The sequence below is a fragment of the Amycolatopsis sp. NPDC005003 genome (genome assembly GCF_053600695.1).
In genome coordinates this window covers 1-56033 of sequence record NZ_JBSGAI010000020.1, presented here as the reverse complement: position 1 = coordinate 56033, position 56033 = coordinate 1, and the positions used below count along the sequence as shown (strand labels likewise).

The following is a 56033-nucleotide window of genomic DNA, read 5'->3' as shown; positions in this document are numbered from 1 at the left end:
CCTGGAGCGGTTCGTCGACGACCTCGTCGCGGTCCTCGACGCGTGCGACGTCACCCGGCCGGTGCACGTCGTCGGCAACTCCTTCGGCGCGTCGGTGGCGTTCGGGCTGGCGGCCGCGCGGCCGGACCGGGTGGCGAGTGTCGTGGTGATCGAAGGCGAACCGCCGACCGAGGAGTGGACCCGGCACATGGCCGACGGCCTCGCCGACGCCAAGACCCGGCTGGCGATCGACGAGGTGATCGGCTGGATCGCCGAGAACCACGGCGCGCACACCGCACGGCTGTCGAAGGCCGCGAACAAGATCCTGCAGACCACCACGATCGCCGAGGACATCCCGCGCAGCGCGACGATCGCGGCGGACCTCTCGGCGGTGCGCTGCCCGGTGTTCGCGATCTTCGGCGGCGACTCGGGGCTGGCGGCGCAGGTCCCGCACTTCGAGTCGCACCTGGTGGGTGGGTGCCGCACCGTCGTGCTGCCCGACCAGGGCCATTCGGTGCTGGTCGAGCGGACCGCGGAGGTCATCGAGCTGGTCTCCGGGTGGGTCCGCGACACCGCGCGCACGCAGGCGCGGGTGCGGTAGTGGCCCGGTTCCTCTTCGTCGTCCCGCCCCTGGTCGGGCACGTCAACCCGGCCGTCGGCGTGGCGGCCGAGCTCACCGCGCGCGGCCACGAAGTCGCCTGGGCGGGCCACGACGAACTGCTGTGGCAGCTGGCCGGCCCGGACGCGCTGGTGTTCGCGTGCGCCGTGCCGCGAGACCAGCCCGAGCGCCCGGCCGAGCTGAAAGGGCCGGCGGCGCTGCGCTTCCTGTGGCAGGACTTCCTCGTCCCGCTGGCCGACGCGATGGCCCCCGGCGTGGCCGCGGCGATCGACGCCTTCGAGCCGCACGTCGTGGTGGCCGACCAGCAGGCGCTGGCCGGCGGCCTGCTCGCCGACGCCCGCGGCCTGCCGTGGGTCACGTCGGCGACGACGTCGGCCGAGCTCGTCGACCCCCTCGCCGGGATGCTGAAGGTCGGGGAGTGGGTCGCCGCGCTGCTCGACGGGCTGCGCACGCGGATCGCCGGCGGCCGGGGCGTGGCCGATCCGCGGTTCTCGCCCCACGGCGTCCTCGCCTTCACCACCCGCGAACTGCTCGGCGCGGCCGCGCTGCCGCCGTCGGTCCGGCTGGTCGGGCCCGCCATCGGCGCGCGGCCGTCCACATCGGACTTCCCGTGGGAGTGGCTCGACCCGCTGCGGCCGACGGTGCTGGTCTCCCTCGGCACGGCGAACACGACCGCGGGTGCCGGCTTCCTGACGGCGACGGCGGAGGCGTTCGCCGGGCTGCCCGCGCGCGCGGTGATCGCCGACCCGGGCAGCGTGCTCGGCGAGGTCCCCCCGAACGTCCTGGTGCGGCCGCGGGTCCCGCAGCTGCCACTGCTGTCGCGGGTCGACGCGGTGCTCTGCCACGCCGGCCACAACACCGTCTGCGAAACGCTGTGGCACGGCCTGCCGCTGGTGGTCGCCCCGATCCGCGACGACCAGCCCATCGTGGCCGCCCAGGTGGTCGCGGCGGGCGCGGGGATCCGCCTGCGGTTCGGTCGCGCGGACGCGCCCCGCATCGCGGCGGCGGTCGAGGAAGCACTGACGGAACCGTCGTACCGCCGCGCGGCCGAAGCCGTGGCGGCGTCGTTCCGCGCGGCGGGCGGAAGCGCCGCGGCGGCCGGGCACCTGGAACAGCTGGCGTTGGAAAGCCTGGCGCACCTTTCGCTCTGAAGTCTTTGTTTACAGGGAAAAACGAAGTCGTTAGCGTCGCCGGGATGACTGTTTCCGAATGTCGTGCCGAGGACGTTCCCGTGCTGCTCGCGTCGGCCGCGGCCTTGTTCGCCGAGGACGGCGGGCGCCACGACCCGTTCATGGACACCGGCTGGCCCGCCCGTGAAGGCGAGGCCTATTACGCCGGGCTCGTCGACGATCCGCAGTGCCTGTGCCTGCTGGCCGACGGCGGCGCGGGCCACCTGATCGGGCGGCTGCGCCGGCCGGACCCGCTGCGGCCCGACGCCGTGACCGCCGTGCTCGAGAGCATGCGCGTCGCTCCGGAGCGCCGTCGGGAGGGCGTGGGCGGGGCGCTCGTGGACCGGTTTCTCACCTGGGCCCGCGAGCGCGGCGCGAACGAAATGACTGTGCAGGCGTACGCGCAGAACACCGGTGCACTCGATTTCTACCGTGCGCACGGGTTCCGCCCGTTTCTGGTGGCGTTGACGCGCAGCTGAGCCGGTCCGGCGTCACACTGGGAGGCATGGGCTTCCTGGACGGGCGGGCCGTCGTGATCACCGGTGCCGGACGTGGGCTGGGGCGGGCTTTCGCGCGGCACGCCGCCGGGACCGGGGCCGCGGTCGTCGTCAACGACGTCGACGCGGAACCGGCCCGCGAGACGGTGGCCGCGATCGTCGCGGACGGCGGGACCGCGGTGCCGAGCGTCGGCTCGGTGGCCGACGCGGACTACGCCCGGTCGCTGATTTCCCTCTGCCGCAGCCGGTTCGGGTCCCTGGACGGGCTGGTCAACAACGCCGCCGTCGGCTACCACGCGGCGCCGTGGGAAGACGACGATCCCGAGCGGACCCGGGCGCTGGTCGAGACCAACGTCCTGGGGCCGCTCCACTGTGGCACCGCGGCCGCGAAGGTCATGTGCGCGCAGGGCCGCGGCGTCATCGTGAACGTGACGTCGGGGTCCATGATCGGCCAGGCCCGTGCCGCCGCGTACTCGGCGTCGAAGGGCGCGGTGGCCTCGATGACCTACTCCTGGGCCACCGACCTGGCGGAACACGGGGTGCGCGTCAACGCCGTCAGCCCGATCGCCTGGACCCGGCTGATGGCGGCCGACCCGAAGGGGAACCCCGACGCGCCACCACCGGAACGGGTGGCGCCGCTGGTGACCTACCTGCTCAGCGACCTCTCCGCCGGCGTCACCGGGCAGGTGCTGCGGCTCGCCGACGGGCACCTGCACGCCGTCCGCCAGCCCGCGATCATCCGGCCCGTGCTGCACCGGGAGAGCTGGACGGTCGCGGAGATCGCCGCGGCCGTCGGCGGCGAGCTCGTGCTCGAGTCACCGCCGCGGGAACGCTGGACCCTTTGAGCGGCCCGGACCACCGGAACGGGTGGCTATCCACAGTGGACGCCGGCACTAGCTTGGAGAGATGACGGCCACCGCGGAGGTCACCCCCGGCGCCGTGGCGCCGCCCGCACTGAGCCGCGGCCGGGTCAACGCCGTGTTCGGCGCCGTGCTGCTCGGCATGCTCCTGGCGGCGCTGGACCAGACCATCGTCGGAACGGCGCTGCCCACCATCGTCGGCGACCTCGGCGGCGCCGGGCACCTGTCCTGGGTGGTGACGTCGTACCTGCTGGCCGAGACCATCATGACGGTGGTCGTCGGCAAACTGGGCGACCTGTTCGGCCGCAAGCTGATGTTCCAGCTGTCGGTGATCGTGTTCGGCGTCGGCTCGTTCTGCGCCGGGTTCGCCGACAGCATGGTCTGGCTGATCGTCTGGCGCGCGGTGCAGGGCCTGGGTGGCGGCGGGCTGATGGTGACCTCGACCGCGCTCATCGCCGACGTCGTCCCGCTGCGCGAGCGCGGCAAGTACCAGGGCGTGCTCGGCTCGGTGTTCGGCGTGGTGACGGTGGCGGGCCCGATGCTCGGCGGCTTCTTCGTCGACCACCTGTCGTGGCGGTGGGCGTTCTACGTCAACATCCCGCTGGTCGTCGTGGTGCTGGTGGTCGCGTCCTCGGCGATGCCGAACGCCCGCGCGGCGATCAAGCCGGTGATCGACTACCTCGGCATCCTGCTCATCGGCCTCGCCGCGACCGGCCTGACCCTGGTCACCAGCTGGGGCGGCACGCAGTACGCGTGGGGATCGCCGGTGATCATCGGGATGGCGATCGGCTCGGTGGTGCTGCTGGCCGCGTTCGTCTTCGTGGAACTGCGGGCGAAGGAACCGATGCTGCCGATGCGGCTGTTCCGCAACCCGGTGTTCACCGTCGGCGGGATCATGAGTTTCGTCGTCGGCTTCGCGATGCTCGGCGCGCTGTCGTACCTGCCGACGTACATGCAGTACGTCCAGGGCACGTCCGCGACGACGTCCGGCGTCCGGCTGCTGCCGATGGTGCTGGCGTTGCTCGTCGCGTCGATCGCGGCGGGCAACGCGGTGAGCCGCACCGGGCGGTACAAGGTCTTCCCGCTGGCCGGGGCGGCGGGCATGACGCTCGGGCTGTACCTGCTTTCCCGGCTGGACACCGACACGGGGTTCTGGGAGGCGTCGGCGTACATGGCCGTGCTGGGGCTCGGCATCGGCCTCGGGATGCAGGTGCTGACCATCGCGGTGCAGAACACCGTGGACTACGCGGACCTCGGCGTGGCGACCTCGGGCGTGACGTTCCTGCGTTCGATCGGCAGCTCGTTCGGCGCGGCGATCTTCGGCACGGTGTACGCGAACCAGCTGACGCCCAAGCTGGCCGCCCTTCCGGTGCCGCCGGGAGCCGACCCGCGGGCGCTGCAGGTGCCGACGGCGTTGCACGCCCTGCCGGAGTCGGTGTCGGCCCCGGTGATCCGCGCGTACAGCGACTCCCTGCACGTCGTGTTCCTGGCGGCGGCCCCGGTCGGCCTGGTGGCCCTCGTGCTGGCGTTCTTCCTGAAGGAGGTCCCGCTGCGCGACACGGCCCGCGCGGCGGCGCCGGACCTGGGCGACGGCTTCGCGATGCCGGAGGCCCGCACCGACGACCGCGAGCTCGAACGCGCGGTCGCGACGCTGTTCTTCCGCGAACGCCGGAAGGTGGCCCCGGCGATCATCGAGCGCGCCGGGGAGACCTCGACGAAGGCGGGATCTGGTGCCTGCTGCAGGTCCACCTGCGGGAACGCCGCGGTGCGCCGGCCACGCTGCGGGCGATCGGGGAGCACTTCGGCGTGCCGGCGCAGGTGCTGGAGCCGGCGTTCAACCGCCTGGAGCTGACGGGCCACCTGCGCTACACCCGCGACGGCTGGGAGCTGACGCCCTCGGGCCGGCAGGAGTTCGGGAAGGTGGTCCAGGCCTGGCACGACTGGCTCGCCGAACGCCTCGGCGACTGGGGTCCCGGTAGCCGGGCGGAGCTGGACGCGGCGATCGGGCGGGTCGCGGCCCGGCTGATGGACCAGAGCGCGGAGTCCCGCACCTACGGCCGCCACGCCCTCGCCTGACTGGCTGATGCGGCCGGCCGGCGACGCTTGCGAGCCCGGCTCATAGGGCGAGTCGCGTGGGTCAGCGGCGCCAGAAGTCGTGCGGGGTGCGGCCCGGCCGGAAGCCGCACGACTCCACCAGGGCCGCCGCCTGCTTGAAACCGTGGCCGACCAGGCCCGGCTCGTGGGCGTCGCTGCCGAACGCCACCGCCTCGCCGCCCACCTCGAACCACCAGCGCACCACCTCGCCCGGCAGCGGCACCTTCGTGTTCACCTCCAGTGCGCGGCCGCTCGCCCGCAACGCCCGCAGCACCGTCCGGAACTCCTCCTCGAAGTCCGCCGCCACGAACGGGGGGCCTTCGCCCGGCCACGAGCGCAGCGCGTAGTCGATGTGGGCCAGCACCGCGAAGCCCGCCGTCGACTCGACCAGGCCCAGCACCTCGCCGAGGTAGGCGCGCAGCAACTCGCCCGGCGGCCGGCCCGAAACCACCGTCAGCTCGTGGTGGTGCTCGCCGTCCGGGAGGGAGTGCACCGAGCCGAGCACGCGGTCGAAGTCGTGGGCCGCCAGCAGGGCGTCGGCGCGGGGGCGGTGCCAGTGCGGCTCGCTGAGCTCCACGCCCGACAGGATCCGCAGCCGGGGGAACCGCGCGCGGCACTCCTCGACGCACGCCAGGTACCCCGCGACGTCCAGCTCCGGCGGCTCCAGGACGCCGTCCGGGCGCAGCCGCACCCGGAAGTGGTCCGGCAGCAGCGGCCGGACCGGCTCCGGCATCAGCCACGGCGTCAGGTCGGCGTGCTCGGTGAACGCCACCGACGGCAGGCCCAGCTCGACGGCCCGCGCGCACGAGCCGGCCATCGAGCCGGTGACCGTGTCCCAGGACCATTCGGTGTGGACGTGACCGTCCGTCGGAAGGCTCACCAGCCCGATTGTGCACTAGCGTCTCCACTATGGCGCAGAAGTCGGCGGCAGTGGAGCTCGAAGTCGGCCCGCACACCGTGCGGATCTCCAACCCGGACCGGGTCTACTTCCCGGCCCGCGGCGAGACCAAGCTCGACCTGGTCAACTACTACCTCTCGGTCGGCGACGGCATCGTCAACGCCCTGCGGGAACGCCCGTGCATGCTGCACCGTTTCCCGTCCGGCGTGGCGGGGGAGAAGGTGCACCAGAAGCGCGTGCCGAACGGGGCGCCGCCGTGGCTGGAGACCGTCCGGGTCACCTTCCCGCGCTACAACCGGCACGCCGACGAACTGTGTGTCACCGAGCTCGCGCACGTGGCGTGGGCGGTGCAGATGTCCACTGTGGAGTTCCATCCGTGGAACTCGCGGCGGGCCGACACCGAGAAGCCCGACGAATGGCGGATCGATCTCGACCCGATGCCCGATTGTGGTTACGACCGCGTGCGCCGGGTCGCGCATGTCGCCCACGAGATCCTCGACGAGCTCGGTGCGGTCGGGTGGCCGAAGACGTCCGGTGGTCGTGGCCTGCACATCTACGTCCGGATCGAACCCCGGTGGGGCTTCCAGGAGGTCCGTCGGGCGGCGCTCGCCTTCGCGCACGAGGTCGAACGGCGGGCTCCCGACGACGTCACGACCACTTGGTGGCGCAAGGACCGCGACCCGCGGCTGCTCTTCGTCGACTACAACCAGAACGCCCGCGACCACACCATCGCGAGCGCCTACTCGGTACGCGGTAATCCTGAAGGCACGGTTTCGACGCCGATCCGCTGGGAAGAAATCGATGCGGCCGAGCCGGGGGACTTCACGATCGCCACGGTCCCGGCGCGGTTCGCCGAGCTGGGCGATCTGCACGCCGGTATCGACAAGGCCGTGTTCTCGCTTGAGCCGTTGCTCGAGTGGGCTGATCGGGATGGTCTCGAGGAGCCACCTGAGCCCGGATGATCTTCGCAACCCCGAAGCCGGTGGGTCGTGCGGTCAGTCCAGGCGCTCGATGATCGTTGCGTTCGCCAGCCCGCCTGCCTCGCACATCGTCTGCAGGCCGTAGCGGCCGCCCGTCTGCTCCAGGACCGACAGGAGCGTCGTCGCCAGGCGGGCTCCGCTGCCTCCGAGGGGGTGGCCGAGGGCTATCGCGCCGCCGTTGATGTTGACCTTCGCCAGGTCCGCGCCGGTTTCTTGCTGCCACGCCAGTACCACGCTGGCGAATGCCTCGTTGACCTCGAACGCGTCGATGTCCGCCACCTCGAGGCCCGCTCGTGCCAGGACCTTGCGGGTGGCCGGGATGATGCCGGTCAGCATCAGCAGCGGGTCGTCGCCCGCCACGGCGAAACTGTGGATGCGGGCTCGCGGCCTCAAGCCCAGGGCGGCCGCCGTCTCGCTGCTGGTGATCAGCAGTGCTGCCGCGCCGTCGTTGATCGGGGATGAGTTGCCCGCGGTGATGTGCCAGCCCAGGTATGGGAAGCGCTGCTCCCAGATGTCCGCGCGGAACGCCGGCTTCAGGCCGGCGAGGATCTCCGGTGTGGTGCCGGGGCGGACCGTCTCGTCGGTCGTCACCTCGCGCAGCGTTCCGTCCGGTCCGGGGGCCTTCAGCGGTGCCACTTCGGCCGCGAACCTGCCGTCCGCCCAGGCCTTGGCCGCGCGCTGGTGGCTTTGCGCGGAGAACTCGTCCAGCTGCTCCCGGGTGAAACCCCACTTCGCCGCGATGAGCTCCGCGCTGATGCCCTGCGGCACCAGGCCGTCCGGGTAACGGGCGGCGACCTGCGGGCCGAACGGGTCGCGCCCGGCCACCTGGCTGCCCATCGGGACCCGGCTCATCGACTCCACGCCGGAGGCGATCACGACGTCGTACGCACCCGCGATCACGCCCTGCGCGGCGAAGTGGATCGCCTGCTGGCTGCTGCCGCACTGGCGGTCGACGGTCACCGCCGGCACCGATTCCGGCAGCCCGGCGGCGAGCGCCGCCCAGCGGGCCGTGTTCATGCTCTGCTCGCCGATCTGGCCGACCGCGCCGCTGATCACGTCGTCGATCCGGGCCGGGTCGAGACCGGTGCGCTCGACCAGCGCACGCAGGGCGTGGGCGTGCAGGTCCACCGGGTGCACCCCGGCGAGCGTTCCGTTCGGCTTGCCCTTGCCGATCGGGGTCCGTACCGCGTCGACGATCACCGCGTCCGTCATGGCGTCTGCCTCCTCGCAGATCGGGATGCCTTCGGTATACGCCGGGTCAGTTGGAATCCACAACTCTGCTGTTCGGCACGTCACAGGTGGTTGACGTGCTAGGTTGGATTTTCAATCTCGTGGAGGTGGCATGGTCCGGCGTGGTCGCGAGTGTTCCGTCGCCGAGGCGCTCGAGGTCGTCGGCGAGCGGTGGAGCCTCCTCGCGCTGCGCGAGATCATGCTGGGGGAGCGGCGGTTCAACCAGATCGCCGAGAACACCGGCGCCAGCCGGGACATCCTGGCCGCCCGGCTGCGGAAGCTCGTCGACGCCGGCGTGCTGGAGAAGGTGCAGTACGAAGCCCACCCGCCGCGCCACGAGTACCACCCGACCGAAGCCGGCCGGGCGCTGCAGCCGATCCTGCTCGGCCTGATGGCCTGGGGCGACAAGTACGTCCACCAGGGCGAACCGCCGACCCTCTGGCGCCACGCCTGCGGCGAGGACCTCGAGCCGGCCACGGTCTGCGCGCACTGCGGCGGCCCGGTGAACGCCCCGGGCACCCGCGCGATCCGGCTCGGCGCCGTGCACTGACTCCTCTCTCGAAAAGGCCTCCTCGCATCCCCTGCGAGGAGGCCTTTTCCGCGTCCGGCCGTTGACTTGTGGCCGCCGTCACTGTAACTCTTGAACGAATCAATGCAAGAACCTGACAGTTGACCGGCAGATCGCGTCAGCCGTCGGGAAGATTCCGGTTTCGCTCCGAGTCGTCTCCCTCCTCCCCGGATCAGAGGAACCGCATGAGAACGAAGCGAGTGTTGTCACCCGCGGCTGCCTTCGCCGCCCTGTCCCTGCTCCTGACCGCGCCCGCGGCGCCGGCAGCCCCGGCCGCCGCGCCCGGCGTCCAGCCCGCGGTGCAAGCCGCCGCCGCGACCTACACCGCCAGCAGCCAGCTCGCCGGCTATCCCGTGTCGAACGTCGGCGACGGCAACCAGGACACCTACTGGGAAAGCACGAACAACCAGTTCCCCCAGTGGGTCCAGGCGGATCTCGGCACGCCGACGGACGTCGCGCAGCTCGTGCTCAAGCTGCCGGCCGCGAACTGGAGCGCCCGGACCGAGACCTTCAGCGTCCAGGGCAGCACCGACGGGACCACCTTCACCGACCTGAAGCCCTCGGCCGGGTACGTGTTCGACCCGGCCAAGGCCAACACGGTCGCCGTGGACGTCACCGGCAAGCCCCGGTACGTCCGGTTGAACATCACCGCGAACACCGGCTGGCCCGCCGCCCAGCTGTCGGAGTTCGAGGTGCACGGCCCCGCCGGCGGCGACACCCAGCCGCCGTCCGCGCCCGGCAACCTCGCCTACACCCAGCCCGCGAGTGGCCAGATCCGGCTGACCTGGTCGGCGTCGACGGACAACACGGGTGTCGCCGGCTACGACGTCTACGCGAACGGCCAGCTCCGCGGCAGCGTCGCCGGGAACGTCCTGACCTACACCGACACCCAGCCCGACAGCGCCACCGTCTCGTACTTCGTCCGCGCGAAGGACGCCGCGGGCAACCAGTCGGCCACCAGCGACACGGTGACGCGCAACGGCACCCAGGCCGGGACGAACCTCGCGCCGGGCAAGCCGATCACGGCGTCCTCGGAGTGGACGTACGTGGCGGCCAACGCCAACGACGACTCCGTGGCCACCTACTGGGAGGGCGGCGGCGGGACCTACCCGAACCTGCTCACCGTCGCGCTCGGGGCGAACGCCGACCTGAACCAGGTCGTGGTCAAGCTCAACCCCGATCCGGCGTGGGGCCCGCGGACCCAGACGATCGCCGTCGAAGGCCGTGAGCAGAGTGCGTCCGCCTTCACCACGCTGGCCGCCGCGCAGACCTACAGCTTCAGCCCGGCGACCGGCAACACGGTGACGATCCCGCTCGGCGGCCGGGCCGCCGACGTCCGCCTGCGCGTCACCGCCAACTCGGGCGCCGGCGGCGGGCAGGCCGCGGAGTTCCAGGTCTTCGGCGTCCCCGCACCCAACCCGGACCTGACCATCTCGGGCGTGTCGTGGTCGCCGCAGAACCCGGTGGAGACGGACGCGATCACCGTTTCGGCGACCGTCCGCAACGCCGGGACGGTGGCCTCCGGCGCGACGAACGTCAACCTCTACCTGGGAACCACCAAGGTCGGCACGGCGAACGTCGGCGCGCTCGCGGCCGGCGCGTCGGCGACGGTGTCGGCGAACATCGGCACCCGGGACGCGGGCAGCTACCAGCTGACCGCCAAGGTCGACGAAGCGAACGCCGTCATCGAGCAGAACGAGGCCAACAACTCCTACACGAGCTCGGCGGCGCTGGTCGTCAGCCCGGTGCAGAGCTCCGACCTGGTCGCGGCCACGGCGTGGTCGCCGGGCAACCCGTCCGCGGGCAACACGGTCACCTTCACCACGACCCTGCGCAACCAGGGAACCGTGGCCAGTGCGGGCGGCGCCCACGGCGTCACGGTGACGATCGCCGACCAGAACGGCACCGTCGTGAAGACACTGACCGGCAGCTACACCGGAGCCATCGCCGCCGGCGCGACCGCCGCGCCGGTGACCGTCGGCACCTGGACCGCGGCCAACGGCCGCTACACCGTCAAGACGGTCGTCGCGAACGACGCCAACGAACTGCCCGTCAAGCAGGGCAACAACACCAGCACGCAGGCGCTCTTCGTCGGCCGCGGCGCGAACATGCCCTACGACATGGACGAGGCCGAGGACGGCGTGCTCGCCGGCGGCGCGGCCGTGGTCGGCCCGAACCGCACGATCGGCGACCTCGCGGGTGAAGCCTCGGGCCGCAAGGCCGTGACGCTGAACTCGACCGGCTCCTCGGTGGAGTTCACCACCCGCGCGGCGACCAACACCCTGGTCACCCGGTTCTCCATCCCGGACTCCGCGGGCGGTGGCGGCATCGATGCGACGTTGAACGTCTACGTCGACGGCACCTTCCTCAAGGCGATCGACCTGACCTCGCACTACGCGTGGCTCTACGGCGCCGAAACGGGCCCGGGCAACTCGCCGGGCGCCGGGCCGCGGCACATCTACGACGAGGCGAGCACCCTGCTCGGCACCACCGTGCCCGCCGGCCACAAGATCAAGCTGCAGAAGGACGCGGCCAACAGCACGAACTACGCGATCGACTTCGTCAGCTTCGAGCAGGCCACCGCGGCCGCCAACCCGGACCCGGCGCACTTCGCGACGCCGGCCGGGTTCACCCAGCAGGACGTGCAGGCCGCCCTCGACAAGGCCCGGCAGGACACCACCCTCACCGGGGTCTACCTCCCGGCCGGGAACTACGCGCTGTCGGGCAAGCTGAACGTCTACGGCAAGGCTGTCACGGTCATCGGCGCCGGGCCGTGGTTCACGAAGTTCTCCGCGCCTTCGGGCCAGGAGAACACCGACATCGGCATCGACGTCCAGTCGAGTGCCAACGGCTCGACGTTCAGCGGGTTCGCGGTGTTCGGGAACTACACCTCCCGCATCGACGGCCCCGGCAAGGTGTTCAACCTGACCAACGTGGCCAACCTGACGATCGACAACATCTGGGTCGAACACCAGGTGGTCATGGTCTGGGGCACCAACGTGGACAACACCACGATCAAGAACTCCCGGATCCGCGACACCTTCGCCGACGGCGTCAACCTGACGAACGGGAGCACCGGCAACCACGTCACGAACATCGAGGCCCGGTCCACCGGTGACGACAGCTTCGCGCTGTTCGCCGCCACGGACCTCAACCCGGGCAACCAGTACGACAACGTGTTCGAGAACCTCACCGCGCTCACCCCGTGGCGCGCGGCCGGGCTGGCGGTCTACGGCGGGTACAACAACACCTTCCGCAACCTCTACATCGCGGACACGCTGACGTACTCGGCGATCACGATCAGCTCGCTCGACTTCGGCTACCCGTTCCTCGGGTTCGGGCCGCAGCCGACGACGGTCCAGAACGCCTCGCTCGTCCGGGACGGCGGCCACTTCTGGGGCCAGCAGACCTTCCCGGCGATCTGGCTGTTCTCCGCGTCCAAGGAGTTCCGCGGCATCCGGGTGTCCGATGTGGACATCCAGAGCCCGACCTACAGCGGCATCATGTTCCAGACCAAGTACAACGGCGGTCCGGAGCACCCGGTCGAGGACACCGTGCTGGCGAACGTGTCGATCACCGGCGCCCACCGGAGCGGGGACGCCTTCGACGCCAAGTCCGGGATCGGGATCTGGGCCAACGAGCTGCCGGAACCGGGCCAGGGCCCGGCCGTCGGCTCGGCGACCTTCACCGGGCTGACCCTGGCCGACAACGCCGAGGACATCCGCAACCGCACCACCACGTTCACCATCAACCGCAACTGAGTCCGCCCGGGTGCGCCCGCCGGGAAACCGTTTCCCGGCGGGCACAGCCGTGCCAGGATGGCGCCGGAGGTGGTCGACGTGCGGATCCTGGTCACCGGCGGCACCGGGCAGCTCGGCTCGGCGGTCGTGGCGCAGCTGCGCGCGGCGGGCGAGGAAGTCCGCGTGCTGAGCAGGCGGGCCGCCCCGGACGTCGTCCGCGGCGACCTGCGGACCGGGCGGGGCGTCGACACCGCCATCGCCGGGGCCGACGTGGTCGTCCACTGCGCCACCGACTACTTCGGCCGGGAGACCCAGCTCGCGCGGACGCTGATCGAGGCGGCGCGGTGGGCCGGCGGCCCGCACCTGGTGTACGTCTCGATCGTCGGCGTCGACCGGGTCCCGCTCGGCTACTACCGGGCCAAGCACGAGACCGAGGAGCTCTTCGCGACCTCGGGCCTGCCGTACACGATCCAGCGGGCCACCCAGTTCCACGGCCTGGTCCGCGCCCTCCTTTCCGGCGCCTCCCGGCTGCCGGTGGTGCCGGTGCCGCGGATCTCCTTCCAGCCCGTCGACGTCCGGGACGTCGCCCGCCGGCTCGCCGGGCACGCGCTGGGCGATCCGGTGGGCCGGGCGCCGGACTTCGGCGGCCCGGAGATCCTCGCCGCGGCCGAGCTGGCCCAGGCGGTCGGGGAGGCGACCGGGCGGCACCGGCGGATCGTGCCGCTGAAGGTGCCGGGGGAGACGTTCCGGGCGTACGCCGATGGCGGGCACCTGACCCCCGGCCACCGCGACGGCGACATCACCTTCCGCGATTACCTGGCCGAGCGAGCCGCTCACGGGTGACCCGGCCGGGCACGTGGTGGCACGCCCCGGCACCTCGATCACGGTCCGGCCAAGTTGAGGCGGTTCCTCCGGAAAAGGTGTAGTGTTCAACTACTTTCTATCGACCGGAGGTGACCGTGAACGTCGTCCTGTGGATCGCGGCGGGCCTGCTCGCTGCGCTGTACCTCGGCGCCGGGGGCATGAAGCTCGCCACTCCGCGCGAGAAGCTGCTGGAAAACCCCAACATGGGGTGGGCGGGCGACTTCTCCGAGGCTGCCGTGAAGGGCATCGGCGCGGTGGAGGTCCTGGGCGCGATCGGGCTGATCCTGCCGCAGGCGCTGGACATCGCCCCGGTGCTGACGCCGCTGGCCGCGACGGGGCTGGTCATTGTCCAGGCCGGGGCGATCGTCGTGCACGTGCGCCGCAAGGAGACCAAGGCGCTGCCGATGAACGTCGTGCTGCTCCTGCTGGCGGCGTTCGTCGCGGTGGGCCGCTTCGCGGGCTAACCTGCGCGGGACGATCGTCGCGCACCCGGGGAGGACCGCAGACGATGATCCGCTGGGCGACGTTCGACTGCTTCGGGACGCTGGTGGACTGGCGCCACGGCATCGCCACCGGGCTGGAGCTGCTGTTCCCCGGCCGCGGCGCGGAGCTGCTCGAGGTCTACCACCGGATCGAGCCGCAGGTGCAGGCCGCGGTGCCGGTGCGGCGCTACCGGGAGGTGCTCGCCGAGTCCGTGCGCCGGACCGCGGCCGAAGCCGGGCTGGAGCTGGTGGCCGACGACGCGTCGGTGCTCGGCACCGGGCTGCCGTACTGGCCGGTCTTCCCCGACACCCGGCCGGCGCTGGCCGCCCTGCGGGAAGCCGGCTGGCGGCTCGCGCTGCTGACCAACTGCGACCGCGACCTCATCGGCGAAACCCAGCGTCGGCTCGCGGTGCCGATCGACGCGATCGTGACCGCGGAGGACGTCGGCGAGTACAAGCCCGGGCACGGCCACTTCCGGCGGTTCGCCGCTTCCTTCGACGCCACCGCCGGGAACTGGGTGCACGTCGCGGAGAGCCACTTCCACGACATGGTGCCCGCCCAGGCGCTCGGCATCCCGCGCGTGTGGGTCAACCGGCACGCCGGCCCGCAGGACCCGGCGGTGGCGGACGCCGTCCTGTCCGGCCTCGACGGCCTGGCCGAGACGGTCGAGCGGGTGCACGCCGGAGCCCGCTGACCGCGGTCACGGGTGGCGCGCCTCGGCCCGGCGGTGCGGGAACAACCCGGCCCACAACGCCTTCCACGGGTGCGAAGCCGGCCGCTCGCGCACCGCCGGTGCCGGGGGCGGCCCGGCCCGGTACTCCATCTCCACCCGCACCCAGTCGTGGATCCAGTCGCCTCGCACAGCGGCTCCTTTCGTCGTGGAGCCCACGTTCGTCCTGAGGGGCCGGCGGCCGCATCGGGTGATCACGCAGTCCGGCGCCGTCGGATCCCTTACCCGCTATCGTGGCCGGGTGGCCGCGACGACGTTCCTGTTCGTGCCCGGCGATCGGCCCGACCGCTTCGGCAAGGCGGTCGCCGACGTCGTGATCCTCGACTTGGAGGACGCCGTCGCCCCGGCGGCCAAGGATTCGGCGCGCGCCGCGGTGGGCGAGTGGCTCGAAAGCCACCGGGCGATGGTCCGGATCAACGCGCCGGGCACCCCGTGGTTCGCCGCGGACGCCGGACTGGTGGCCGCGCGGGGCGTTCCCGTCATGGTGCCGAAGGCCGAGACGCCCGGTGTGCTCGCCGGGTTCCGGGACGTGGTCGCCCTCGTCGAGACCGCGCGTGGGGTGGAACGCGCCGGCGAGCTGGCCGCGGTGCCGTCGGTGACGCGGCTGGCGTTCGGCAGCGTGGACCTGGCGGCCGAGCTCGGGGTGGCACCGGAAGACCGGGAGCCGTTCGCCTACGCGCGTTCGCGGCTGGTGGTGGCCTCGGCGGCGGCCGGGCTCGCGCCGCCGGTGGACGGCGTCACCACGGACCTGCGCGACGCTTCGCAGCTGGAGGCCGACGTCCGGTACGCGCGCCGGATGGGCTTCGGCGGCAAGCTGTGCATCCACCCGCGGCAGGTGGCCGCGGTCCGCGACGGCTTCCGGCCGACGGAAGCCGAACGCGCCTGGGCCCGCCGGGTCGTGGCGGCGGGGGACTCGGTGTCCGTTGTGGACGGCCGGATGGTGGACAAGCCGGTGCTCGCCAGGGCCCGGCACATCCTGGGCGAGTGAGCCGGTCCGGCTTCCCGCCGCACGATCGTGCTCGGCCCAAGCCCTGCGTCGGCTACACGGCACCCTGACGGCGCAGCGCCTCCGCGTCGAAGCCGAATTCCGCCAGCACCGCGTCCGTGTGCTCGCCCAGTGCCGGCACCGGGTCCATCCTCGGCGCCCGGCCGGTCATCGTGATCGGGGGCAGCGTCGCCCGGATCGGCCCGGCGGGCGTCGCGACCTCCGCGAACCGGTCGCGGGCCGTGAGCTGCGGATGCGCCAGGACATCCGGAAGGTCGCGGCGGCGCGCGTGCGCGATGCGGCCCACCGTCAACCGGCCCTCCAGTTCGGTGCCGGTCAGCCCGGCGAAGATCGCGTCGATCCCGCCTTCCAGCGCGGCCCGGTTCGCGACCCGCGCGCTGCCCGTGGCGAACCGGGCGTCGGCGACCCACTCCGGGCGGGCGGCCACGTGCTCGCAGAACGCCGCCCACTCGCGGTCGTTCTGCACCGCCAGCACCACCTCGGTCCCGTCGCCCGCGGCGAAGGTGCCGTACGGTGCGATCGCGGCGTGGCTGGTGCCCGTCCGCGGTGGCGGCGTCCCGCCGTAGCCGGCGTAGTACAGCGGGAAGCCCATCCATTCGACCAGCGAGTCGAACAGGCTGACCTCGAGTTCGGTGCCCCGCCCCGTGCGCTCGCGCTCGTACAGCGCGGACAGGATGCCGGAGAAGGCGTACATCCCGGCGCCGATGTCCGCGGCCGGGATTCCGCTCTTGGCCGGCTCCGCCGCGGAGCCGGTGACCGACACCAGCCCGGCTTCGGACTGGATGAGCAGGTCGTACGCCTTCGCGTCGCGGTAGGGCCCGTCCGAACCGTAACCCGACACCGAGCACGTGATCAGCCGCGGCCGGGTGGCGCGCAGGGTGGCCGCGCCCAGGCCGAGCCGTTCGGCGGCGCCGGGCGCGAAATTCTGCACGAACACGTCGGCGCGGTCCAGCAGCGCGGCCAGCACGCCGGCCGCGGCGTCGCTCTTGAGGTCGAGCGTGACGCTCTCCTTCGACCGGTTCAGCCAGACGAAGTGGCTGGAAAGGCCGTGCACGGTTTCGTCGTAGGCGCGGGCGAAGTCGCCGGTGCCCGGCCGCTCGATCTTGAGCACCCGGGCGCCGAGGTCGGCCAGGTGCCGGGTGGCCAGCGGCGCGGCGACCGCCTGTTCGCACGACACGACGGTGACGCCGTCGAGGGGCAAGGGGCGCATGGCGGCATCCTGCCACCCGCCGCGGGCGTCGTTCAGGACGACCGGGCCGGATCCGCTGGAGTTTCGGGCAAAACCGTTGACGCGCCCCGAAGCGGGCTTGCAACCTGAATCGATCAGCTGACCCCGGCGACCGGCGAGCGAGGTGCCCGATGGGCAGGGTGCGGCAGGCCGACATCGCGCGCGTGGCGGGGGTTTCCCAGGCGACGGTGTCGGTGGTGCTGGGCGGCAACCGCACCGGGGTCCGGCTGGCGGAGTCGACGCGGCTGCGGGTGCTGGACGCCGCCCGGCGGCTCGGCTACCGCGATCCGCTGGCGAAGCGGCCGGCGAGCCACGACCTCTTCGGGATCTGCGCCGCCGCGCCGGCGTCCGAGGCGCACCAGGCGATCCTGGGCGGCATCGCGGCGGAGGCGGCCGCGCTCGGCACGGACCTCATCATGTTCGCCGCGTCCGGCCCCGCGCTCGTCAGCCGCACCCGGCTCGCCGACGGCTGCCTGTTCCTCGGCGGTCCCGTCCCGCCGGAGCTGCTCGCCGCCGGGTTCCCGATCGTCCACATCGGACGCTGCGCGGACCTCGGCGACCGGGTGCCGTGCGTCGACGCCGACTACGCGCCCGCCGCGGCCGAGGTGCGCGCCCGGCTGCGGCAGGCGGGGCACCGGCGGATCCGCTACCTGCGCGAGCCGGCGGACACCCCGGCCGCGGCGGAGCGCGAGCGCGGGTTCGGCGCCGAGCCCGGCTCGGTGGTCCGCACCGACGGCACCGGTCTCACGACGGCGATCCCCGGCTGGCTCGCCGAGGGCGTGACCGCGCTGGTCGTCGAGGAGGCGCTGCTCGCCCCGGCACGGCGTGCTCTGTGTGCGGCGGCCGTGCGGGTCCCCGGCGACCTCTCCCTGGCGGTCCTCGGCCGCCCGCCGTCGAGGACCGCGGACCCGGAGGTCAGCGGTTTCGAGGTACCGCGGCGCGCCCTCGGCCGCGAGGCGGTGCGGCTGCTGGCGTCCGTCGTCGACGCGCGGGCAGGAGAGCACCGGCTGCTCGCCTGCCCGCCGGTGGCCGGGGCGACGATCGCGCCGGCTCAGGACAGCGCGCCGTCGTAGTCGGGCAGCTTGAAGGTCCGCTCCGCGTGCCCGCCGTCGAGGTCGGTCAGGTTGTTGCCGATGTTCGCGACGATGGTGTAGCCATCCCGCTCGATGGCGGCCCGGGCCTTGGTCTTGTTGGCCTGCACGGGGTCGAAGTTGAAGAGGGGACGCAGGGAGAGTCCGTCGTTCGGGTACCCGACCGCCTTCAGGTTCCCTTCGGTCGGCCACCTGAGCAGCTCGGTGCGGTCGCTGACGAAGAAGACCGCGGCGCCCTTCGCCCGGGCGAGCTTGGCGAGCGCGAGGACCGGCTTGACGGCCGGCGTGGTGAACCCGCCGGAGTAGTAGGTCTCCAGGCTGGTGTTGTCGATGTCGAGCACGATCGCGTTCCGCCCACCGGGCGCGGCGAGCCGCTGCTCGAGGTAGGCGGCGGCGGGGGTGGTGACCGCGGTGACGTCGGCGATCCAGGTGGCGTAGGCCGGCGCGGCGGCGGCCACCGCGGCCGGCGTGGCGGCGGGCCGGGCATCCGCGGCGCCGGCGCTCCCGAGCAGCAGCAGGACGGCGGAGGCGGTGCCGGCCACGGCGAGGCGGGCTTTCGAAGGTGACATGGCTGAGAGTCCACCAGCGGGCGGCGGCGAAGGATACCGACGAGTAGCCGAATCTGTTTCATGTTCGCGACGGGTCGGGGAACCGGGGCGCGTCGAGGCTCCGGTTCGGGCAGGATTCACCCCGGGCCGGCCGGGGAGACCCCTGGATCGGTGGTTCCGCCCGGCCGAAGCGAAGGACGACGGGGAGCACAGCATGGCCACAGCCAGTGAGACCACCGCCAAGCTGGCGGTGCTCATCGACGCGGACAACGCCCGGCCGGGGATCACCGAGGCGCTGCTGGCCGAGGTCGCCAAGTACGGCACCGCGCACGTGAAGCGCGCATACGGCGACTGGACCGGGACGAGCCTGAAAGGCTGGAAAGATCAGCTGCTGGCCCAGTCGATCCAGCCGATCCAGCAGTTCGCGTACACCACCGGCAAGAACGCCACCGACGCGGCGATGGTCATCGACGCGATGGACCTGCTGTATTCCGACCGCTTCGACGGGTTCTGCATCGTCTCCAGCGATTCCGACTTCACCCGGCTGGCGGCGCGGCTGCGCGAATCGGGCCTGACCGTCTACGGCTTCGGCGAACGCAAGACGCCCAAGCCGTTCGTCGCCGCGTGCGACAAGTTCATCTACGTCGAGAACCTCGGCTACCCCGGCGGCGTGGCCGAGCCGGCCGACTCGGCACCCGCGGAGAGGCCGTCCGCTCGCGCCGCGCAACTCACGAGCGACATCGCGCTGATGGCTCTGCTGCGGAACGCCGTCGAAGCCGCTTCCGACGACGATGGCTGGGCGTCGCTGTCCGCCATCGGCAACATCGTCACGAAGCAACGTCCGGACTTCGACTCCCGCACCTACGGTTACGCCAAACTCAGCGACCTGATCGCCGCGACCGCGCTGTTCGAGATGAACCGCCGCAGCCCGGGTGAGAACAAGCCGCCGGTCATCTTCGTGCGCGACCGGCGGCGGCAGGCCGGACCCGGATGACGCCGATCCCATCCTGTTCCCACGGCCAGCGCGTCCGGAGGCGCCAATGATAGGAATGCCCGGTGACCGAACCGAACCTGATCGAAGCCGCCGCGGCCGAGGCCGTCACGCTGACCAGTGAGCTCATCCGCATCGACACGACCAACACCGGCGATCCCGACACGCTGGTCGGCGAGCGGGCGGCGGCGGAGTACGTGGCGGAGAAGCTGACCGACGCCGGCTACGAGATCACCTACGTCGAGTCGGGCGGGAAGGACCGGCACAACGTCATCGTGCGGCTCGCAGGCGCCGATCGCGAGCGGGGTGCCCTGCTCATCCACGGTCACCTCGACGCCGTGCCCGCCGACGCGTCCGAGTGGTCGGTGCACCCCTTCTCCGGGGCGATCCAGGACGACTACGTCTGGGGCCGGGGCGCGGTCGACATGAAGGACATGTGCGCGATGGCGCTCGCGCTGGCCCGGCACTACAAGATCAACAACGTCGTGCCGCCGCGTGACCTGGTCTTCGCCTTCCTGGCCGACGAAGAGGCCGGCGGCAAGTACGGCGCCCAGTGGCTGGTCGAGAACCGCCCGGAGCTGTTCGAGGGCGTCACCGAGGCGATCAGCGAGGTCGGGGGCTTCTCCATCACCCTCAAGGACGACGTCCGCGCCTACCTCATCGAGACGGCGGAAAAAGGCATCCGCTGGATGAAGCTGCGCGTGCGCGGCACCGCCGGCCACGGCTCGATGATCCACCGCGACAACGCGGTCACGAAGCTGGCCGAGGCCGTGGCGAAGCTCGGCAACCACCGGTTCCCGCTGGTGCTCACCGACTCGGTGAAGGAGTTCCTCGCCGGCGTCACCGAGCTCACCGGCTGGGACTTCCCGGAGGACGACCTGGAGGGCTCGGTCGCCAAGCTGGGCAACATCTCCCGGATGATCGGCGCGACCCTGCGCGACACGGCCAACCCGACCATGCTCACCGCCGGGTACAAGTCGAACGTCATCCCGTCGGTCGCCGAGGCCGCGGTGGACTGCCGGATCCTGCCGGGCCGCCTGGAGGCCTTCGACCGCGAGCTCGACGAGCTGCTCGGCCCGGACATCGAGAAGGAGTGGATGGAGCTCCCCCCGGTCGAGACCACCTTCGACGGCGCGCTCGTGGACGCCATGAGCGCCGCGGTCCTGGCCGAGGACCCGGGCGCGAAGACGCTGCCGTACATGCTGTCCGGCGGCACCGACGCCAAGTCGTTCCAGGAGCTGGGCATCCGCAACTTCGGCTTCGCGCCGCTCAAGCTGCCCGCGGACCTCGACTTCTCGGCGCTGTTCCACGGCGTCGACGAGCGGGTCCCGGTCGAGGCGCTGAAGTTCGGCACCCGCGTGCTGGACCGGTTCCTGCGCACCAGCTGATGACCGGGTTCGCGCTCGCCGACGGCACGCTCCTGCAGGTCATCCGCAGGGGCGACCCGGCCGCGCCGGTGACCGTGGTGTTCGTCCACGGCTACGCGCTCGACCAGCGCAGCTGGGGCCTCATCGCGCCGCTGGTGCCCGACGCCGCCGACGGGCCGGTGGCCGTGCTGACCTACGACCAGCGCGGCCACGGCGGCTCGGGCCGGGCGCGCCGCGGAACGGCGTCCATGGCCCAGCTCGGCGACGACCTCGCCGAGCTGCTGGCGCGCGAGGTGCCCGAGGGCCGGGTGGTGCTGGTGGGTCACGACATGGGCGGCCTGGCCGTCATGTCGCTGTCGCAACGGCATCCGGAGCTGTTCGCCGCCCGCGTTTCGGGCTTGGTGCTGCTGGCCACGTCCTCGGGCACCCTCGCCGCCGAGGTGTCCGCGACCTGGCCGAACGCGCTCGGGAAACTGGCCCGCGACCTCGAAGCGGTGCTCGGCTCGAAGCTCTTCGGCGTGGTGCGGGAGCACACCAGCCGGGCGGTCAGCGCGGGCCTGCGCTGGTGGCTGTTCGGCGACGACCCGGACCCGGAGCTGGTCGAACTGACCGTGAAGATGGTCCGCGGCAACTGGCCCCACACCGTGTCCCTGTTCCGCCCGGCCATGGACGCCTACGCGCGTGAAGCGGCGTTGGCCCAGGTGGCGGACCTGCCGGTGACGGCGATCGTGGGGGAGCGGGACCGGATCGTCCGGGCGTCCGATGTGGAGCAGTGGGTGCGCGGCCTCGGCGACGGCACCGCCGTGGTGCTGCCGGGGGTCGGGCACGTCGTGCCGCTGGAGGCCGCGGCCCAGGTGCTGCCGCGGGTGGTCGCCCTGGTCAACGCCAGTCTCCGCCGCTGAGCTCAGCGGGTTCCGGCGGCGAGGAACATCGGCACGGCGACGAACAGCCGGTCTTCGCGGGCGCGCGTGGCCTGCTCTTCGAGCCAGGCGCCGTCGCCGCCGAGGTTGGCCAGCACCGGCAAGGCCGCCGCGTCGGTCCAGACCACCGTGTGGACCTCGACCGTGACGTCGGTGAACCCGTTGTCCAGCAGGAGGTTGCGGTACCGCCGGGCGATCCGCGGGTGGGGCATCCCGTCCGCGCGCGTGTGGACGATCGACCGGGTGCGGGCGGGGTCGTCGGAGTCGATGACGATCGTGTCCCAGTCCTGGCCGGTGAGCACCGCGCGGCCGCCCGGGGCCAGGACGCGGCGAGCCTCGGCGACGGCGAGCGCGGGCTCGGGCAGGACGTGCAGCACCTTGTCGGCGCGGTAGCCGGTGACCGAGCCGTCGTCCAGGGCAGGGCGGTGGCGTCGGCGACGTGGAACTCGCCGTCGGGCCAGCGCTCGGCGGCGACCTCGACCATGGCGGGATCGGCGTCGACGCCGATGGCGCGCACCCCGCGCGCGGCCAGTTCGCCGACGGCCCGCCCGCTGCCGCAGCCGACGTCGACCACGGTGTCGCCGAGGGCCCGGTAGGTACGTTCCCGCAGTTCGACGGCTTGCGGACGGTCGTCGAGGGCGTCGAGGAGAGGAAGCAACGTGGACATGGCGCCCATCCTGCGACTTAATGCCGACATGAAGTCAATCGGCGAAGTGGCGGCCCGGTTCGGGTTGCCGGCCCACGTGCTGCGGTACTGGGAGGCGGAAGGGCTGCTGACGCCCGCTCGCGACGGTGCCCGGCGCCGCTACACCGACGACGACCTGCGCCGGGTGGCCGCGATCCTGGTCGCCAAAGAAGCCGGGTTCGAGCTCGCGGACATCCGGTCGATACTGGCCGGCCGGATGTCCGCGGCGGGCCGGGCGGCGATGGCGGCCCGGCAGCGGGACCGGCTGCGGGCCCGGATCGCCCGCGCGCAGGCCGCGCTGGAGCTCCTGGAGGGCGACTGCCCGCACGACGACCTCATGACGTGCCCGCACTTCCGGGGACTGCTGGACCGACAGCTCGAACGTTCTTGACAACTTCTCTGTTCGGCCACATGCTGGGCGCATGTTTCCCGTGGCGGTGATCGAAGACGCGGCGGCGGCCGAGGTGTCGCTGGACCCGGTCCGAGCCCGGCTGCTGGCCGAACTGGCCGAGCCGGCCTCGGCGACCATGCTCGCCGCGCGCGTCGGCCTGCCCCGCCAGAAGGTGAACTACCACCTGCGGGCACTGGAGAGCCACGGCCTGGTCGAGCTGGTCGAGGAACGCCGCAAGGGCAACGTCACCGAGCGGATGATGCGGGCGACGGCGGCGTCGTACGTCATCTCGCCGACGGCGCTGGCCGCGGTGCAGCCGGACCCGGCCCGCTCGCCGGACCGGCTCTCGGCGCGCTGGCTGCTCGCCGTGGCCGGACGGCTCGTCCGCGACGTCGGCCTGCTGATCACCGGCGCGGCCAAAGCCAAGCAGCGCCTGGCGACCTTCGCGCTCGACGGCGAGGTGCGGTTCGCCTCCGCCGCCGACCGGGCCGCGTTCGCCGAAGAGCTCACCGCCGCCGTCACCACGCTGGTGGGGAAGTACCACGACGAGACGGCCGAGAAGGGCCGTTCGTACCGGGTGGTCGTCGCCGTGCACCCGAGCGTCCCGGAGGAGTCCTGAAGTGGGGTACGAGTTCGAACTGACCGACGTCGCCGAGGTCGGGGCGACACCGGAGCAGGTGTGGGAGGCGATCGCGACCGGGCCGGGGATCGACTCGTGGTTCATGGGCCGCAACGAGGTCGAGGGCGGCACCGGCGGCACGATCCGCGGCGCCTTCGGCGGGTACCGGCCCGAATTCCGGATCCGCGAGTGGGACCCGGCGGAGAAGCTCGCCTACGGCAGCGGCACGGCACCGGACGGACGCCGGATCGCCTACGAGTTCCTCATCGAGGGCCGCGACGGCGGCAGCACGGTGATCCGGTGCGTCACCAGCGGTTTCCTCCCGGGCGACGACTGGGAGGACGAGTTCGAGGCGATGACCACGGGCGGCGAGCTGTTCTTCCGCACCCTGGTCGAGTACGTGACGCACTACCCGGGCCGGACCGCGACCCCGGTGACCGCCTTCGGCCCGCCGGTCGCGGACTGGGACGGAGCCTGGACGCGGCTGGGCGCCGAGCTGGGCCTGCCGGCGCGCCCGGCCGAAGGTGACCGCGTCCGGCTCGGCGGGGGAGGCGTGGTCTACGCCGTGAACGACCAGACGGTGGGCATCCGGACGCCGGAGGCGATGTTCCGGTTCGTGCGCGGCTTCCAGGGCGCGATGGTCGCCTGCCACCACCTGTTCACCCCGGGTGCCGACGCGGACGTCGAGGAAAAGACCTGGGGCGACTGGCTGAACCGCGTGCTCGGCTAGGTCGGCAGGGCGCCGGGAAGGCTCTGCGCCGTCTTCTTGCGGCGCAGCCACACCCGGCGCGTGCCGTCGGCGTAGAGCCGCACGGTGCGCAGTTCCCAGCCCGCGAACTCCGCGTGGATGGAGAGCTGGATCGCCGCCGCACGCCGGGACACGCCCGGGGGGAGGTGCAGGCGGCGATACTCCCAATCCCCTTCGACCACCGCCTCGCTGACCGCTGTCATGGCTGGATCACCTGGGTCCCTTCTCCGGCGGCCGAGCCGACGATCACCCGGCCGCTCTTCTCGTCCACCCCCACCGAATCCGGCTGGCGCACGGTGGGGAACCGGTACTTCTCGACAGGCTCGCCGCCGCGGACGTCGAACCCGACCACTTCGTTGCGCTCGGTGAGCGTCACCCACGCCAGGCTGCGCGTGGGGTCGTAGGCGATCCCGTACGCGCCGCCGGGCACCGGGTAGCGCTGGCGCAGGATCAGCGGGCCCGCGGAGAACGCCAGCAGCGCCCCCGCCCGCGCGTCGGTCACCAGCACGCGGCCGTAGGAGTCCGCCACGGCGTTCGCGGCGCCGTCCCCCGCCCGCAGGCCTTCATTGACTTTCCCGGCGGCGACGTCGACCGAGAACACGGCGGTCCGCAGCCGGTCCAGCACCACCACGCCGTCGCCGGTGTCGACGACGTCGTCGGCGCTGTAGAGCTGCCCGCCGATCGTCCGCGCCGGCCCGGCCGCGGGCAGCACCTCGATGTCCTTGCCCGTCCCCATCGCGACCAGCCGATCGGCCCCGTAGGCGATGCTCGACGCCGGCTGCCCGCCGGTCTTCGTCTCGGTCAGCTTCCGGTCCGGCAACGTCAGCTGCTGCACCACACCCTGCTCGGGCTCGGCGATCTCGATCCGCCCCGGCGCCACCGTCAGCTTCGACACCTTGCCGTATAACGGCATATTCACCGGGGATGACGCCAAGGCGTTCAGGTCGTACAGCTGCAACGACGGAGGAGAAGAAACAGCAACGACGAGGGTCGAGGTCTTCGCGTCGACGGCGACGGCCGACACCGAGCCGGTGCCGAGCACCTGACCGGCGGGTTTCACGGTCACGGCGGGGGAGACGGCCGGGCGCGCGGCGGTCGGGTTCGCCACGATCTGCAGGTCGTCGGAGGTGGACTTGGCCGACGAGCAGCCCGAGAGCACCAGGGCACCGGCGAGCGGGAGCGCGATCCACGACACGGCGGCGAGCCGATGCACGTTGCGGCCTCCAGGCGTTCCTCGGCGGTTGGTCTTCACCAGCATGCTCCTTGATCCCCGCGCCGTCACGTGCGTGTCACCGAACAGACACCTGGCGCTCACCGCGGCCAGCGTTCGGGGTAGCCGACCTCGATCGCGCTGACGTCGTCGAGCGCGGACCGGATGGCGGGCGGGAGGGTGATGTCCTCCGCCGTCAGCGAGCCGGTGAGCTGGCCGGTGTCCCGCGCGCCGACGACCGGGGCGACGACGCCGGGCCGGTCGCGGACCCAGGCCAGCGCGACGGCGAGCGGGGACGTGCCGAGCCCGTCGGCGGCGGTGGCGACCGCCTGCACGATCCGGGCCGCCCGGTCGGTGCGGTGGTGCTCGACGTACCCGGCGTAGGCGCTGTTCGCGCCGCGCGAGTCGGCGGGGGTGCCGGTGCGGTACTTGCCGGTCAGCACGCCGCGGCCGAGCGGGGCCCAGGGCAGCAGCCCGATGCCGTGGTGCGCGGCGGCGGGCACGACCTCGCGGTCCACCCCGCGTTCCAGCAGGGAGTACTCGACCTGGGTGGAGACGATCGGCGCGAGCGCCGAGGCACCCGCGGCGGCCGTGGCCAGCTGCCAGCCCGCGTAGTTGGAGACGCCGACGTAGCGGACCTTCCCGCTGGTGACGGCGTACTCGAGGGCGGCGAGCGTCTCGGCGAGCGGCACGTGCTCGTCCCAGGCGTGCAGCTGCCACAGGTCGATGTGGTCGGTGCCGAGCCGCTTGAGGGAGCCGTCGAGCGCGGTGAGCAGCGCGCCGCGCGAGGCGCCGCCGCCGAACGGGCCGTCGGTCCGCTTGGCGACGGCTTTCGTCGCGAGGACGACGTCTTCTCGGGGCACGAGGTCGCCGAGCAGGGAGCCGAGCACCCGCTCGCTCTCGCCCTCGCCGTAGATGTCGGCCGTGTCCACCAGGGTGCCGCCGGCGTCGACGAAGGCGACCAGCTGGCTGGCGGCCTCTTCCGCGTCGGTGTCGCCACCCCAGGTCATGGTGCCGAGCGCCATACGGGAGACGCGCAGTCCCGAGCGGCCGAGCAGTCGCTTTTCCACGACCGCCGAGCCTAGTGGGCTGCCCCGTCCGGAGGAGACCAAGGTGAGTCGTGTCGCGATCATGGCCCCCGTTAGGGTCTGGCCCCGTGCGACTCGGACTGAATCTCGGCTACTGGGGAGCGGGGAACGACCCCGCGAACCTGGCCCTGGCGAAACAAGCGGAGGACCTGGGTTTCGCGGTCGTGTGGGCCGCGGAGGCCTACGGGTCGGACGCGGTGACCGTGCTCACCTGGATCGCGGCGCAGACCTCCCGGATCGACGTCGGTGCCGCCGTGCTGCAGATCCCGGCGCGCACCCCGGCGATGACGGCGATGACCGCCGCGACCCTCGACACGCTGTCGGGCGGCCGGTTCCGGCTCGGCCTCGGCGTGTCCGGCCCGCAGGTGTCCGAGGGCTGGCACGGCGTGCGGTTCGCCTCGCCGGTGGGCCGCACGCGGGAGTACGCGCAGATCGTGCGGACGGCGTTGCGCCGCGAGCGGGTGAAGTTCGAGGGCGAGCACTTCACGCTGCCGCTGCCGGACGGCCCGGGCAAGGCGCTGCGGCTGACCGTCCGCCCGGCCCGCAGGCACCTCCCGCTGTACCTGGCGGCGATCGGCCCGAAGAACCTGGAGCTGGCCGGGGAGATCGCCGACGGCTGGCTGCCGGTGTTCTTCTCGCCGGCCCACGCGGGGGAGCAGCTGGCCCACGTCCGGGCCGGTGCCGAGCGGGCCGGCCGGGCACTGGACGGCTTCGACGTCGTCCCGTCCGTGCCGCTGGTGCCGGGCGAGGACTGGCGGACCTGCGCGGACGCCGTCCGCGGCTACGCGGCGCTCTACCTCGGGGGGATGGGAAGCAAGGAGAAGAACTTCTACAACCGGCTGGCGTGCCGGATGGGATTCGCGGCCGAGGCCGCCGAAGTGCAGGAGAAGTACCTGGCGGGCGACCGCGCGGGGGCGATGGCGGCGGTGCCGGCGGAGTTCCTCGACGCGACGTCGTTGCTGGGCCCGAAGGAACGGATCGCGGAGAAGATGACGGAATACGCCGAAGCCGGCGTGACGACCCTGTCGGTGTCGCCCTACACGGCGGAGCCGGCCGAAGCGCTGCGCACGGCCGCCGAGGCCTTGGAACTGGCGGGGGTGGCCTGACGTGGGCTGGTTCGAAGCACTCGTCCTGGGCCTGGTCCAGGGCCTGACGGAGTTCCTGCCGATCTCCTCGAGCGCGCACCTGCGGATCGTCGCGGCGCTCGCCGGCTGGGACGACCCGGGCGCGGCGTTCACCGCCGTCACCCAGATCGGCACCGAGCTGGCGGTGATCATCTACTTCGGGCCGAAGATCGGGAAGATCCTGCGGGCCTGGTTCTTCTCGCTGTACAAGGCGGAGTGGCGCCGCGACCCGGACGCCCGGCTGGGCTGGCTGATCATCGTCGGCTCGCTGCCGATCGTGGTGCTCGGGCTGCTGCTGCAGGACCAGATCGACAGCGCGTTCCGCGACCTGCGGATCACCGCGACCGTGCTCATCGTGTTCGGCCTGATCCTGCTGGTCGCCGACCGGATCGGGAAGCAGGAACGGACGCTGGACGACCTGACCGTGCCGCACGGCCTCGGCTTCGGCTTCGCGCAGGCGCTGGCCCTCATCCCGGGCGTGTCCCGCTCGGGCGGCACGACCAGCGCGGGCCTGCTGCTCGGCTACACCCGCGCGGAGGCGGCGGAGTACTCGTTCCTGCTGGCCCTGCCGGCGGTGTTCGGGTCGGGGGTGTACAAGCTCAAGGACATCGGCTCGGGCAACGTGCCCGCCCAGTGGGGGCCGACGATCCTGGCCACGCTGGTCGCCTTCGGCGTCGGGTACGCGGTGATCGCCTGGCTGATGGCCTACATCAAGAAGCGCAGCTTCGTGCCGTTCGTGGTGTACCGGCTGGTGCTGGGCGTGCTGCTGTTCGTGCTGATCTTCACCGGCGCGCTGGACCCGAACGCGGGCCCGGCCGGCCATTGAGCCGTTGATCCGCCCGCGTGGGGACCGCTTGATCGGTCCCCACGTAGGGTGGGCGTCGTGAGTACGGTCATTCTGCTCCGGCACGGCAAGTCGACGGCCAACGGTTCCGGCGTCCTGGCCGGTCGGTCCCCGAAGGTCAACCTCGACGACACCGGCCGCGCCCAGGCGGAGAAGCTCGTCGAGCGCCTCGACGGCGTTCCCCTCGCCGGGCTCGTCGTCTCGCCCATGCTGCGGTGCAAGCAGACCGTCGGCCCCCTCGCGGCGGCACGCGGTCTGGACAAGGTCGTCGAGCCCGGGCTGTCCGAAGTGGACTACGGGGACTGGACGGGCAAGGAACTCAAGCACCTGGCGAAGGAACCGCTCTGGCGGGTCGTGCAGGCGCACGCGTCGGCCGCGGTGTTCCCCGGCGGCGAAGGGCTCGCGGCGATGCAGGCCCGGTCGGTCGCCGCCGTCCGCGCCCACGACCGGCGGATCACCGCCGAGCACGGCGACCACGCCGTCTGGCTGCTGTGCAGCCACGGCGACGTGATCAAGTCCATCCTGGCCGACGCCCTCGGCCAGCACCTCGACGCCTTCCAGCGGATCGTCGTCGACCCGGCGTCGATCTCGGTCGTGCGCTACACCGAGACGCGGCCGTTCGTGATGCGGGTCAACGACCACGGCGGCGACCTGCGCGGCATCGTGCCGCCGGAACCGAAGCCGAAACGGGGCAAAAAGGCCGCCCCGAGCAGCGACGCCGTGGTGGGCGGTACCACGGGCCGGTGACCGCGGCCACCTCCGGAAAGCGCTGACATCGACCCAGGTGGACCCCGTAGGGTGACAAGACCGAGTGTCTGTCCCCGACCAGGAGCCTGCCCGATGATTTCGCCGGACAATCCGTTCGCCGCACCCAGCGAGCTGCCCTACGCCCTGCCGCCCTTCGACCGGATCTCCGACGAGCACTACCGGCCCGCCTTCGAGGCCGGGCTCGCCGAACACACGGCGGAGATCGAGCAGATCGCCGCGCAGGACGCCGAGCCGACGTTCGAGAACACCATCGTGGCCCTCGAGCGCGCCGGCGAGTTGCTGGGCCGCGTGGCGAGCGTGTTCTACAACCTGGCCAGCTCGAACAGCACCGACGAGGTCCACGCCATCCAGGCCGAGTTCGCGCCCAAGCTGGCCGCCCACCACGACGCCATCCACCTGAACCCGCAGCTGTTCGCCCGGATCGACGCCCTCCACGCCCGCCGCGGCGAGCTCGGCCTCGACGAGGAGTCGCTGCGGCTGCTGGAACGGCGGCACACCGACTTCAGCCGGGCCGGCGCCGGTCTCGGCCCGGCCGAGCAGACCCGGCTGCGTGAGCTCAACGAGCAGCTGTCCACCCTCCAGACGAAGTTCCAGCAGAACCTCCTCAAGGACACCAACGAGCTGGCCGTCGTCATCGCCGACCGCGCCGAGCTCGACGGCTTCGGTGAGGGCGCGATCGCCACCGCGGCCGAAGCGGCGGCCGCCCGTGGCGAGGACGGCAAATACGTGCTCACCCTGAGCCTGCCGACGAGCCAGGCCTCGCCGCTGGAGACCCTGCGCAACCGCGACGTCCGCGAGCGCATCCACACCGCGTCGATGGCGCGGGGCAACCGCGGCAACGCCTTCGACAACAACGGCGTCGTCGCCGAGATCGTCCGCCTGCGCGCCGAACGGGCCGTGCTGCTCGGCTACCCGAACCACGCCGCCTACGTGATCGCGGACGAGACGGCGAAGACGGCCGAGGCCGCCGCCGGGCTGCTGGAACGGCTGGCGCCCGCCGCGGTCGCGAACGCCCGCGCCGAAGCCGCCGAACTCCAGCAGCTCCTGGAAGCCGACGTGCCGGGCGCGACGCTGCGGCCCTCGGACTGGCCGTTCTACGCCGCCCAGGTCCGCCGTGAACGGTTCGAGGTCGACACCGAAGCGCTGCGCCCGTACTTCGAGGCCGACCGCGTGTACCTCGACGGCGTCTTCTTCGCCGCGACGAAGCTGTACGGCCTGACGTTCACCGAGCGGGACGATCTGCCCAAGTACCACCCGGAGGTCCGGACCTTCGAGGTCTTCGACGCCGACGGCACCCCGCTCGGCTTGTACCTGCTCGACCTGTACACCCGCGACTCCAAGCGCGGCGGCGCCTGGATGAACACGTTCGTCGACCAGTCCGAGCTGCTCGGCCGCAAGACGGTCGTGGTCAACGTGCTCAACGTGAACAAGCCGCCGGCGGGGGAGCCGACCCTGCTCACCTTCGACGAGGTCGTCACCGCCTTCCACGAGTTCGGCCACGCCCTGCACGCACTGGTTTCCGCGGTCCGCTACCCGACCTTCTCCGGCACCAACGTGCCCCGCGACTTCGTCGAATACCCGTCCCAGGTCAACGAGATGTGGATGCTGTGGCCCGAAGTACTGGCCAACTACGCGAAGCACCACGAGACGGGCGAGGCGCTGCCGCAGGAGCAGGTCGACAAGCTGCTGGCCGCCCAGCAGTACGGCGAAGGGTTCTCCACCACCGAGTACCTCGCGGCGTCCCTGCTCGACCAGGCCTGGCACGGCCTCGGCGTCGACGACAGCGTGGAGGAGGTCCAGCCGTTCGAAGCCGCGGCACTGGTGAAGGCCGGGGTGTCCGTCGCCGCGATCCCGCCGCGTTACCGCACGACGTACTTCGCGCACATCTTCAGCGGCGGCTACAGCGCCGGGTACTACTCCTACATCTGGAGCGAAGTCCTCGACGCCGACACCGTCCAGTGGTTCCGCGAAAACGGGGGACTGACCCGTGCGAACGGCGATCACTTCCGCCGCACCCTCCTGGGCAGGGGAGGGAGCATCGACCCGATGGCCGCGTTCCGCGCCTTCCGCGGCCGCGACCCGGAGATCGAGCCGCTGCTGGCCCGCCGAGGACTCGGCGGAGTCTGACTCCTCAACTGTATAACGACCTATACCGCGGGGCTGGTTTTTCAAAAACCAGCCCCGCACTGGCCGGCACAAAACAAAAAAGCTCCGACGGGGTCAGGCTCCCGAGACGATGTGATCGACGAAGCCGTAGGAGAGCGCCTCGTCGGCGTCGAACCAGCGGTCCCGGTCGGCGTCCGCGGTGATGCGCTCCACGGTCTGGCCGGTCTGGCGCGCGGTGATCTCGGCGATGCGGCGTTTCATCCGGCCGAAGACCTCGGCCTGGATGGCGATGTCGGTGGCGGCGCCGCCGATGCCGGCCGAGGGCTGGTGCATGACGATCCGGGTGTTCGGCAGCAGGTAGCGCTTGCCGGGGGTGCCGGAGGAGAGCAGGAACTGGCCCATGGAGGCGACGAAGCCGAGGCCGTAGGTGGCGACGTCCGGCTGGACGAGCTGCATGGTGTCGTAGATGGCCATGCCCGCGGTGACCGAGCCGCCGGGTGAGTTGATGTAGAAGGTGATGTCCTTCGCCGGGTCGTCGGCGGCGAGCAGGAGCAGCTGGGCCACGATCCGGTTGGCGACCTCGTCGTTGACCTCGGAGCCGAGGAAGACGATCCGGTCGCGCAGGAGCTGCTGGTAGACCGAGTCGTCGGGGGACTGGACGGGGGCCTGCATGTCGGCTGCGGCGAGAAGGGTCATGGGGCGACGGTAGGGCGCATGATCGTGTTCGGGGTGGCTGTTTCGCTGTGAGCGTGCGGTGTTCGCCGGACGCGAAAGGGGCCGCCGTCCAGTGCGGACGGCGGCCCCGGTTCGGTGGGTCGGCTCAGATGAGGCCGAGCTTCTGCACGGTGTCGCGCTCTTCGACCAGCTCGGCGACGGAGGCGTCGATGCGGGCACGGGAGAAGTCGTCGATCTCGAGGCCCTGGACGATCTTGTACTGACCGTTCTCGGCGGTGACCGGGAAGGACGAGATGAGGCCTTCGGGGACGCCGTAGGAGCCGTCGGAGGCGACGGCGGCGGAGGTCCAGTCGCCGGCCGGGGTGCCGTTGACCCAGGTGTAGACGTGGTCGATGGCGGCGGAAGCGGCCGAGGCGGCGGAGGAGAGGCCGCGGGCTTCGATGATGGCCGCGCCGCGCTTGGCGACGGTGGGGATGAAGTCGTTTTCGAGCCAGGCCTGGTCGACGGCGTCGGCGATGGGCTTGCCGCCGAATTCGGCGTGCTGGACCGAGGGGTACTGGGTGGCGGAGTGGTTGCCCCAGATGGCGACCTTCTTGAGTTCGGTCACCGGGACGCCGAGCTTCTTGGCGAGCTGGGCGAGGGCGCGGTTGTGGTCGAGGCGGGTCATCGCGGTGAAGCGGTCGGCGGGCACGTCGGGGGCGTGCGAGCGGGCGATGAGGGCGTTGGTGTTGGCGGGGTTGCCGACGACGAGGACCTTGATGTCGTCGGCGGCACCGGCGTTGATGGCTTCGCCCTGGGGCTTGAAGATGCCGCCGTTGGCCTCGAGGAGGTCGCCGCGCTCCATGCCCTTGCTGCGGGGGCGGGCGCCGACGAGGAGGGCGATGTTGGTGCCTTCGAAGGCCTGCTTGGGGTCGTCGAAGATGTCGGTGCCGGCCAGGAGCGGGAATGCGCCGTCTTCGAGCTCCATGGCGGTGCCCTCGGCCGCCTTGACCGCCTGCGGGATTTCGAGCAGCCGCAGCTTCACCGGGACGTCCTGGCCGAGGAGCTGACCGGACGCGATGCGGAAGAGCAGCGCGTAGCCGATCTGGCCGGCGGCGCCGGTGACGGTCACGTTGACGGGGGCTTGGGTCATTGCGGTTCTCCAGCTTGAGACGACTTTGGCTTGTGCCTTGGAGCCTATCCCTCCCGGGCGTCGCTGTTCGGGTGCGTCCAGTCACTCTCGCTGGATCGATCAGGTATCCGTCACGTTGGCGGTGAGGCGGGTGAGCAGGTCGGCGAGCTGGGCGATCTCGGTGTCGGTGAGGCCGCGGCGCATGCGCTGGTCGTGGGCGATGGCGGCGGTGGCGAGGCGGTGGAAGAGCTGTTCGCCGTCGTCGGTGAGTTCGACGAGGTGGACGCGGCGGTTGGCGGGGTCGCGGCGGCGGGTGACGAGGCCGGCTTCTTCCATGCCGTTGAGGTGGTGGGTGAGGGTGGCGCCTTGGATGCCGACGGCGTCGGCGAGTTCGCGCTGGTTGGCGACGGGGGTGGTTTTGAGGGAGATGAGGATCTGCCAGACGGGCTGGGAGCCGCCGGCGGCGGCGAGGGCGTGGTCGAAGGCGCGGGCCGCGGTTTTGGCGGTGCGGGCGAGGACGACGCCGATGGGGGCGGTGGCGGGTTTGGGCACGGGCGGAACCCTAGCGCAGATGCCGAGAAGTCTAAGCGTTTGACATCTAATGGTTAGACTTCTAACGTTGAGGCATCGAACGGAAGGGGAACGCGATGGGCACCGAAGAGCAGGTCCGCGAGTTCGGCCGCGGGTGGGCCGCGGCGGAGGAACGCGGCGACACGTCCACGCTGGCGGGGTTGGCGGCCGACGGGTTCCGCCTGGTCGGGCCCTTGGGGTTCGTGCTGGACCGCGACCAGTGGCTGGCGCGCTACGACGGCGGCGGGCTGGTCACCGAGAAGCTGGACTGGGCCGAGGTCGAGGTGCGCGACTTCGGCGGTGCCGCGATCGCGATCGGGGTGCACGAACAGGTCGCGACGCACCAGGGCAACCCGGTGAACGGCCGGTTCCGCGCCACGCACGTGCTGGTCCGCGACGCCGGCCGGTGGCGGCTGGCGGGGATTCACCTGAGCCCGCTCGGTGCCCCGTTCGTCCCCGGCGGTGGCGCGCGATGAGCGTCGAGCTGAACCACACGATCGTGTGTGCCACCGACCGCGAGAAGTCGGCGGAGTTCCTGGCCGGGATCCTGGGCCTGCGGACCGAGCCGGTCGCCGGGCCGTTCGTGCCCGTCCGGCTGGCGAACGGCGTGACGCTGGACTACCTGCAGGTCGACCGCGTCACGAGCCAGCACTACGCGTTCCTGGTCGGCGACGAGGACTTCGACGCCGCGATGGCGCGGATCGGGGCGGCGGGCGTGGCGTACTGGGCGGATCCGTTCCACGAACGGCCCGGTGAGGTCAACGGCCTCAACGGCGGCCGCGGGATCTACTTCGCGGACCCCGACGGCCACAGCCTCGAACTGCTGACGAGGGGGTAGTCATGCGCTTGAGCATCGGGGTCACCGACTTTTCGTGGCCGGGCGACCTGACCGGCGAGCTCGCCGCCGTCGCGGTGGCGGCCGAGGATGCGGGGCTGGACACGCTGTGGGTCGCCGACCACCTGCTGCAGGCCGATCCGCACAGTTCCCCGGACTCGGCCATGCTCGAGGCCTACACGACGCTGGGGTTCCTGGCCGGCCGGACCGCCCGGATCGGGCTGGGCACGATGGTTTCGGCGGTGTCGTTCCGGCCGCCGGCGCTGCTGGTCAAGGCCGTCACCACGCTGGACGTCCTCTCCGGCGGGCGGGCCCGGTTCGGCATCGGGGCCGGGCACCACGACGGGGAGGCGCGGGCGATGGGCCTGCCGTTCCCGCCGGTGGGCGAGCGGTTCGCGCGGGTGGAGGAGACCATCCGGCTGGCGTTGCGGATGTGGGCGGGTGACGAGTCGCCGTTCGAAGGCGAGCACTACCGGCTCGAGCGGCCGATCGGGAGTCCGCGGCCGGTGCGGCGGCCGCCGATCCTCGTCGGCGGGGCGGGTGAACGGCGGACGCTGCGGCTGGTCGCGCAGTACGCCGACGCGTGCAACGTCTTCGACGTCCCGGACGGCGGGCGGACGGTGCGGCACAAGCTCGCCGTCCTGCGGCGGCACTGCGACGAGGTGGGGCGGCCGTATGGGGAGATCGAGAAGACGATCAGCACGCGGCTGGCGCCCGGGGAGCCGGCGGAGTCATTCGCGCGGCGCTGCGCGGAGTTCGCCGAGTGGGGCATCGAGCACGCGGTGGTGATCACGGCCGGTCCGTGGCCGGTGGCGGGGGTCGCGACGCTGGGACGGGCGGCCGCGTTGATCGCCTGAACCGGACGTCACACGGGTGATCGTGGGCGGTCGCCGGGGGAGCGGGGGCGCGAAATCGTTTTCTCCGCGCATTTATTCGCGCCCTGCGGAATGGGGTTTACGAAAATTGTCGAAAGGTGAGCAATGCCGCTTGATGGGACGAGACGTGCAGTGTTGCTCCGTTCAGCGGGGTTTGCTCCCATGATCCTTCCGCTACCATGGTCCGGCCCCCGTCCCCAATTTGAATGTATTGGGAAGGATTCCGATGCTGTCTGCGGTCGTTGCTGCCGTAATGGCGCTGTCCTCTGTGGTCACTCCCCATGCGTGGAGCACCCCTCCGCCGCCCGACAAAATCGTGATCGACGTCGCGACCGTCAACGGCACCGGCTGTCCGCCCAACTCGGCCGCTGTCTCGGTGTCGCAGGACAACACGGCGTTCACGGTAACTTACAGCACTTACACGGCGCTGGTGGGTGTCGGCGCCGGTCCGCTGGACGCCCGGAAGAACTGCCAGATCGGCCTGCGGGTGCACGTGCCGCAGGGCTTCACCTACGGAATCGCGTCGGCCGACTACCGGGGATTCGCGCACCTGGAGCGCGGTGCGACCGGCCTGGAAAGAGCGAACTACTATTTCCAGGGTAATTCGCCGACGGCCTATGTCCAGCATCCGCTGACGGGTCCGTTCGAGAACGACTGGCAATTCACCGATTCCACGGAAGTCGGTGCGATCGCATTCAAGCCGTGTGGCGAGGAGCGCAATCTGAACATCAACACGGAATTGCGGGCCGCGGCCGGGACGTCGGATCCGAAGAAGACGACCAGCTACGTCACCATGGACTCGACCGACGGCAGCATCACGACCACCTACCACTTCGCGTGGCTGACCTGCCCGTGATCGGCTCCGGGTGACCGGAGGTCCAGAGGGGCGGCGCGGTGGACAACCGCGCCGCTCCGGTCCTCGTCAGGGCTTCGCCGGGGCCCGGGGATCGGTGGCTTCGAGGCCGAAGACGCGGCCGAGGGAAACGAGGGCCTCGTCGAGGTGGCTGAGGCTGGAGAGGACGGCCCGGGTTTCGGCCGCTTCGACGCGGTCGGAGACGGGCGTGCCGTCGTCGCGCACGAGCGTGCCGGGTGTGGGGCCACCCGGGGCGTCGAGCGCGGTGCGGAGCACGTCGATGTTGGCCAGCAGCCGTCCGGTGAACTGCCCGAGCCGGTCGGCGTCGGCGCCGGTGAGCTGGCCGGGCTGGGCGCGGGCGGCGACGTGCCGCGCCCGGAAGGCGATGGTTTCGAGGGTGGTGAGCACGTGCCAGCCGTAGTCGCGGCGGGCGCTGCGCAGGTTCACCGGGTGGGTCAGCGGTTCGATGGTGGCGCGGACCTGCTCGACGCTGCGGTCGAGGTCGCGGGAGAGCTCGATGATGTTGACGTTCTCCTCGCCGGCGAGCAGGCCGCGGGTGTGCTCGAGGAATTCTTCGAGGTCGTCGAGCACGGCGGCGATGTCGTCGAGCATCACCGCGCGGGTGCGGACCGGGACGATGACGACCGCGGCGAGGATGCCGGCGGCCGCGCCGACCGCGGTTTCGGCGACGCGGATCCAGAGCACGTCGAGGCTGAAGGTGCCGAGCAGGCTGTAGAGCAGGCCGAGCATGCTGGTGACGAAGAAGGCCATCACCACCTGGGAGACGCGTGCGGTGTAGACCATCCCGAAGACGCACACGAGGATGAGGGCGAGGGTGGCGGCGGTGTTGCCGCCGACCAGCAGCGCGAGCAGGACGCCGCCGACGATGCCGATCAGGGTGCCGCCGAGGCGGCGGACGCCCTTGACGAAGGTGGCGCCGGCGCTGGAGGCGCCGATGAACACGACGAACACGGTGAGCACGGCCCAGTACCAGCGCTGGTGGGAGACGAGTTCGCCGCCGAGCACGGCGAGCCCGCCGCCGACGACGGCCTGGATGGCGCTGCGGGTCCGGTTGTCGTAGGCGAACTTCGGGGCCGGCTCCGCTTCCTCCTCGTCGAGCGGGTCGGGCGTGTTCTCCGGGGCGGCGGCGCGCTGGGCGCGGTCGTCGGCCAGTGCGAGTTCGGCCAGTGCCTTGCGGACGCCGTCGCCGGGCGCGGCGTGGGAGTCGATCCGGCTGCCTTCGACGAGCATCCGGCTGTACTCGCCGGTCTGGCTGATCAGCGGCAGTTCGCGCGGGTCGCGTTCCATCAGGGCGCGGAAGCGGGCGAGCCGGGCGATGAGGTCGTCGCGGACCTCGGCGGTGAGTTCGTCGGTGCAGGTGCGCTGGACGGTGATCGCGAGCCAGCCGACGGCGAGCTCGACTTCGATGGCGCGGCGGCGCAGCCGGTCGGCGGCGCGGGCGTCGACGACGTCGGGGGCGGCGTCCTCGATGAGCAGGACGCACTCGTGGAGCCGGGACAGCGCCGAGCGCAGCTGCTTGCGGGTGCGCTCGCTGCCGTTCACCGCGAGGTAGGCCTCGGTGGCGCGGACGACGGCGCCCAGGCGGGCGCGGAAGGCCCGGCGGACGCGGAGGAACTCGGCCTCGGCGTTGTGCCGCATCAGGACGAACCGGACGACGGCGTTGGCGAGGACGCCGACGCCGAGCGCCATCAGCAGCTGCGGCACCTGCTTGACGTGGGCCTGCAGGAACATCGGGAAGAAGAACAGGAAGAAGGCGATCGAGCCGAGTGCGGTGCCACGGGCACCGAAGCGCTGGGCGTAGACGGCGACGAAGATCAGCAGGACGAACACGATGCTGTCCAGCGGCGGCATCGCCGAGCCGAGGGCGGCGACGGTGATCGACGCGGCTCCGGTGAGGAAGGCCAGGACGAGGGTGACGGCCTGGGCGCCCGGGGTGGGGTCGCTGACGGTGAACGCCGTCATCATCGCGGCGATGGCGCCGACGAGGGTGACGGTGAGCGGGACGTGCGCGGGCAGCAGTGCGAGCACGGCGAGGACGATGCCGAGCACGGCGGAGCCGGCCAGGCGCAACCGGACCAGGCCGGGATCGGCCGCCACGAGCCGGTCGAGAGCGGCGGTGCGGAGGTGGTTCATCGGGCGAGGAGCTCCCACTGGGCGAGGGTGGCGCGGCGGCCGCGGACGGCTGTGATCCGCAGCCGGTAGCGGGCGTGCGCGGCCGGGGTGGCGAGGACGAACGGGCGGGTCTGGCACCGCCAGCGGAACAGCTCGCCGTCGCGTTCGTCGAGGGTGGTCCAGTGGTCGCCGTCAGTGTCGTCAATGTCGTCAGTGTCGTTGTCGGAGCCTTCCAGCACCCACGCGCTCGGGTCGCCGCGGCGGGTGCCGGAGGTCAGCGTGTACATGGTGACTTCGCGGGGTTCGCCGGTGACGGTGAACTCGATCGACGGGGCGGCGCTGCGGAAGGTGACCTGGGTGCGGGTGGTGTCGTCGAAGAGGGCGCCGAGCTTGGTGCCGTCGGAGCTGGTCGCGGTGCCGGTCAGGTCGGTCACCGGAGCCGGCCGCTCGGCCGGGGGCGGCGGAGCGCCCCAGCCGGTGGGTTCGGTCGTCAGGTCGAAGACCAGCTCGGCGCCGCCGGCGAGGGTGGCGTGGTCGATCGACGTCGTGTCGTGCGGTTCGCCGTTGACGGTGAGGCCGCGGACGTAGACGGTCTCCTCGGTGTTGCCGGGCGCGTGGATCACCAGCTTCTTGCCTTCGCCCAGGTGGACGGTCGCCTTCTCGAACAGCGGCGAGCCGATGGCGTAGCGCGGGCTGCCGACGGCGAGCGGGTAGAAGCCCAGGGCGCTGAAGACGTACCAGGCGGACATTTCGCCGTTGTCCTCGTCGCCGGGGTAGCCCTGGCCGATGGCGCTGCCGAGGTAGAGCCGCCGCAGCACCTCCCGCACGACGGCCTGGGTCTTCGCGGGCGCGCCGGCGTGGTTGTAGACGTAGGGAATGTGGTGGGACGGCTGGTTGGAGTGGCCGTACTGGCCCATCCGGACGTCACGGGCCTCGGTCATCTCGTGGATCAGCCCGCCGTACGCGCCGGGACGCCGTCCGGTCTCCGGGGTGGCGAAGAACGTGTCCAGCTTGGCTTCGAGCGCCTCGGTGCCACCGTGGAGGGCGGCGAGACCCGGGCCGTCGTGCGGCGCGGTGAAGGCGGTGTTCCACGCGTTGGTCTCGACGAAGTCGCCGCCCCAGGCGGCCGGGTCGTAGCCGTGCGCGGCGAACTTGCGGCGGCCGTCGCGGTGGCGGCCCTGGAAGAAGCCGATCTCCGGGTCGAAGTGGTGGACGTAGTGCTTCGCGCGCTCGCGGAAGTAGGCAGCGTAGTCGGCGTACCTCCGGGCCCGCTGCCCGTCGCTTTCCCGGGAAAGCTCCGCCGCGAGGTTGGCGAGGCCGAAGTCGTTGATGCAGCCCTCCAGCGCCCAGGACAGTCCTTCGTGGACCGACGCCGGCGTGTAGTGCAGGAAGATCGACTCTTCGAGGCCCTTGCGGCCGACCGCGCGGCGCGGCGGGGTCACGGTGGCGTTCTTCAGCCCGGCGTCGAAGGCGGCCTCGACGTCGAAGCCGCGGACCCCCTTGAGGTAGGCGTCGGCGAAGGCGACGTCGGAGCTGGTGCCGGTCATCAGGTCGGCGTAGCCGGGTGAGGACCAGCGGGCGATCCAGCCGCCTTCGCGGTACTGCTGGACGAAGCCGTCGATCATCCGGCCGCAGCGTTCCGGGGTGAGCAGCGCGTAGGCGGGCCAGGTGGTGCGATAGGTGTCCCAGAAGCCGTTGTTGACGTACAGCTCGCCGTCGACGACCTTCGCGCCGGTCCGCCGCCGGGTGCTCGGCCACCACCGGCGCACGACCGGGCTGGCGTGCCGGATGCCCTGCGGCGTGTTCTCGTGGGCCCCGTTCGGGTACAGGAACAGCCGGTACAGGTTGGAGTACAGCGTGGTCCGCTGGTCCTCGGTGGCGCCTTCGACCTCGACGCGGCCGAGTTCCTCCTGCCACGACCGTCTGGCCTGGGCCGCGACCTCCTCGACCGTCGACCCGGCCGGGATCTCCAGTTCCAGGTTGCGCTTGGCCTGGGCGAGGCTGATCAGCGACGTCGCGATCCGCAGTGTCACGTCGGGGCCGTCGAACTCGAAGTAGCCCGAGACCCGCCGCCACGGCGGGAAGCGGATCTTGGCCCCGCGGGTGGCCGGGGCGTCGGTGACGCCGTAGACGAACATCCGGCGCGCCCCGGCCGAGAGCCGGCTGCGGACGCGGGTGTAACCGGTGATCACGCCGGTGTCGGCGTTGATGCGCAGGCGGCCGCGGTTGCGGACGTTGTCGAACAGCAGCCAGCCGTGCTTGTCCGGGAAGGTGAACCGCATGATCGCCGCGTGCGACGTCGGCGCGAGCTCGGCGGTCATCCCGTTGGCGAACCGGACACCGTAGTGGTGCGGCGAGTCGGTTTCGTCTTCGTGGGAGAAGGCCAGTGCGCGCTTGCGGCGGTCGCGCTCGACCGGGCCGGTGCCGGGCATGAGGTGGAAGGTGTGCCGGTCGCCCATCCACGGGCTCGGCTGGTGCGACAGCGCGAACGCCTGCAGCGCGGGACGGTTCTCCTCGTCGTTGTGCCGGTGGTAGGAGTAGAGCCAGTTGGTCACGCCCGCGTCGGTGACCGGGGTCCAGAAGTTGAACCCGTGCGGCACGGCGGTGGCCGGGAAGTTGTTGCCGCGGGAGAACTCGCCGCTGGAGTGCGTGCCGCGGGTCGTGCGGACGCAGTCGACCGGGTCGCGCGGCGGCTCGGGGCGCTCGGCGATCCGGACGTCGTCGAGCCAGCCGGTGATCTCCCCGGGCGCGTCGGTGCGCAGCACGATCCGGCTGATCCGGCGCCCGGCGAACGCCCCCAGCGGGCGGCGGACGAGGTTCCACTGGTCCACCCACAGCGTCTTGTCGTCCACCGGGGCGAACCCGGCGCAGCCGCCGTCGGCGAACTCGACGTCGAGGCTGACCCGGGTGGCGTGGTAGGCGGGGATCTCGCCGTCGGCCACCGGGAACACCACATAGGACAGCTCGGTGCGCCCGGTCACCGGGACATCGAGTTCGAACAGGACCGCGCGCGGCCGGTCGCTGTAGCGCAGCGCCTGCAGACCGGTCCAGCCGACGCCGGTCTTCGCCGTGGGGGAGCGGTCCGGACCGCCGCCGACGTGCAGGCCGGGGTCCACCGGCTGCGGGTCACCGGCTTCGAAGGACGAGAAGAACACGGCGTCGGACATGGGCTCACCGTAACCGCCGCCGAACGGCGCAGCGTGTTGAGCGCTGCTGCCGCGCCGAGGCGGGCAGCAGCGCCCCTGCTACGCCACGGCCGTGCCTTCCAGTTCGACCAGCTGGCCCGGGATCGCGAGCCGGGTCACCCCGAGCATCGTGGTGGCGGGGGCCACCCCGGCGGCGCCCAGCCGCGCGGCCAGCACGCCGTAGTGCGGGAACAGCCCGTCGACGTCGGTGGTGTAGACGTTCAGCCGGACGAGGTTCGCCAAGGACATGCCGGCCTCGGCGAGCACGGCCTCGAGGTTGTCCAGGCTCAGCGCGAGCTGGGCGGCCATGTCGCCCTCGTGCTGGGGCTTGCCCTCGGCGTCCATCGACGTCTGCCCCGAGCAGTACAGGGTGCGGGTCTGCCCCGAGACGACCTCCCCCTGGTTGAAGCCCAGCTCCAGGGACCACGTCACCGGGTTGACCGCCGTTCGTTCCAGTGCCACTTCAGCTCCGTTCGTTGCGATTGCTGCGCCGGGGAGCTTTCCCGGCAATCACGACATCCTGTGTCGGGTATTCGCTACGGTTCTCCGGGTGCGTGCCGATCGCCTGGTTTCCCTGGTGTTGCTGCTGCGCCAACGCGGCCGGCTGACCGCGGACGTGCTGGCCCGCGAGCTCGAGGTGTCCACCCGCACGGTGCTGCGTGACATCGACGCGCTGTCCGCGGCGGGCGTCCCGGTGTACGCCGAACGCGGCCGCCACGGCGGGTTTTCGCTGCTGCCGGGCTTCCGGACCGAGCTCACCGGGCTCAACCACGACGAAGCGCTGGCCCTGCTGACCACCGGGCGCGCGTTCGGCCTCGGCCCGGCGCTGGCCTCGGCGATGCGCAAGGTCGCCGACGCCCTGCCCGAAACCCACCTCGCCACCGCCGGGCGGTTCCTCGTCGAACCCGAGACGGACCTGCTCTCGCGCCGTCCGGTCGTCGAGGAGGTGGACCGCCCGACGATGCTCGAGGTCCGCCGCGCGGTCCTCGACGGTCGCCGGCTGCGCCTGCACTACGCCGCCACGGGCCAGGAGCCGCGGTGGCGGACGGTCGACCCGATCGGCCTGGTCACCGTCCGCGACCGCGGCTACCTGCTGGCGACCAGGTCGGGCGCCGACCGGACCTACCGGCTCTCCCGGATCCTGGCCGCCGAGTCGCTGCCCGAACCGGCCGAACGGCCGGCGGAGGTCGACCTGGACCGCATCTGGCGGCAACGCTGCGCCGCCTTCCTGGCCGAAGGGCATCTCGCCGTGCGGGTCCGGGTGCGCCCGAGGCGGCGGGAAGACCTGCTGGCCACGGCGGTGGCGGTCCGCGCGGAGGAACCCGAGGCGGACGGCCGGCTGCGGTTCGAGGTGACCTATCAGGACGCCTGGCACGCGGAGTGGGCACTGTGGCAGCTCGGCCCGGACGCCGAAGCCCTGAGTCCGGAGTCGTTGCGCACGGCCCTGCGTGACCGGGCGATGGCGATCGCCACCCGCTACGGCGCCTGAAACGCGTGAAGGCCACCCCGATCGCCCGGGATGGCCTTCACCGCACTACCGCGGAACTACATCTTCGTGCACTGCCCGGCCACCGGGCCACGGACCGTGTTCGGCAGGTCGTGGTCGGTCGGTGCCGGGTTGTTCACCGCGCACGCCAGCGGGCCGCCGACCGTGCTGGAGGTCAGCACCGGCCCGTGGTTGCCGGTCAACGCCACCGGGCCGCCGATGTCGGTCAGCTCGATCGACACCGTCCCGGTCGCCCCGGTGATCGCCACCGGACCGGCCACCTTGGTGCGGTTCAGCACCACCTGAGCCGCACCCGTGGCCGCCAGCGGGCCGTTGAGCGTCCCGCCGCGGACGATCAGCGACGCTCCAAGACCCACCGTGACCGGACCGGACACCGTCGCGTTCTCCAAGCACACCGTCCCGCTCGGCACCGACAGCGGGCCCGACGAAGCACCCGTGATCGTCTTCGTGCACGCCGCGTCCGGCTTGCCCAGCAGCTCGAACTCGGCCAGCTGCGCCGGGGCGCCGGTGCTGGTCGCGGTCACCTCGAGCCGGTAGTAGGCGTAGTGCGCCGGGGCGGCCACCTTGAACGCGCGGGTCTGCTGCCGCCAGCTGAACGCCTGGTTCTCCTGCCGGTCGGCCACCGCCCACGTCTTGCCGTCGTAGGAGCCCTTCAGCACCCAGCTCTTCGGGTCACCCGCACCGGTCTGGGACGTCAGCGTGTAGATCGCGGCGGCCTCGTCGGTGTTGTTCAGCTGGTACTGCACGGCGCCGGTGACCGCGGCCTGGGTGCGCGAGGTGTTGTCCACCAGCGCGGCCACGTTCGAACCGTCCGAAGTGGACAGCGTCCCCCGGCCCGGGCCGGTCTCGTCGTGCAGCGGCGCCGGAGCGGCGTCACCCTGGGTGATCGACTTCGGCGCGTCGTTCGGACCGGTGCCCCAGGAGGAGGGGTTCGGGCCCATGTCGAAGTCGATCTTGCCACCCTTCGCGATCAGGTCGTGCGGCAGCGACGTCGAGGAGTACGCCTTGCCGTTGACCTTCACGCCCTGGACGTAGACGTTCTTCGCGCTGTTCTTCGGCGCGTTGATCACCAGGTCCTTGCCGCCGGCCAGGTGGATCGTCGCCTTCTTGAACAGCGGCGACCCGATCGCGTAGTCCGGGCTGCCCATCTGCAGCGGGTAGAAGCCCAGCGCGCTGAACGTCCACCACGCCGACTGCTCGCCGTTGTCCTCGTCGCCCGCGTAGCCCTGGCCGATCTCGCTGCCGGTGTAGAGCCGCGAGAGCGCCTCGCGGACCTTCTCCTGCGTCTTGGCCGGCTGGCCCGCGTAGTCGTACATGTAGAGCGTGTGGTGCGAGGCCTGGTTGGAGTGGCCGAGCTGGCCCATCCGCACGTCCCGCGCCTCGCGCATCTCGTGGATCACCCCACCGTAGGAGCCCGGGAAGTTCGCCGTCTCCTGATCGGCGAAGAATGCGTCCAGCTTCTTCGCCAGGCCCGCCTTGCCGCCGTAGAGGTTCGCCAGGCCCTGACCGTCCTGCGGCACGGAGAACGCCATGCCCCAGCCGTCGGTCTCGGTGTAGTCGATGCCCCACACCCGCGGGTCGTAGTCCTGCGGCGACCGGCTGAACTTGCCCGCCGCGTCCCGGCCTTGGAAGAACCCGACACTCGGGTCGAACAGGTTCACGTACTGCTGCGCGCGGCTGGTGAAGTACTCGTAGTTGGCCAGGTACTCCGGCTTGCGCGGGTCACTCGCCGGGGCCTCGTCGTAGAGCTTCTTCGACAGGTTGGCGATGCCGTAGTCGTTGACGTACCCCTCGATTGACCACGAGAACCCGTGGTCGGCGGTGTTGGGCGAGTAGCCGAGGAAGATGCCCTCGTCGATGCCCTTGCGGCCGACCGCGTTGTTCGGCGGGGTCACCGTCGCGTTCTTCAGCGCCGCGTCGTAGGACGCCTTGACGTCGAAGTTGCGCACGCCCTTGAGGTAGGCGTCGGCGAAGGCGACGTCCGAGCTGGTGCCGGTCATCAGGTCCGCGTAGCCCGGCGAGGACCACCGCGAGATCCAGCCGCCGTCGCGGTACTGCTGCACGAACCCGTCGACCATCTTCCCGGCCATCTCCGGCGTGAGCAGCGAATACGCCGGCCACGTCGTGCGGTAGGTGTCCCAGAACCCGTTGTTGACGTAGGTCTGGCCGTCGACGATCTTCGCCCCGGTCTGCGTCGGGGTGTCCGCCCCGGCCTTCGGCGAGACGAAGCTGGCGTACTGGTACTTCGGCTTCTCCGGCGTGCCGGTGTTCTCGAACCCGGAGTTCGGGTAGAGGAACAGCCGGTACAGGTTCGAGTACAGCGTCGTGAGCTGGTCCTTCGACGCACCCTCGACCTCGATCACCTTCAGCTGGTCGTCCCACAGGCGCTGCGCGGCGTCGCGGACGGAGTCGAAGCTCGCGTTCGGCGCGATCTCCTGCGCCAGGTTCTTCTTCGCCTGGTCCACGCTGATCAGCGACGTCGCGATCCGCATCGTCACCGTCTTGTCGGCGCCGGCGGCGAACCGCAGGTAGCCGGCGACGTTGTCGTGTCCGGTACCGGTGAGCTTCGCGCCCGCGGTGACCGGCTTGTCGAAGGTGGCGTAGACGAACATCCGGCCCGCCCCGGCCGACAGGCCGCTCTTGACGTCGGTGTAGCCCGACAGCGTGCCGCCCGCGGTGTCGAGGGTCAGCCCGCCCTGGTTCTTGTAGTTGTCGAAGATCAGGCTCGAGTCACTGCCCGGGAAGGAGAACCGGAACACCGCCGCGTGGTCGGTCGGCGCGATTTCGGTCTTGATCCCGTTTTCGAACTGCACGCCGTAGTAGTGCGCGCGAGCGGTCTCGTTGTCGTGCTTGAACGCCAGCGCCCGGGCGTCGCGGTTGGCGTCCGGCACGCCGGCGGCCGCGGACGGCATCACCTGGAAGGTCTGCCGGTCGCCCATCCACGGGCTGGGTTCGTGGCTGACGCTGAACGCCTGCAGCTCCGGCAGGTTCTGCTCGTTGTTCTGGGAGTGGTAGTTGTACATCCACCGGACGTCGCCGTTGTCGGCGTTCGCGTCGGTGACCGGGGTCCAGAAGTTGAACCCGTGCGGCACGGCGGTGGCCGGGAAGTTGTTGCCGCGGGAGAAGGTGCCGTTGGCCATCGTGCCGCGCGTGGTGAGCACGTTGTCGGTCGGGCGGGTGCTGGCCGGCGGGGTCGGCGTCGCGGAGATCTTGACGTCGTCGAGCCAGCCCTGCAGCGAGCCGGGGCCGTCGGGGTTGTCGAAGCCGACCAGGACCCGGTCGATCGTCTTGCCCTTGGCCACCGTGCCGATCGCCGAGCGCACCAGGTTCCACTGGTTGGTGTAGAGCACCTTGCTCTTGCCCTGGCCCTCCGGCGTCAGCGGGAAGCCGTACTGGTCGGTCGCGCCCAGGTCGCGCAGCCGGGTGCCGTCGGTGAAGACCAGGTCGATCGCCACGTTCGTGCTCTGGTACTTCAGGTCACCGGTGATGAACTGCGGCTGCACCTTGTAGGACAGCTCGGTCGACGGCACGACGGGCACGTTCACGTCGAAGACCTTGTTGTAGGACCAGCCGTGGGCCTGCGTCTGGCTGCCGGAGTAGCGGAACGCCTTGAGCCCGGTGAAGCCGACGCGGTTCTTGTTGGTGTAGCCGCTGGTCGGCCCGGAGTCGGTGAAGGTGCGCATGTTCGGCAGCGGCGGCGGCGCCGGCTCGTCGTTGGCCAGCAGCAGCTCCGACAGCTGCAGGATCGGCCCGCCGTTGTTGCGCGTGATGTCCAGCCGGAAGTACTTGTACGCTGGCGTCGGCGCGGCCAGCTGGTAGTCCTTCTGCTGGAACCGGGCGGTGAACGCCTGATCCGCCTGCTTGTCGATGTCAGTCCAGCTTGAAGCGTCGTTGGAGCCCTGCAGGGTCCAGTCCTTGGGGTCGCGCTCGGCGAAATCGTTGGCCGAGGAGATCGCGTAGTGCGTGATCGACGTCGGCTCCGACAGCGTGATCTGCGCCGACGCCGTCGGGTCCCAGGACAGCCACTTGGTGTCGGTGGTGCCGTCGACGAGGTTGGAGACGACCTCGCCACCGCTGGTGTTCTCGCTGGTGGCGCTGGTTTCGGTCACCTTGCCGCGGATGTCGCCGGGGATCGCGGTGCCGTTCGCGCCGTTGATCCCCGACGCGCGCGGCTTGCCCGCCGCGTCGGTGTCGACCGTGTCGGTCCACGTCGGCTGGACGTCACCGGGCTCGAAGGAGGACGAAAAATCGGCGGGAAGGGCGTCTTCGGCGGCGGACGAGGCCGCGGGGAGGGCGACCAGGCCGGCGGCGACCACGGCGGCGGTCACCAGGAAAGCGACCGGCGGTCTGGCGCTTCGGGGCATCGTTGCTCCAAGCTCGGAGGGCGGATTCAGCAGCGCCGCGCGGGCGGGGACCGGCGGCGCCAACGAAGGGAAACGCGCGGGTGACATCGATGTCAAGACCGCTCGCCAAACCTGGCCGGAATCGGACAACGCGGAAAACGGGGGCCCGATGAGAACGTTCAGGATCGTCACCGCCATAGCCGTCTTCACGCTCGCCACCACCACATTCACCCCGGCCGCGGCCACCGCGGCGGCGCAGGCGGCCATCCGGCCGGTGACCGCCTGCGCCGACCTGGTCCGCGGATTCACCCTCCCGGGCGCGCCCACCCACGTCACCTCGGCCGGGATCGTCGCGGCCACCGCCACCGACCCCGAATACTGCGGCGTGCAGGGGTACGTCGAACCCGCGGTCCGGTTCGAGCTGCGCCTGCCCACCAAGACCTACGCCGGGCGCTACCTGCAGTACGGCTGCGGCGGCTTCTGCGGCCTGGTCAACCCGCCCGCCTTCGCCGACTGCGGCCTGCCCCACGGTGGCGACGTCGCGGTCGCCGCCACCGACGACGGCCACGTCGGCAAGACCCCCGCCGTCGTCGACGACGGCAGCTGGGGCGCGCACGACCAGGCCGCCCGCAACGACTTCGAATTCCGCGCGCCCCACGTCGTCTCACGCGCCTCGAAGGCGATCATCCAGGCCTTCTACGGTGCCCCGCCGCGCAAGTCCTACTTCACCGGCTGCTCCGACGGCGGCCGCGAAGGTCTGCTGCTCGCCCAGCGGTACCCGGCGGACTTCGACGGCATCGACGTCGGCGCCCCGGCGAACTACTGGGGCCCGCTGCTCGGCGTCTACCAGACGTGGCTCGCCCGGGCCAACAACGCCGCCGACGGCAGCCCGATCCTCACCGCGGCGAAGCTGCCCGCCCTGCACAACGCCGTCCTCGCCGCCTGCGACCGCCTCGACGGGCTCGCCGACGGCCAGCTCGACGACCCCCGCGCCTGTCACTTCGACCCGGCCACGCTGACCTGCACCGGCGCCGACACGCCGTCCTGCCTCACCCCGGCCCAGGCCGCCGTCGTCCGCAAGCTGTACTCGCCGCCCACCGACGCCCACGGCACGCTGCTCTACCCCGGCGGCCAGGAGCCCGGCTCCGAGCTGTCCTGGGCCGGGTGGATCATCGCCACGCCCGAGACCGGCGGCGTCGCCTTCGCCCGCAGCCTCGCCGACAACTACCTGCGCTACCTCGGCTACCCGATCGGCGCGCCGGCCACCACCGTCGACACCTTCGCCTTCACCAAGGCGGAGTTCGACCGGCTCACCCCGGTCGGCGTCCGGTACAACGCGATGAGCCTCGACCTCTCGGCCTTCCAGCGCCGCGGCGGCAAGCTGCTGCTCTGGCACGGCTGGGCCGACGAAGCCATCCCCCCGGCCGGCACGCTCGACTACTACCAGCGGCTCACCCACGGCCGCCCGCAGGACTGGGCGCGGCTGTTCATGGTCCCGTCGCTCTACCACTGCGGCGGCGGCACCACGCTGACCGAATTCGACCCGCTCAAGCAGCTGGTCGCCTGGGTCGAACGCGGCACCACGCCCACGGTGGTCACCGCGACCGGCCGGGACGCCGACGGCCGCGTCACCCGCACCCGGCCGGTGTTCGCCTACCCGCAACGGGCCGTCTACGACGGCACCGGCAGCATCGACGACGCCGCGAACTTCCGGCCCGCCCCACCGGCCGCGCCGGTCCGGGACGTCGTCCACTGGGCCGGGGAGAAGCTGCACGCGATCCCGGGGCCGGTCGCGCCGTAAACCGGTCTCGAGGTTCCGGCGTCGTAGCTAAGGTCGAGCCCATGACGACGCCGGAACCCGCCGACCGCGTACTCGCCCGCGCCTCCCTCGCCGAAGGCAACCCGACCGCCTGGTTCGACCGGCTCTACACCGCCGCCGCCCGCGGCGAAGCCGAAGTCCCGTGGACCCGCGGCAAGCCGAACGCCGACCTGGCCGCCCGGGTCCGCCCGGGCGAGGGCCGCCGCGCACTGGTGGTGGGCAGCGCCCTGGGCGACGACGCGGAACTGCTGTCGGCCCACGGCTGGGCCGTGACGGCCTTCGACGTCGCCCCGACCGCGGTCGAGGCCGCCCGCGCCCGGTTCCCGGAGTCCACAGTGGACTACGTCGTGGCGGATCTGCTGCACCCGCCGGGGGAGTGGCACCACGCGTTCGACCTGGTCGTGGAGATCATCAACATCCAGGCCATGCCGCGCGATTTCCGGGCCGCCGCGGTGAAGTCGCTGGCCGGGTTCCTGGCCGCGGGCGGCACGGCCTTCGTCAGCGAGGTGGCGGAAGAGAACCAGGACATGGCGCACTGGCAAGGCCCGCCGTGGCCGTTCAGCCGGGCGGAGATCGAATCCGTCGCCCAGGACGGCGTGCGGCTGGTCAACCTGGAGACCATCCACGACGGCAACCGCTACTGGGCGACCTTCACCCGCTAGCCCGGTGCCGGCCCGGGGTCGTCCCCACCACGGCGGTGAACGCCGCGATGAAGTGGCTCGGGTTCGCCCAGCCGCACGCCCGTGCGGTGGCCGCGGTGTCGTGGCCGTCGGCGAGCAGGACCAGCGCGTGGCCGATGCGCACCTGCGTGCGCCACTCGTAGAACGTCATGCCGAGCTCGTTTCGGAACAGCCGGCTGAGCGTGCGGGCACTGGCGCCGATCCGCTGCCCGAGCTCCGCCAGCGAGGTGGTGTCCCCGGGCTCCTCGTACAGCCGCCGCGCGATGGCGCGCAACCGGTCGTCGCGCGGCTCGGGCAGGTGCAGCGGCTGCTCGGGCGCCTCACGCAGCTCGTCGACCAGGACCCGGCGCAGGCGCGCGCTCGCCGCCCGGTCGTATTCGCGCGGGCCGGTGAGGGCCAGCAGCACCTCTCGGGCCAGGTCCGAGGCGGTGAACACGACCGGCCGATCGGGCACGAGCCGGGCCAGCGACGCCGGCAGGAACACGATCCGCATGTCGGTGTGGCCGTGCGCGCGGTGCCGGTGCACGAACCCGGCCGGGGTCCAGGCCACCCGGTTGGCCGGCACGATCGACGTCCCCCGCTCGGTGTGCACGGACAGCACACCCCGGGCGGCGTAGACGAGGTGGCCCCGATCGTGGGAATCCGCCTCGCTGGTGCCACCCGGCGGCCACAGGTGCACGCCACCGGACGGCCAGATCCGCGAAGCTTGGCGGCCGTTGGGCATAGCTTGGCATCCTACCGGTGGTCGGCCACCGGCCCGGCCGGTGACAGTGGGCCCATGAACACGATGCGAGCAGCGGTGTGTGTCCGGGCGGGCGGCCCGGAAGTGCTCCAGGTCCGGGAGCTGCCGGTCCCGGCGGTCCGGGACGGCTGGAGCCTGGTGCGGGTCGAGGGCACCGGCCTGAACCGGTCGGAGCTGCGGACCCGGCAAGGGCACTCCCCGTCGGTGACGTTCCCGCGGGTCCTCGGGATCGAATGCGTCGGCACGGTGGCCACCTCGACCGACCCGCGGATCCCCGACGGCACCACGGTCGCGGCGATGATGGGGGAGATGGGCCGCGCCTTCGACGGCGGCTACGCCGAATACGCGCTGCTGCCGAACGCACTGCTCATGCCGGTCACCACCACCCTGCCCTGGGACGTCCTCGCCGCGCTGCCCGAGACGTACCTGACGGCCCAAGGCGCGCTGGACGCGCTCGGGATCGGCCCGGGCAGCACCGGACGGCTGCTCATCCGCGGCGGCACGTCCTCGGTCGGGCTGGCCGCGGCCGCCATCGCCACCGGCCACGGCCTCGACGTCGCCGCCACCACCCGGCGGCCGGACAAGGCCGCCGCCCTCACCGGTCACGTGCTCATCGACGACGGCGGCGAACCGACCGGCCTGGCCGAGCGGTGGCCGGAGGGCCCGGACTGGATCCTCGACCTCGTCGGCACCCGCACGGCGGTGGACTCCCTGCGCCTGGTCCGCCGCGGCGGCACGGTGTGCGTGGCGGGCTCGCTCAGCGGCTGGACCATCCCGGACTTCGAGCCGATCGCGAAGATCCCGTCCGGCACCAGGCTGACCGCCTTCCACAGCGACGACCTCAAGGGCAGCACGGCGCTGCTGCAGCGGATCATCGGCGAAGTCGAGGCGGGCACCTACCGGCCGAACGTCGACCGGGTCTTCCCGCTGGCCGACATCGCCGCCGCCCACCGGTACATGGAGGAGGACCGCGCGGCCGGAAAACTCGTGGTCGTCCCCTGACCCGCTGGCGGGCCGAGCTAGCAGTTCTCCAGGAACCGGGTCAGGACGCGGGTGCCGAAGTGCAGGCCTTCCACCGGCACCCGCTCGTCCACCCCGTGCGCCATCGCCCGGTACGGGAAGCCCTTCGGCAGCCACAGCGGCGCGAACCCGTAGCAGTCGATCCCCAGCGGGGCGAACGCCTTCGCGTCCGTCCCGCCGCCCAGGCAGTACGGCACCACCACCGCCTCGGGATCCTCCGCCCGCAACGCCGACGCCATCGCCGAGAACCACGGCGAATCCACCGGTGCCTGCACCGGCGGCTGGTGCGCGACGAACTCGCGCGTCACGCCCTCGCCGAGCAGCTCGTCCAGCGCGGCGAACAACGCGTCCTCGGTACCCGGCAGCACCCGCACGTCGACCTGCGCGGTCGCCGTCGACGGGATCACGTTCACCTTGTAGCCCGCGTCCAGCATCGTCGGGGTCGTGCTGTTGCGGACCGTCGGCAGCACCAGCGAGCCGGCCGGGCCGAGTGCGGCGACCGCCGCGTCCACGGAGTCCGAAGTGGACAGGTCCACCGGGACGCCCAGCGCCGCACCGGTCCGCTCCAGGAACGCCCGCACCGCCGGGGTCAGCGACACCGGCCAGCGGTGGGCGGCGATCCGGTGCAACGCCCCCACCAGCCGGGTGACGGCGTTCTCGTCATTCGGCCGCGAACCGTGCCCGGCCCGGCCGCGCGCGGTCAGCCGCAGGTGCGCCGTGCCGCGCTCGGCCGTCCCGACCGGGTACAGGTGCACGTCGCGCCCGTCGGCGGCCGGCACGTGGTAGGTGTAGCCACCCGACTCGCTGATCGCCGCCACACACCCCTCGAACAGCTCAGGGTGGGAAGCGACCAGCCAGTGCGCGCCCCACTCGCCGCGGTCCTCCTCGTCGGCGACGAACGCCAGCACCAGCTCACGCCGCGGGCGCGTCCCGCCGGCCAGCGCCGCCAGGACCATCGCCACGAAGTCCTTCATGTCGGTCGCGCCGCGGCCCCACAGGTACCCGTCGCGCACCTCACCGGCGAACGGCGGCACCGACCAGTCCGCCGCGTCCGCCGGGACGACGTCCAGGTGCCCCTGCACCAGCAACGCCGGCAGCGACGGATCGGTGCCCGGCACGCGCGCGATCACGCTGGCCCGCCCGGGCGCGGCTTCCAGGATCCGCGAGGGGATCCCGAGACCGTCGAGGAACGCGGCCACGTACTCGGCGGCCGGCCGCTCCGGGTTGGCGTCGTTGTTCCCGCGGTTGGTCGTGTCGAACCGGATCAGGTCCGCGCACAGCTCGACAGCGTCGGCCATGTCAGCCATAGATACCCTGCACCGCCCCCGCCGCGATCGCCGTGACGACCTTGAAAGCCTTCATCGCCTCGGTCATGGTCGGCGCGTCGAACCCGACCCGCCGCGTCCCGATCTGCTCCACCGTCGGGATCACCGCCGTCGCCTGCGCCAGGTGGCTCGCGTCGAACTCCACCTCGATCCGGCGCGGCCGCACCTGCCGCTCCTCCCGGCCGGCCCGGGCCACGGCGTCGGCCGCCGCGCCGGTCAGCAGCTCCGCGGTGCGCGAGGGCGGCAGGCAGATCGCCGCGTACCGGCTCACGCATTCCTTCACCTGGACCAGCTCTGCCTCCGGAGCGTAATCACGGGCGTCGTCACACGTTTTGTCGTCACCCGAAACGAGCAGGACAGGCACCCCGTACTCCGCGGCCATGCCCGCGTTCAGCCGCCCCTCGCTCGCCGGGACGTCGTCCAGCCACACCCCGGTGATCTGGTTCTCCAGGTAGGTGTGGGAAAGCACCCCGTCGAACCCCGCGCCGGCGTGGTAGCCGAGGAACACCACACCGTCCACACCGGAATCGATGCCCTGCATCATCGACAGCGGCTTGTGCCGCCCGGTGAGCATCCGCGCCCGCGGGTCGAGGTCCTCCAGCAGCAGATTCCGTTGCGAGGAATGAGCTTCGTTGACCAGCACGTCACTCGCGCCCGCCTCGTACAGCCCGGCCAGCACGGCGTTGACGTCGCCGGTGAACAGCCGCCGGAAGCGGTCCCACTGGGGCGAACCGGGCACGACGTCGTCGGTCCAGGTGACGCCGGTGGCGCCCTCCATGTCCGCCGAGATCAGGATGCGCATGCCGGGCACTCTAGCCAGCGCGGGCGGCCACCGGAGGCGGAACGCCCCCTGGACCGGATGTCACTCAGCGTGACGACCGGTGGGTCGATAACGATCGGGCACTCGCCGAGGCGGCAACATATTGCGCGGTTGTCCCGATATGTGGTTACTTCTCGTCCTTGGGGGAGGCTCACAAGCGAACGATGGGGTGGTTTTCGGTGCAGTTCCAACGCAGATCCGGGCGTTTTGCCCGCGTGGGCGCGGTCGTCGCGGCCGCGACACTGGCGGCGCTCCCGCTCGCCGTTCCCGCCCAGGCCCAGCAGGCCAAGGTGCTGCGGGTCGCGCTCACCACCGGCATCGACCACCTCAACCCCTTCACCGCCGTGCTCGCCGCGTCCACGCAGATCGGCCGGTTCACCTTCGAGTTCCTGACCATCCCGAGCGCGGAGAAGGCCGAAGCCGCCCCCGCGCTCGCCGAGTCGTGGACCCCGTCGCCGGACAAGCTCACCTGGACCTTCAAGATCCGCAGCGGCGTCAAGTGGAGCGACGGCAAGCCGGTGACCGCCAAGGACGCGGCGTTCACCTTCAACCGGATGCTCACCGACGAGAACGCCCGCACCGCCAACGGCAGCTACGTGGCCAACTTCGAGACGGTCACCGCGCCCGACGACACCACCCTCGTCATCAAGACCAAGACCGTCCAGGTCAACATGAACCTGCTCGACGTCCCGATCGTGCCGCAGCACATCTGGGAGCCGGTCACCGACCTCAAGGCCGCCTCGACCGACAGCCTCGCCGTCGCCGGCGTCTCCGACGGCCCGTTCCAGCTCACCGAGTACAAGCCGAACGAGTACGTCAAGTTCAAGGCCAACAAGGACTACTGGCGCGGCGCCCCCAAGGTCGACGAACTGCAGCTGCTGCAGTTCAAGGACACCGAAGCCGCGGTCAACGCGCTCAAGCAGGGCGAAGTCGACGTCATCAACCGGCTCAACCCCAACCAGTTCGCCGCGCTGCAGGGCCAGCAGGGCATCACGACCAACGCCGCCCCCGGCCGCCGCTACGACGAGCTGTCGATCAACTTCGGCGTCACCGACAGCGCCGACAACCCCATCGGCGACGGCAACCCGGTCCTCAAGGACATCAACGTCCGCAAGGCCATCACCCAGGCCGTGGACACCCAGGCCATCGTCGACAAGGTCCTCAAGGGCCTCGGCCAGGTCGGCGGCGGCGTCGTGCCCGCCATCTACTCCGCCTACCACTGGGACCCCAGCGACAGCGAGAAGGTCAAGTTCGACCTCGCCGCCGCCAACGCGACCCTCGACCAGGCCGGCTACCCGAAGGGCCCCGACGGCGTCCGCACCGCGCCCGGCGGCGCCAAGCTGGAACTGCGCCTGACCGGCCACGCCAACCGCAGCTACGACCAGGGCGTGGCCCAGTACGTCACCGGCTGGCTCAAGGACATCGGCATCACCGTCAAGCAGGACCTCGTCTCCGACGACGAACTGTCCGACCGCACCGCCGTCGGCAAGTACGACCTCGCCATCGGCGGCTACGGCACCAGCCCCGACCCGGACTACGCCCTGTCGCTGCACACCTGCGCCGCCCGCCCCAGCGCCGACGGCAAGGGCGGCAGCACCGACACGTTCTTCTGCGACGCCGCCTACGACGACCTGTACAAGAAGCAGCTCACCGAAACCGACGACGCCAAGCGCGCCGGTTACGTCAAGCAGGCCCAGGCCCGGCTCTACAGCCAGTTCCCGACGATCGTGCTCGACTACCAGAACGCCCTCGAGGCCTACCGCTCCGACAAGTTCTCCGGCTTCACCACCCAGCCGCAGCCCAAGGGCGCCATCCTCGAGCAGACCGGCTACTGGGGCGTCTACGGCGCCACCCCGGCCGGCACCACGAACACGGCCGGTTCCGGCAGCGGCAACACCGTGCTGTGGATCGTCATCGGCGCGGTCGTCGTGGTGGTGCTCGTCGGCGGCGGCATCGCACTGGGCCGCCGCAACAAGACCTCGGAAGACCGCGAGTAACCCATGACCGCCCCCGAACAAGCCGCGGTGCTCGTCGGCCACCACCAGCCCCCCCCCGCGCCCGCCCCCGCCCCCGAGGGGGGATCGGAGACCGAGTC

49 protein-coding genes and 2 pseudogenes (1 of these 51 running past the window's edge) are annotated in these 56033 nt (G+C 71.7%); 32 read left to right on the top strand and 19 right to left on the bottom strand.

Features of this window, described 5'->3' with window-relative positions:
* From ACWED2_RS23395 to ACWED2_RS23375, 5 genes and pseudogenes are all read left to right on the top strand, one after another.
* Positions 1–580 carry the 3' portion of an alpha/beta fold hydrolase gene (locus ACWED2_RS23395; protein ID WP_449692611.1) on the top strand. 230 nt of this gene lie to the left of the window's left edge, so 580 of the gene's 810 nt are visible here — the last part of the coding sequence; its start codon lies beyond the left edge, outside the window; it ends in the stop codon at positions 578–580.
* On the top strand, positions 580–1749 hold the full coding sequence (locus tag ACWED2_RS23390) for a glycosyltransferase (RefSeq protein WP_449692610.1): 1170 nt from the start codon (positions 580–582) through the stop codon (positions 1747–1749). Before ACWED2_RS23395 ends, ACWED2_RS23390 begins: the two co-directional genes overlap by 1 nt.
* 44 nt (positions 1750–1793) lie before the next feature.
* Positions 1794–2246: a GNAT family N-acetyltransferase gene (locus ACWED2_RS23385; RefSeq protein ID WP_449692609.1), complete on the top strand. Its 453-nt coding sequence runs from the start codon at positions 1794–1796 to the stop codon at positions 2244–2246.
* A 26-nt stretch (positions 2247–2272) separates the two neighbouring features.
* A complete protein-coding gene (locus ACWED2_RS23380) occupies positions 2273–3109 on the top strand; it encodes an SDR family NAD(P)-dependent oxidoreductase (protein WP_449692608.1) in 837 nt (278 codons plus the stop codon).
* Between the two features lie 61 nt (positions 3110–3170).
* Positions 3171–5200 (top strand): annotated as a pseudogene (locus ACWED2_RS23375) (DHA2 family efflux MFS transporter permease subunit).
* 61 nt (positions 5201–5261) lie between these two features.
* On the opposite strand, the gene ACWED2_RS23370 reads toward ACWED2_RS23375, so the two are convergent.
* Complete coding sequence (locus ACWED2_RS23370; protein WP_449692607.1) at positions 5262–6098, bottom strand: PHP domain-containing protein; 837 nt, start codon at positions 6096–6098, stop codon at positions 5262–5264.
* A 29-nt stretch (positions 6099–6127) separates the two neighbouring features.
* Between ACWED2_RS23370 and ligD the strand changes: the two genes are divergently transcribed.
* A complete protein-coding gene (ligD, locus tag ACWED2_RS23365) occupies positions 6128–7078 on the top strand; it encodes a non-homologous end-joining DNA ligase (RefSeq protein WP_449692606.1) in 951 nt (316 codons plus the stop codon).
* 33 nt (positions 7079–7111) lie between these two features.
* Here ligD and ACWED2_RS23360 read toward each other — a convergent pair whose 3' ends face one another.
* Positions 7112–8308, bottom strand: coding sequence for a thiolase family protein (locus tag ACWED2_RS23360; RefSeq protein ID WP_449692605.1), 1197 nt, complete (start codon positions 8306–8308; stop codon positions 7112–7114).
* Positions 8309–8438: 130 nt separating this feature from the next.
* On the opposite strand from ACWED2_RS23360, the gene ACWED2_RS23355 reads away from it, so the two are divergent.
* The 5 genes from ACWED2_RS23355 (at position 8439) to ACWED2_RS23335 (ending at position 14675) form a co-directional block, all read left to right on the top strand.
* Entirely contained in the window at positions 8439–8876 is a 438-nt protein-coding gene (locus ACWED2_RS23355; RefSeq protein WP_449692604.1) for a winged helix-turn-helix transcriptional regulator, read from the top strand.
* A gap of 203 nt (positions 8877–9079) precedes the next feature.
* Positions 9080–12655, top strand: a complete 3576-nt coding sequence (locus ACWED2_RS23350; protein WP_449692603.1) for a discoidin domain-containing protein — start codon at positions 9080–9082, stop codon at positions 12653–12655.
* 57 nt (positions 12656–12712) lie between these two features.
* Positions 12713–13477: an SDR family oxidoreductase gene (locus tag ACWED2_RS23345; RefSeq protein ID WP_449692602.1), complete on the top strand. Its 765-nt coding sequence runs from the start codon at positions 12713–12715 to the stop codon at positions 13475–13477.
* Between the two features lie 116 nt (positions 13478–13593).
* Positions 13594–13962 (top strand): DoxX family protein, encoded by a 369-nt coding sequence (locus ACWED2_RS23340; protein WP_449692703.1) that lies wholly within the window; start codon positions 13594–13596, stop codon positions 13960–13962.
* A 44-nt stretch (positions 13963–14006) separates the two neighbouring features.
* Positions 14007–14675, top strand: a complete 669-nt coding sequence (locus ACWED2_RS23335) for an HAD family hydrolase (RefSeq protein ID WP_449692601.1) — start codon at positions 14007–14009, stop codon at positions 14673–14675.
* Positions 14676–14681: 6 nt separating this feature from the next.
* Here ACWED2_RS23335 and ACWED2_RS23330 read toward each other — a convergent pair whose 3' ends face one another.
* Positions 14682–14843, bottom strand: a complete 162-nt coding sequence (locus tag ACWED2_RS23330; protein ID WP_449692600.1) for a hypothetical protein — start codon at positions 14841–14843, stop codon at positions 14682–14684.
* Between the two features lie 109 nt (positions 14844–14952).
* Here ACWED2_RS23330 and ACWED2_RS23325 point away from each other — a divergent pair, with 109 nt between their 5' ends.
* The gene (locus tag ACWED2_RS23325; protein ID WP_449692599.1) at positions 14953–15699 is read left to right on the top strand and encodes an HpcH/HpaI aldolase/citrate lyase family protein; all 747 of its coding nucleotides are present in this window, start codon (positions 14953–14955) and stop codon (positions 15697–15699) included.
* 52 nt (positions 15700–15751) lie between these two features.
* Here ACWED2_RS23325 and ACWED2_RS23320 read toward each other — a convergent pair whose 3' ends face one another.
* On the bottom strand, positions 15752–16927 hold the full coding sequence (locus tag ACWED2_RS23320; protein ID WP_449692598.1) for a CaiB/BaiF CoA transferase family protein: 1176 nt from the start codon (positions 16925–16927) through the stop codon (positions 15752–15754).
* Positions 16928–17076: 149 nt separating this feature from the next.
* Between ACWED2_RS23320 and ACWED2_RS23315 the strand changes: the two genes are divergently transcribed.
* A complete protein-coding gene (locus tag ACWED2_RS23315) occupies positions 17077–18018 on the top strand; it encodes a LacI family DNA-binding transcriptional regulator (protein ID WP_449692597.1) in 942 nt (313 codons plus the stop codon).
* On the opposite strand, the gene ACWED2_RS23310 is transcribed toward ACWED2_RS23315, so the two are convergent.
* On the bottom strand, positions 17997–18605 hold the full coding sequence (locus ACWED2_RS23310) for an HAD family acid phosphatase (protein WP_449692596.1): 609 nt from the start codon (positions 18603–18605) through the stop codon (positions 17997–17999). The genes ACWED2_RS23315 and ACWED2_RS23310 overlap by 22 nt on opposite strands.
* A gap of 193 nt (positions 18606–18798) precedes the next feature.
* On the opposite strand from ACWED2_RS23310, the gene ACWED2_RS23305 reads away from it, so the two are divergent.
* The 3 genes from ACWED2_RS23305 to ACWED2_RS23295 all read left to right on the top strand — a co-directional run bounded on the left by ACWED2_RS23305 (position 18799) and on the right by ACWED2_RS23295 (position 21844).
* Positions 18799–19578: an NYN domain-containing protein gene (locus tag ACWED2_RS23305; protein WP_449692595.1), complete on the top strand. Its 780-nt coding sequence runs from the start codon at positions 18799–18801 to the stop codon at positions 19576–19578.
* 62 nt (positions 19579–19640) lie between these two features.
* Positions 19641–20963 (top strand): M20/M25/M40 family metallo-hydrolase, encoded by a 1323-nt coding sequence (locus ACWED2_RS23300; RefSeq protein ID WP_449692594.1) that lies wholly within the window; start codon positions 19641–19643, stop codon positions 20961–20963.
* Complete coding sequence (locus tag ACWED2_RS23295) at positions 20963–21844, top strand: alpha/beta fold hydrolase (protein ID WP_449692593.1); 882 nt, start codon at positions 20963–20965, stop codon at positions 21842–21844. The genes ACWED2_RS23300 and ACWED2_RS23295 overlap by 1 nt, the downstream gene beginning before the upstream one ends.
* A gap of 2 nt (positions 21845–21846) precedes the next feature.
* Here the strand turns inward: ACWED2_RS23295 and ACWED2_RS23290 are convergent.
* Positions 21847–22529: pseudogene (locus ACWED2_RS23290) on the bottom strand (methyltransferase domain-containing protein).
* 28 nt (positions 22530–22557) lie between these two features.
* On the opposite strand from ACWED2_RS23290, the gene ACWED2_RS23285 reads away from it, so the two are divergent.
* The 3 genes from ACWED2_RS23285 to ACWED2_RS23275 are packed head-to-tail and all read left to right on the top strand — an operon-like array spanning position 22558 to position 24287.
* Positions 22558–22938, top strand: a complete 381-nt coding sequence (locus ACWED2_RS23285; protein ID WP_449692592.1) for a MerR family transcriptional regulator — start codon at positions 22558–22560, stop codon at positions 22936–22938.
* Between the two features lie 31 nt (positions 22939–22969).
* Positions 22970–23557, top strand: a complete 588-nt coding sequence (locus ACWED2_RS23280) for an ArsR/SmtB family transcription factor (RefSeq protein WP_191305997.1) — start codon at positions 22970–22972, stop codon at positions 23555–23557.
* A 1-nt stretch (position 23558) separates the two neighbouring features.
* Positions 23559–24287, top strand: a complete 729-nt coding sequence (locus ACWED2_RS23275; RefSeq protein ID WP_449692591.1) for an SRPBCC family protein — start codon at positions 23559–23561, stop codon at positions 24285–24287.
* On the opposite strand, the gene ACWED2_RS23270 is transcribed toward ACWED2_RS23275, so the two are convergent.
* The 3 genes from ACWED2_RS23270 to ACWED2_RS23260 all read right to left on the bottom strand — a co-directional run bounded on the left by ACWED2_RS23270 (position 24284) and on the right by ACWED2_RS23260 (position 26585).
* Positions 24284–24508 carry a DUF5703 family protein gene (locus ACWED2_RS23270; RefSeq protein ID WP_004561940.1) on the bottom strand — a complete coding sequence of 75 codons (225 nt, stop codon included), beginning with the start codon at positions 24506–24508 and terminating at the stop codon, positions 24284–24286. The two genes, ACWED2_RS23275 and ACWED2_RS23270, sit on opposite strands and share 4 nt — an antisense overlap.
* Complete coding sequence (locus ACWED2_RS23265) at positions 24505–25518, bottom strand: YncE family protein (protein ID WP_449692702.1); 1014 nt, start codon at positions 25516–25518, stop codon at positions 24505–24507. The genes ACWED2_RS23270 and ACWED2_RS23265 overlap by 4 nt, the downstream gene beginning before the upstream one ends.
* A 98-nt stretch (positions 25519–25616) precedes the next feature.
* Positions 25617–26585: an aldo/keto reductase gene (locus tag ACWED2_RS23260; RefSeq protein ID WP_449692590.1), complete on the bottom strand. Its 969-nt coding sequence runs from the start codon at positions 26583–26585 to the stop codon at positions 25617–25619.
* An 86-nt stretch (positions 26586–26671) separates the two neighbouring features.
* On the opposite strand from ACWED2_RS23260, the gene ACWED2_RS23255 reads away from it, so the two are divergent.
* From ACWED2_RS23255 to ACWED2_RS23240, 4 genes are all read left to right on the top strand, one after another.
* Positions 26672–27709: an LLM class F420-dependent oxidoreductase gene (locus tag ACWED2_RS23255; protein WP_449692589.1), complete on the top strand. Its 1038-nt coding sequence runs from the start codon at positions 26672–26674 to the stop codon at positions 27707–27709.
* A 1-nt stretch (position 27710) separates the two neighbouring features.
* Positions 27711–28553 carry an undecaprenyl-diphosphate phosphatase gene (locus ACWED2_RS23250; RefSeq protein WP_449692588.1) on the top strand — a complete coding sequence of 281 codons (843 nt, stop codon included), beginning with the start codon at positions 27711–27713 and terminating at the stop codon, positions 28551–28553.
* A 57-nt stretch (positions 28554–28610) separates the two neighbouring features.
* Complete coding sequence (locus tag ACWED2_RS23245; RefSeq protein ID WP_449692587.1) at positions 28611–29318, top strand: histidine phosphatase family protein; 708 nt, start codon at positions 28611–28613, stop codon at positions 29316–29318.
* A gap of 93 nt (positions 29319–29411) precedes the next feature.
* Entirely contained in the window at positions 29412–31466 is a 2055-nt protein-coding gene (locus ACWED2_RS23240) for a M3 family metallopeptidase (RefSeq protein ID WP_449692586.1), read from the top strand.
* A gap of 93 nt (positions 31467–31559) precedes the next feature.
* Here ACWED2_RS23240 and ACWED2_RS23235 read toward each other — a convergent pair whose 3' ends face one another.
* The 3 genes from ACWED2_RS23235 to ACWED2_RS23225 form a co-directional block, all read right to left on the bottom strand.
* Complete coding sequence (locus ACWED2_RS23235) at positions 31560–32141, bottom strand: ClpP family protease (RefSeq protein ID WP_449692585.1); 582 nt, start codon at positions 32139–32141, stop codon at positions 31560–31562.
* Positions 32142–32265: 124 nt separating this feature from the next.
* Complete coding sequence (locus ACWED2_RS23230) at positions 32266–33252, bottom strand: malate dehydrogenase (RefSeq protein WP_449692584.1); 987 nt, start codon at positions 33250–33252, stop codon at positions 32266–32268.
* Positions 33253–33351: 99 nt separating this feature from the next.
* Complete coding sequence (locus ACWED2_RS23225; protein WP_449692583.1) at positions 33352–33783, bottom strand: MarR family winged helix-turn-helix transcriptional regulator; 432 nt, start codon at positions 33781–33783, stop codon at positions 33352–33354.
* Positions 33784–33878: 95 nt separating this feature from the next.
* Between ACWED2_RS23225 and ACWED2_RS23220 the strand changes: the two genes are divergently transcribed.
* The 4 genes from ACWED2_RS23220 to ACWED2_RS23205 all read left to right on the top strand — a co-directional run bounded on the left by ACWED2_RS23220 (position 33879) and on the right by ACWED2_RS23205 (position 36367).
* Positions 33879–34277, top strand: a complete 399-nt coding sequence (locus ACWED2_RS23220; RefSeq protein WP_449692582.1) for a nuclear transport factor 2 family protein — start codon at positions 33879–33881, stop codon at positions 34275–34277.
* On the top strand, positions 34274–34639 hold the full coding sequence (locus tag ACWED2_RS23215; RefSeq protein ID WP_449692581.1) for a VOC family protein: 366 nt from the start codon (positions 34274–34276) through the stop codon (positions 34637–34639). The genes ACWED2_RS23220 and ACWED2_RS23215 overlap by 4 nt, the downstream gene beginning before the upstream one ends.
* Before the next feature lie 2 nt (positions 34640–34641).
* Entirely contained in the window at positions 34642–35493 is an 852-nt protein-coding gene (locus tag ACWED2_RS23210; RefSeq protein WP_449692580.1) for a TIGR03560 family F420-dependent LLM class oxidoreductase, read from the top strand.
* A gap of 244 nt (positions 35494–35737) precedes the next feature.
* Complete coding sequence (locus ACWED2_RS23205) at positions 35738–36367, top strand: DUF4360 domain-containing protein (RefSeq protein WP_449692579.1); 630 nt, start codon at positions 35738–35740, stop codon at positions 36365–36367.
* 66 nt (positions 36368–36433) lie between these two features.
* On the opposite strand, the gene ACWED2_RS23200 is transcribed toward ACWED2_RS23205, so the two are convergent.
* The 3 genes from ACWED2_RS23200 to ACWED2_RS23190 form a co-directional block, all read right to left on the bottom strand.
* On the bottom strand, positions 36434–38518 hold the full coding sequence (locus ACWED2_RS23200) for an FUSC family protein (protein WP_449692578.1): 2085 nt from the start codon (positions 38516–38518) through the stop codon (positions 36434–36436).
* Positions 38515–41664, bottom strand: coding sequence for a GH92 family glycosyl hydrolase (locus ACWED2_RS23195; RefSeq protein WP_449692577.1), 3150 nt, complete (start codon positions 41662–41664; stop codon positions 38515–38517). The genes ACWED2_RS23200 and ACWED2_RS23195 overlap by 4 nt, the downstream gene beginning before the upstream one ends.
* Before the next feature lie 78 nt (positions 41665–41742).
* Positions 41743–42138: a RidA family protein gene (locus ACWED2_RS23190; protein ID WP_449692701.1), complete on the bottom strand. Its 396-nt coding sequence runs from the start codon at positions 42136–42138 to the stop codon at positions 41743–41745.
* 94 nt (positions 42139–42232) lie between these two features.
* Here ACWED2_RS23190 and ACWED2_RS23185 point away from each other — a divergent pair, with 94 nt between their 5' ends.
* The gene (locus tag ACWED2_RS23185) at positions 42233–43171 is read left to right on the top strand and encodes a helix-turn-helix transcriptional regulator (RefSeq protein ID WP_449692576.1); all 939 of its coding nucleotides are present in this window, start codon (positions 42233–42235) and stop codon (positions 43169–43171) included.
* Between the two features lie 56 nt (positions 43172–43227).
* Here ACWED2_RS23185 and ACWED2_RS23180 read toward each other — a convergent pair whose 3' ends face one another.
* Positions 43228–47553, bottom strand: coding sequence for a GH92 family glycosyl hydrolase (locus ACWED2_RS23180; RefSeq protein WP_449692575.1), 4326 nt, complete (start codon positions 47551–47553; stop codon positions 43228–43230).
* A 148-nt stretch (positions 47554–47701) separates the two neighbouring features.
* Here ACWED2_RS23180 and ACWED2_RS23175 point away from each other — a divergent pair, with 148 nt between their 5' ends.
* A complete protein-coding gene (locus ACWED2_RS23175; RefSeq protein ID WP_449692574.1) occupies positions 47702–49333 on the top strand; it encodes a tannase/feruloyl esterase family alpha/beta hydrolase in 1632 nt (543 codons plus the stop codon).
* A 41-nt stretch (positions 49334–49374) separates the two neighbouring features.
* Positions 49375–50013 (top strand): class I SAM-dependent methyltransferase, encoded by a 639-nt coding sequence (locus ACWED2_RS23170; RefSeq protein WP_449692573.1) that lies wholly within the window; start codon positions 49375–49377, stop codon positions 50011–50013.
* On the opposite strand, the gene ACWED2_RS23165 is transcribed toward ACWED2_RS23170, so the two are convergent.
* Positions 50003–50755 carry a helix-turn-helix domain-containing protein gene (locus tag ACWED2_RS23165; RefSeq protein ID WP_449692572.1) on the bottom strand — a complete coding sequence of 251 codons (753 nt, stop codon included), beginning with the start codon at positions 50753–50755 and terminating at the stop codon, positions 50003–50005. The two genes, ACWED2_RS23170 and ACWED2_RS23165, sit on opposite strands and share 11 nt — an antisense overlap.
* Before the next feature lie 54 nt (positions 50756–50809).
* On the opposite strand from ACWED2_RS23165, the gene ACWED2_RS23160 reads away from it, so the two are divergent.
* On the top strand, positions 50810–51775 hold the full coding sequence (locus tag ACWED2_RS23160; protein ID WP_449692571.1) for a zinc-binding dehydrogenase: 966 nt from the start codon (positions 50810–50812) through the stop codon (positions 51773–51775).
* 17 nt (positions 51776–51792) lie between these two features.
* Here the strand turns inward: ACWED2_RS23160 and ACWED2_RS23155 are convergent, their stop codons facing one another.
* Positions 51793–53100 (bottom strand): M20/M25/M40 family metallo-hydrolase, encoded by a 1308-nt coding sequence (locus tag ACWED2_RS23155; protein ID WP_449692570.1) that lies wholly within the window; start codon positions 53098–53100, stop codon positions 51793–51795.
* On the bottom strand, positions 53093–53920 hold the full coding sequence (locus ACWED2_RS23150) for a M55 family metallopeptidase (protein WP_449692569.1): 828 nt from the start codon (positions 53918–53920) through the stop codon (positions 53093–53095). Before ACWED2_RS23150 ends, ACWED2_RS23155 begins: the two co-directional genes overlap by 8 nt.
* A gap of 182 nt (positions 53921–54102) precedes the next feature.
* On the opposite strand from ACWED2_RS23150, the gene ACWED2_RS23145 reads away from it, so the two are divergent.
* Positions 54103–55935: an ABC transporter substrate-binding protein gene (locus tag ACWED2_RS23145; protein ID WP_449692568.1), complete on the top strand. Its 1833-nt coding sequence runs from the start codon at positions 54103–54105 to the stop codon at positions 55933–55935.
* Positions 55936–56033 lie beyond the last annotated feature (98 nt).

What these genes read in the sequence shown, in the direction of transcription:
- ACWED2_RS23155 (WP_449692570.1), bottom strand. Translation starts at nt 53,100, where the DNA reads ATGGCTGACATGGCCGACGCTGTCGAGCTGTGCGCGGACCTGATCCGG.
- ACWED2_RS23145 (WP_449692568.1), top strand. Translation starts at nt 54,103, where the DNA reads ATGGGGTGGTTTTCGGTGCAGTTCCAACGCAGATCCGGGCGTTTTGCC.
- ACWED2_RS23345 (WP_449692602.1), top strand. Translation starts at nt 12,713, where the DNA reads ATGGCGCCGGAGGTGGTCGACGTGCGGATCCTGGTCACCGGCGGCACC.
- ACWED2_RS23295 (WP_449692593.1), top strand. Translation starts at nt 20,963, where the DNA reads ATGACCGGGTTCGCGCTCGCCGACGGCACGCTCCTGCAGGTCATCCGC.
- ACWED2_RS23280 (WP_191305997.1), top strand. Translation starts at nt 22,970, where the DNA reads ATGTTTCCCGTGGCGGTGATCGAAGACGCGGCGGCGGCCGAGGTGTCG.
- ACWED2_RS23165 (WP_449692572.1), bottom strand. Translation starts at nt 50,755, where the DNA reads ATGCCCAACGGCCGCCAAGCTTCGCGGATCTGGCCGTCCGGTGGCGTG.
- ACWED2_RS23220 (WP_449692582.1), top strand. Translation starts at nt 33,879, where the DNA reads ATGGGCACCGAAGAGCAGGTCCGCGAGTTCGGCCGCGGGTGGGCCGCG.
- ACWED2_RS23385 (WP_449692609.1), top strand. Translation starts at nt 1,794, where the DNA reads ATGACTGTTTCCGAATGTCGTGCCGAGGACGTTCCCGTGCTGCTCGCG.
- ACWED2_RS23235 (WP_449692585.1), bottom strand. Translation starts at nt 32,141, where the DNA reads ATGACCCTTCTCGCCGCAGCCGACATGCAGGCCCCCGTCCAGTCCCCC.
- ACWED2_RS23350 (WP_449692603.1), top strand. Translation starts at nt 9,080, where the DNA reads ATGAGAACGAAGCGAGTGTTGTCACCCGCGGCTGCCTTCGCCGCCCTG.
- ACWED2_RS23355 (WP_449692604.1), top strand. Translation starts at nt 8,439, where the DNA reads ATGGTCCGGCGTGGTCGCGAGTGTTCCGTCGCCGAGGCGCTCGAGGTC.
- ACWED2_RS23230 (WP_449692584.1), bottom strand. Translation starts at nt 33,252, where the DNA reads ATGACCCAAGCCCCCGTCAACGTGACCGTCACCGGCGCCGCCGGCCAG.
- ACWED2_RS23320 (WP_449692598.1), bottom strand. Translation starts at nt 16,927, where the DNA reads ATGCGCCCCTTGCCCCTCGACGGCGTCACCGTCGTGTCGTGCGAACAG.
- ACWED2_RS23335 (WP_449692601.1), top strand. Translation starts at nt 14,007, where the DNA reads ATGATCCGCTGGGCGACGTTCGACTGCTTCGGGACGCTGGTGGACTGG.
- ACWED2_RS23170 (WP_449692573.1), top strand. Translation starts at nt 49,375, where the DNA reads ATGACGACGCCGGAACCCGCCGACCGCGTACTCGCCCGCGCCTCCCTC.
- ligD (WP_449692606.1), top strand. Translation starts at nt 6,128, where the DNA reads ATGGCGCAGAAGTCGGCGGCAGTGGAGCTCGAAGTCGGCCCGCACACC.
- ACWED2_RS23240 (WP_449692586.1), top strand. Translation starts at nt 29,412, where the DNA reads ATGATTTCGCCGGACAATCCGTTCGCCGCACCCAGCGAGCTGCCCTAC.
- ACWED2_RS23270 (WP_004561940.1), bottom strand. Translation starts at nt 24,508, where the DNA reads ATGACAGCGGTCAGCGAGGCGGTGGTCGAAGGGGATTGGGAGTATCGC.
- ACWED2_RS23305 (WP_449692595.1), top strand. Translation starts at nt 18,799, where the DNA reads ATGGCCACAGCCAGTGAGACCACCGCCAAGCTGGCGGTGCTCATCGAC.
- ACWED2_RS23175 (WP_449692574.1), top strand. Translation starts at nt 47,702, where the DNA reads ATGAGAACGTTCAGGATCGTCACCGCCATAGCCGTCTTCACGCTCGCC.
- ACWED2_RS23160 (WP_449692571.1), top strand. Translation starts at nt 50,810, where the DNA reads ATGAACACGATGCGAGCAGCGGTGTGTGTCCGGGCGGGCGGCCCGGAA.
- ACWED2_RS23215 (WP_449692581.1), top strand. Translation starts at nt 34,274, where the DNA reads ATGAGCGTCGAGCTGAACCACACGATCGTGTGTGCCACCGACCGCGAG.
- ACWED2_RS23195 (WP_449692577.1), bottom strand. Translation starts at nt 41,664, where the DNA reads ATGTCCGACGCCGTGTTCTTCTCGTCCTTCGAAGCCGGTGACCCGCAG.
- ACWED2_RS23200 (WP_449692578.1), bottom strand. Translation starts at nt 38,518, where the DNA reads ATGAACCACCTCCGCACCGCCGCTCTCGACCGGCTCGTGGCGGCCGAT.
- ACWED2_RS23180 (WP_449692575.1), bottom strand. Translation starts at nt 47,553, where the DNA reads ATGCCCCGAAGCGCCAGACCGCCGGTCGCTTTCCTGGTGACCGCCGCC.
- ACWED2_RS23210 (WP_449692580.1), top strand. Translation starts at nt 34,642, where the DNA reads ATGCGCTTGAGCATCGGGGTCACCGACTTTTCGTGGCCGGGCGACCTG.
- ACWED2_RS23150 (WP_449692569.1), bottom strand. Translation starts at nt 53,920, where the DNA reads ATGCGCATCCTGATCTCGGCGGACATGGAGGGCGCCACCGGCGTCACC.
- ACWED2_RS23380 (WP_449692608.1), top strand. Translation starts at nt 2,273, where the DNA reads ATGGGCTTCCTGGACGGGCGGGCCGTCGTGATCACCGGTGCCGGACGT.
- ACWED2_RS23315 (WP_449692597.1), top strand. Translation starts at nt 17,077, where the DNA reads ATGGGCAGGGTGCGGCAGGCCGACATCGCGCGCGTGGCGGGGGTTTCC.
- ACWED2_RS23285 (WP_449692592.1), top strand. Translation starts at nt 22,558, where the DNA reads ATGAAGTCAATCGGCGAAGTGGCGGCCCGGTTCGGGTTGCCGGCCCAC.
- ACWED2_RS23360 (WP_449692605.1), bottom strand. Translation starts at nt 8,308, where the DNA reads ATGACGGACGCGGTGATCGTCGACGCGGTACGGACCCCGATCGGCAAG.
- ACWED2_RS23205 (WP_449692579.1), top strand. Translation starts at nt 35,738, where the DNA reads ATGCTGTCTGCGGTCGTTGCTGCCGTAATGGCGCTGTCCTCTGTGGTC.
- ACWED2_RS23310 (WP_449692596.1), bottom strand. Translation starts at nt 18,605, where the DNA reads ATGTCACCTTCGAAAGCCCGCCTCGCCGTGGCCGGCACCGCCTCCGCC.